The organism is Streptomyces xingningensis (assembly GCF_054957865.1).
Window position 1 is genome coordinate 1 of record NZ_JBDJPF010000049.1, and the last position, 54793, is coordinate 54793.

Annotated in this window: 42 protein-coding genes; 18 read left to right on the plus strand and 24 right to left on the minus strand. The window is 69.8% G+C overall.

What is annotated here, in order from left to right; translation table 11 throughout:
* The 4 genes from ABCR83_RS23265 to ABCR83_RS23280 form a co-directional block, all read right to left on the minus strand.
* Nucleotides 1–934: ADP-ribosylglycohydrolase family protein (locus ABCR83_RS23265; protein WP_462697081.1), on the minus strand; the 934-nt coding region annotated here is incomplete at its 3' end.
* Nucleotides 935–945: 11 nt separating this feature from the next.
* A complete protein-coding gene (locus ABCR83_RS23270; protein ID WP_462697082.1) occupies nt 946–1605 on the minus strand; it encodes a histidine phosphatase family protein in 660 nt (219 codons plus the stop codon).
* A 514-nt stretch (nt 1606–2119) separates the two neighbouring features.
* Complete coding sequence (locus ABCR83_RS23275; protein ID WP_462697083.1) at nt 2120–2725, minus strand: YdbC family protein; 606 nt, start codon at nt 2723–2725, stop codon at nt 2120–2122.
* Nucleotides 2726–2810: 85 nt separating this feature from the next.
* The gene (locus ABCR83_RS23280; RefSeq protein WP_462697084.1) at nt 2811–3596 is read right to left on the minus strand and encodes an amidohydrolase family protein; all 786 of its coding nucleotides are present in this window, start codon (nt 3594–3596) and stop codon (nt 2811–2813) included.
* 101 nt (nt 3597–3697) lie between these two features.
* On the opposite strand from ABCR83_RS23280, the gene ABCR83_RS23285 reads away from it, so the two are divergent.
* On the plus strand, nt 3698–4051 hold the full coding sequence (locus ABCR83_RS23285) for a MerR family transcriptional regulator (protein WP_462697085.1): 354 nt from the start codon (nt 3698–3700) through the stop codon (nt 4049–4051).
* A 128-nt stretch (nt 4052–4179) separates the two neighbouring features.
* On the opposite strand, the gene ABCR83_RS23290 is transcribed toward ABCR83_RS23285, so the two are convergent.
* Both ABCR83_RS23290 and nrdR read right to left on the minus strand, forming a co-directional pair.
* Nucleotides 4180–7056, minus strand: a complete 2877-nt coding sequence (locus ABCR83_RS23290) for a vitamin B12-dependent ribonucleotide reductase (RefSeq protein WP_462697086.1) — start codon at nt 7054–7056, stop codon at nt 4180–4182.
* Nucleotides 7057–7171: 115 nt separating this feature from the next.
* The gene (gene nrdR, locus ABCR83_RS23295; protein ID WP_462697087.1) at nt 7172–7747 is read right to left on the minus strand and encodes a transcriptional regulator NrdR; all 576 of its coding nucleotides are present in this window, start codon (nt 7745–7747) and stop codon (nt 7172–7174) included.
* Between the two features lie 610 nt (nt 7748–8357).
* Between nrdR and lexA the strand changes: the two genes are divergently transcribed.
* Complete coding sequence (gene lexA, locus ABCR83_RS23300; RefSeq protein WP_462697088.1) at nt 8358–9143, plus strand: transcriptional repressor LexA; 786 nt, start codon at nt 8358–8360, stop codon at nt 9141–9143.
* 305 nt (nt 9144–9448) lie between these two features.
* Here lexA and ABCR83_RS23305 read toward each other — a convergent pair whose 3' ends face one another.
* The 4 genes from ABCR83_RS23305 to ABCR83_RS23320 form a co-directional block, all read right to left on the minus strand.
* Nucleotides 9449–11437: an ATP-dependent DNA helicase gene (locus ABCR83_RS23305; protein ID WP_462697089.1), complete on the minus strand. Its 1989-nt coding sequence runs from the start codon at nt 11435–11437 to the stop codon at nt 9449–9451.
* A 196-nt stretch (nt 11438–11633) separates the two neighbouring features.
* Nucleotides 11634–12326, minus strand: coding sequence for a GNAT family N-acetyltransferase (locus tag ABCR83_RS23310; protein WP_462697090.1), 693 nt, complete (start codon nt 12324–12326; stop codon nt 11634–11636).
* Entirely contained in the window at nt 12323–14203 is a 1881-nt protein-coding gene (locus ABCR83_RS23315) for an IucA/IucC family protein (protein WP_462697091.1), read from the minus strand. Before ABCR83_RS23315 ends, ABCR83_RS23310 begins: the two co-directional genes overlap by 4 nt.
* Nucleotides 14200–15402, minus strand: a complete 1203-nt coding sequence (locus tag ABCR83_RS23320; protein WP_462697092.1) for an aminotransferase class III-fold pyridoxal phosphate-dependent enzyme — start codon at nt 15400–15402, stop codon at nt 14200–14202. Before ABCR83_RS23320 ends, ABCR83_RS23315 begins: the two co-directional genes overlap by 4 nt.
* Before the next feature lie 264 nt (nt 15403–15666).
* Here ABCR83_RS23320 and ABCR83_RS23325 point away from each other — a divergent pair, with 264 nt between their 5' ends.
* The gene (locus ABCR83_RS23325) at nt 15667–16905 is read left to right on the plus strand and encodes a trypsin-like serine peptidase (protein ID WP_462697121.1); all 1239 of its coding nucleotides are present in this window, start codon (nt 15667–15669) and stop codon (nt 16903–16905) included.
* Between the two features lie 93 nt (nt 16906–16998).
* On the opposite strand, the gene hflX is transcribed toward ABCR83_RS23325, so the two are convergent.
* The 6 genes from hflX to miaA form a co-directional block, all read right to left on the minus strand.
* Nucleotides 16999–18492, minus strand: a complete 1494-nt coding sequence (hflX, locus tag ABCR83_RS23330) for a GTPase HflX (RefSeq protein ID WP_462697093.1) — start codon at nt 18490–18492, stop codon at nt 16999–17001.
* A gap of 138 nt (nt 18493–18630) precedes the next feature.
* Nucleotides 18631–20103 (minus strand): M1 family metallopeptidase, encoded by a 1473-nt coding sequence (locus tag ABCR83_RS23335; RefSeq protein WP_462697094.1) that lies wholly within the window; start codon nt 20101–20103, stop codon nt 18631–18633.
* Nucleotides 20104–20213: 110 nt separating this feature from the next.
* The gene (locus tag ABCR83_RS23340; RefSeq protein ID WP_462697095.1) at nt 20214–22331 is read right to left on the minus strand and encodes a RelA/SpoT family protein; all 2118 of its coding nucleotides are present in this window, start codon (nt 22329–22331) and stop codon (nt 20214–20216) included.
* 174 nt (nt 22332–22505) lie between these two features.
* Complete coding sequence (gene dapF / locus ABCR83_RS23345) at nt 22506–23396, minus strand: diaminopimelate epimerase (protein ID WP_462697096.1); 891 nt, start codon at nt 23394–23396, stop codon at nt 22506–22508.
* Nucleotides 23397–23436: 40 nt separating this feature from the next.
* On the minus strand, nt 23437–23940 hold the full coding sequence (locus tag ABCR83_RS23350; protein ID WP_462697122.1) for a hypothetical protein: 504 nt from the start codon (nt 23938–23940) through the stop codon (nt 23437–23439).
* 107 nt (nt 23941–24047) lie between these two features.
* Nucleotides 24048–24986 carry a tRNA (adenosine(37)-N6)-dimethylallyltransferase MiaA gene (miaA, locus tag ABCR83_RS23355; RefSeq protein WP_462697097.1) on the minus strand — a complete coding sequence of 313 codons (939 nt, stop codon included), beginning with the start codon at nt 24984–24986 and terminating at the stop codon, nt 24048–24050.
* A gap of 182 nt (nt 24987–25168) precedes the next feature.
* Between miaA and ABCR83_RS23360 the strand changes: the two genes are divergently transcribed.
* Nucleotides 25169–25417: a hypothetical protein gene (locus tag ABCR83_RS23360; protein WP_462697098.1), complete on the plus strand. Its 249-nt coding sequence runs from the start codon at nt 25169–25171 to the stop codon at nt 25415–25417.
* Between the two features lie 34 nt (nt 25418–25451).
* Nucleotides 25452–25697: an antitoxin gene (locus ABCR83_RS23365; RefSeq protein WP_462697099.1), complete on the plus strand. Its 246-nt coding sequence runs from the start codon at nt 25452–25454 to the stop codon at nt 25695–25697.
* Nucleotides 25698–25772: 75 nt separating this feature from the next.
* Here the strand turns inward: ABCR83_RS23365 and ABCR83_RS23370 are convergent, their stop codons facing one another.
* Complete coding sequence (locus tag ABCR83_RS23370; protein ID WP_462697100.1) at nt 25773–26483, minus strand: class III extradiol dioxygenase subunit B-like domain-containing protein; 711 nt, start codon at nt 26481–26483, stop codon at nt 25773–25775.
* 49 nt (nt 26484–26532) lie between these two features.
* Complete coding sequence (miaB, locus tag ABCR83_RS23375; RefSeq protein ID WP_462697101.1) at nt 26533–28125, minus strand: tRNA (N6-isopentenyl adenosine(37)-C2)-methylthiotransferase MiaB; 1593 nt, start codon at nt 28123–28125, stop codon at nt 26533–26535.
* A 149-nt stretch (nt 28126–28274) separates the two neighbouring features.
* Between miaB and ABCR83_RS23380 the strand changes: the two genes are divergently transcribed.
* Nucleotides 28275–28841 carry a Uma2 family endonuclease gene (locus tag ABCR83_RS23380; RefSeq protein ID WP_462697102.1) on the plus strand — a complete coding sequence of 189 codons (567 nt, stop codon included), beginning with the start codon at nt 28275–28277 and terminating at the stop codon, nt 28839–28841.
* A gap of 67 nt (nt 28842–28908) precedes the next feature.
* Here ABCR83_RS23380 and ABCR83_RS23385 read toward each other — a convergent pair whose 3' ends face one another.
* Nucleotides 28909–29637 (minus strand): hypothetical protein, encoded by a 729-nt coding sequence (locus ABCR83_RS23385; protein ID WP_462697103.1) that lies wholly within the window; start codon nt 29635–29637, stop codon nt 28909–28911.
* Between the two features lie 232 nt (nt 29638–29869).
* On the opposite strand from ABCR83_RS23385, the gene ABCR83_RS23390 reads away from it, so the two are divergent.
* Nucleotides 29870–32152: a 2OG-Fe(II) oxygenase gene (locus ABCR83_RS23390; protein WP_462697104.1), complete on the plus strand. Its 2283-nt coding sequence runs from the start codon at nt 29870–29872 to the stop codon at nt 32150–32152.
* 1008 nt (nt 32153–33160) lie between these two features.
* Nucleotides 33161–33583, plus strand: a complete 423-nt coding sequence (locus tag ABCR83_RS23395) for a helix-turn-helix domain-containing protein (protein ID WP_462697105.1) — start codon at nt 33161–33163, stop codon at nt 33581–33583.
* Nucleotides 33584–33659: 76 nt separating this feature from the next.
* Here ABCR83_RS23395 and ABCR83_RS23400 read toward each other — a convergent pair whose 3' ends face one another.
* The 3 genes from ABCR83_RS23400 to ABCR83_RS23410 all read right to left on the minus strand — a co-directional run bounded on the left by ABCR83_RS23400 (nt 33660) and on the right by ABCR83_RS23410 (nt 38240).
* On the minus strand, nt 33660–35714 hold the full coding sequence (locus ABCR83_RS23400; protein ID WP_462697106.1) for a KedN5 family methylcobalamin-dependent radical SAM C-methyltransferase: 2055 nt from the start codon (nt 35712–35714) through the stop codon (nt 33660–33662).
* 70 nt (nt 35715–35784) lie between these two features.
* Nucleotides 35785–36570: a methyltransferase domain-containing protein gene (locus ABCR83_RS23405; RefSeq protein WP_462697107.1), complete on the minus strand. Its 786-nt coding sequence runs from the start codon at nt 36568–36570 to the stop codon at nt 35785–35787.
* 242 nt (nt 36571–36812) lie between these two features.
* On the minus strand, nt 36813–38240 hold the full coding sequence (locus ABCR83_RS23410; RefSeq protein ID WP_462697108.1) for an FAD-binding oxidoreductase: 1428 nt from the start codon (nt 38238–38240) through the stop codon (nt 36813–36815).
* Between the two features lie 309 nt (nt 38241–38549).
* Here ABCR83_RS23410 and ABCR83_RS23415 point away from each other — a divergent pair, with 309 nt between their 5' ends.
* The 6 genes from ABCR83_RS23415 to ABCR83_RS23440 all read left to right on the plus strand — a co-directional run bounded on the left by ABCR83_RS23415 (nt 38550) and on the right by ABCR83_RS23440 (nt 46470).
* Nucleotides 38550–39875: a cytochrome P450 gene (locus tag ABCR83_RS23415; RefSeq protein ID WP_462697109.1), complete on the plus strand. Its 1326-nt coding sequence runs from the start codon at nt 38550–38552 to the stop codon at nt 39873–39875.
* On the plus strand, nt 39872–41350 hold the full coding sequence (locus ABCR83_RS23420) for an FAD-dependent monooxygenase (protein WP_462697110.1): 1479 nt from the start codon (nt 39872–39874) through the stop codon (nt 41348–41350). Before ABCR83_RS23415 ends, ABCR83_RS23420 begins: the two co-directional genes overlap by 4 nt.
* Entirely contained in the window at nt 41347–42831 is a 1485-nt protein-coding gene (locus ABCR83_RS23425; RefSeq protein ID WP_462697111.1) for an FAD-binding oxidoreductase, read from the plus strand. The genes ABCR83_RS23420 and ABCR83_RS23425 overlap by 4 nt, the downstream gene beginning before the upstream one ends.
* A 7-nt stretch (nt 42832–42838) precedes the next feature.
* Nucleotides 42839–43291 carry a pyridoxamine 5'-phosphate oxidase family protein gene (locus tag ABCR83_RS23430; protein WP_462697112.1) on the plus strand — a complete coding sequence of 151 codons (453 nt, stop codon included), beginning with the start codon at nt 42839–42841 and terminating at the stop codon, nt 43289–43291.
* A 208-nt stretch (nt 43292–43499) separates the two neighbouring features.
* Complete coding sequence (locus ABCR83_RS23435) at nt 43500–44939, plus strand: FAD-binding oxidoreductase (protein WP_462697113.1); 1440 nt, start codon at nt 43500–43502, stop codon at nt 44937–44939.
* A 100-nt stretch (nt 44940–45039) separates the two neighbouring features.
* Nucleotides 45040–46470, plus strand: a complete 1431-nt coding sequence (locus ABCR83_RS23440; RefSeq protein WP_462697114.1) for an MFS transporter — start codon at nt 45040–45042, stop codon at nt 46468–46470.
* Nucleotides 46471–46476: 6 nt separating this feature from the next.
* Here ABCR83_RS23440 and ABCR83_RS23445 read toward each other — a convergent pair whose 3' ends face one another.
* The gene (locus tag ABCR83_RS23445) at nt 46477–47310 is read right to left on the minus strand and encodes an aldo/keto reductase (RefSeq protein WP_462697115.1); all 834 of its coding nucleotides are present in this window, start codon (nt 47308–47310) and stop codon (nt 46477–46479) included.
* A 95-nt stretch (nt 47311–47405) separates the two neighbouring features.
* Nucleotides 47406–47876 carry an ester cyclase gene (locus ABCR83_RS23450; RefSeq protein WP_462697116.1) on the minus strand — a complete coding sequence of 157 codons (471 nt, stop codon included), beginning with the start codon at nt 47874–47876 and terminating at the stop codon, nt 47406–47408.
* A 325-nt stretch (nt 47877–48201) separates the two neighbouring features.
* On the opposite strand from ABCR83_RS23450, the gene ABCR83_RS23455 reads away from it, so the two are divergent.
* The 4 genes from ABCR83_RS23455 to ABCR83_RS23470 all read left to right on the plus strand — a co-directional run.
* Nucleotides 48202–49188 carry a methyltransferase gene (locus ABCR83_RS23455; RefSeq protein WP_462697117.1) on the plus strand — a complete coding sequence of 329 codons (987 nt, stop codon included), beginning with the start codon at nt 48202–48204 and terminating at the stop codon, nt 49186–49188.
* A 17-nt stretch (nt 49189–49205) separates the two neighbouring features.
* Nucleotides 49206–50384, plus strand: a complete 1179-nt coding sequence (locus ABCR83_RS23460; RefSeq protein WP_462697118.1) for an acyltransferase family protein — start codon at nt 49206–49208, stop codon at nt 50382–50384.
* Nucleotides 50381–51160: an SDR family NAD(P)-dependent oxidoreductase gene (locus ABCR83_RS23465; RefSeq protein ID WP_462697119.1), complete on the plus strand. Its 780-nt coding sequence runs from the start codon at nt 50381–50383 to the stop codon at nt 51158–51160. The genes ABCR83_RS23460 and ABCR83_RS23465 overlap by 4 nt, the downstream gene beginning before the upstream one ends.
* Before the next feature lie 67 nt (nt 51161–51227).
* A partial coding sequence (locus tag ABCR83_RS23470) for an AMP-binding protein (protein WP_462697120.1) occupies nt 51228–54793 on the plus strand: 3566 nt, incomplete at its 3' end.

Below are 54793 nucleotides of genomic sequence, written 5' to 3' on the forward strand. Positions count from 1 at the left end.
GCTGGCGGGGGGCCCCCGCCCCCCCCGCGGGCGGGTGGGTTCCGCCGGGGGGGGCCGCCCCCCCGGGGGGGCGCGGGGGGGGGCCCCCCCCCCCGCGGGGGGGGGGGGCCCCCCCCCCCCCCGCCGCGACCACTCCCCCGACGATCGCACAGGTGGTGTCCACGTCCCCGCCCACCTGCGCGGTTGTCCAGAACGCCGTCTCGAAGGAACCCAGATGACGGGCCGCCGCCCAGAGCGCGAAGGGCACGGTGTCATGCGCACTGGTACGGCGGCCACAGCCGAGGACCGCCGCGACCGTGGTCGCGTCGCCGTAGTCGAGCATGTCGCGTGCGCGCCGCAGTCCCGCCCCCACGGCACTGCGCGGCACCAGGGCAATCACTCCGTCCAGCAGTGTCTCCGGGGTGACCGGTCCGGCCGGGCCGGCGGCGATCGCCGCCGCGGCGGCCACCGCCATCGCCCCGGCCACGGCCTCGCGGTGCTGGTGGGTGGTGTACGCCGAGATCTCGGCCTGGTGCGTGGCCTGCTCGGGGTCGTCTCCGTACCACGCGCCCAGCGGGGCGATGCGCATGGCGGCGCCATTGCCCCAGGATCCCTGGCCCTTAAACAGGGCTGCCGCCAGCTCCCGCCAGTCGCCACCCTCCCTGATCAGGCGGAGCATCCGGTTGACCGCCGGCCCGTACCCCCGGTCGAAGTCATGGTGCTCGGCGAAGGACCGGGCGAGGGCGTCCTGGTCGATGCGGCCGTGCTCGGCGAGGACCGCGAGCACGGAGCAGGCCATCTCGGTGTCGTCGGTCCAGTGCCAGGGCGCCGACGGAACTTCTCTGCGCCTGAGGAGGGGATGGTTGGCGGGCACGAAGAACTGGGAGCCGAGAGCGTCGCCCACAGCCAGCCCGCGCAGACTTGCCAGAGCTCGGTGGAATCGGTCAGCGATCATCGCAGCGAACTCTAACCGGTGAAACCATACGACTCGGGGGTACACCAGCGCTCGAACGGACGGTCGAGGTGATACCGCCCGTCGGATCCGAGCAGCAGGGAACGGGTCTCCGCATTGCCCGGGTTCGACAGGCTCTCGAACTCCGCCACGGTCCAGTGCAGCCACCGCATACAGAACAGCCTCATGGTCAGTCCATGCGTGACCAGCAGGACGTTCGGCGGATGGTCCGGGTCCTCGAAACTGCGCCACAGACTCTCGAGGAAGGACCCGACCCGGTCATAGACATCGGCGCCCGACTCGCCCTGCGCAAAGCGGTAGAAGAAATGCCCATAGGCGTCCCGGTAGGCCTTCTGCCGCCGCACATCCTCGCGATCCTGCCAGTTCCCCCAGTCCTGTTCCCGCAGCCGCGGTTCCTCCCGGACCCGGATCCGGCGCGGATCGAGCCCAAGCGCGAGAAAGGTCTGATGAGCGCGGCGATAGGGCGAGACATAGGCCGACACCGTTTCGCTCCCGAAGAGTTCGCGCAGGTGGACACCCGCTTCCTGGGCCTGCCTGCGCCCCCGGGCGGTCAGGCTCAGCGCATGATCGGGCTCCCGTTCATAGACCGTGTCATCGACATTGCCCACCGACTCTCCGTGCCGGAGAAGGACAATGCGCCGGGGCCGTACCATGCCGCCACCCTAAATCGAACACCGCTCACCCGCCTCACACTACGCAGCGGTGAGCACCCGGCCGCCCCGTGCCGCCCCGAGGCGGCACGGGGCGGCACGGGCCACTGGCCGAGATATCCCAGGCCGCCCTCCGCAGCCCGGGAACCGTTCGCCCGGGCGGGCGCACCGCCCGCACCCGCGCGGCCGTGCACGATGCGGTGCTCTCCGGGCTCGCCGGACACGGTTACGCCCTCGGCCTCGCGGGCGAGGACAGCTGGGCCGTCGAGCGTGGCGGGGCCCCGGCCGGCACCGATCACGGTGCCGTGGGGCGAGCCGTCACCGCCCCGCTGCTCGTCAGGCTGTTCATCACCCGCGAGCCCATCGACGCGGCGGTCGCCGATCAGGCCGCCGACGCCACCCTGGCCGCGGCCCGTGCGGGCGTCCACACCTCGTCGGAACGGACGGCATCGGGCGCCCTTGCGCGCCACGGCACCGGGCACCGACCCGACCCGCACACCGCCCGAAAGGTGCGAACTCACACCGTCCAGGACGGTTCTATCTGCACCACGTCGCCCGCGATCGCCGCGATGTCCGCCTCGGTCTGCGCCCGGAGCGCCAGCCGCTCCACCCGGTCCACCCGGTACTTCCCGTGCTCGGCCTCGGAGTTCCACATCGACAGCACCAGGAACTCCTGGCCGGGTGCCTCGCCGAACACCCCACGCAGCATCCCCGGAGAGCCGGCCATCGCGGGGTTCCACACCTTTTCCTGCATGAGCGTGAAGTGCTCCACCCGGTCCTCCCGCACCCGGCAGTGGGCGATCCGCACCACATCCGCATCCGTGAACTGCGGCCGGAACCCCACCTTCACATCGAAGCGGTGCTCGAACAGCCGCACCTGGCCGTCCTTGTACGTACCGGCCTGGGCGGCGGCCAGTCTGTCGTGCGACCGCGCCATGAAGGAGTCGTAAAACGCCCGGCTCTCCCAGAAATTGAAGAGGTGCGCCACACCAGGACGCCCCCTGCTCCAACCACCCCCTTGTCCCCGGAACCCCGGTTCGCCCAGCAACCCCGCCCACTTTCGCTGCCCCCGCTCAAACCCACGGCGGTCGACCACGGTGCAGCGAATCCACTTGACCAGCACCGGGCCATCGTACGGCCATGAACGTGGCACGCATCACGTACCAGAGGGCGCAGCACGCGCCGGAGGAGCACGCCCCCGCATGCGGTCAGAGACCGAGCAGTTCCGCGAGGGTGCCCCCCAGGACGCGATCGCGCAGCGCACCCGACTTGGTCACGCGTTCAACGGTGGCGCGGGCGAGTACCGGGTCGCCATAGGGCGCATCCGAGCCGAACAGAGTGCGGTCCGGCACCTCGTCGATGGCCAGTCGCACCGCGAAGATGATGTTCGCCGTCGACAGTTCCAGGTACATGTTCGGGGTGTCCCGGGCCAGCTCCACAGCCGTCAGCCAGTTCAGCCCGCCCAGTTGGCTGATCACCAGCGGGACGCTCGGGTGGCGGCGTGCGAGACCGGCCAGAGTCGCCAGGTCTCGCACCGTGGTCGGCGCAAACCCGTGTACGACGACCGGTAGCCCGCCGTGATCGGCGGCTGCCCGCAGAACCGGCTCGATCCGGCCGGCCCCGTCCGGTGACGGGGTCAGCTCACCGATACCCCGAAAGCCACGGCCGACTACCTCCCGCTCGACCTCCTCCGCAATCTGCTGGGCCGACAGGTCCAGGCGAACCTTGCCGAAGCCGATGAAACGATCGGGGTAGGCCGCGCACGCCGAGCCCAGCTCCTGCCACGCGGCCCGGTAGCTGCCCGGGCCGGTGGACTGTCCACTGATCGTCTCGTCCAGCACGCTCATCTCGCGCCGGAACGAGGCCAGATCGGTGGCCCGCTCGGGATGCGGCCGGGTGCCGAAGAGCACGGCGCGGTCGACTCCTGCCTCGTCCAGCAGGGCGATATGGCTGTGCACGGGATCGTGGACATGGCTGTGCGCGTCAATGATCAACGAACTCTCCTGGTCAGGACCGGTGACGGCGACGGAATGCAGCCGCTGACCCCATCGTTGAAGGTTGACACCATGGCAAGGTCAAGCTCCGCGGAGAAACGATGCTGATTGGACAGTTGGCCAAAAGAACCAGGACGAGTGAGCGCCTGCTCCGGTACTACGAGCGCGTCGGCCTTCTCACCTCAACCCGTCAGGCCAACGGATACCGCGATTACGACGATGCCGCCGAGCAGACGGTCGGACAGATTCGCGCCCTGCTGGCGGCCGGGCTGTCCACCAGCTTGATCCGGCAGGTGCTGCCCTGCGCCCTCGCGGACGGCTCGCTGCGTCCGTGCCCGGGAGTGCTGGACAAGCTCCTCGCCCAACTCGCCCACCTCGACCGGCGCGCGGACGAGTTGGCACAAGCTCGCCAGACCCTGCAACGGACCATTGCGACAGCTGAACACGCTGAGTAGCCACACGGTTGTCCCGACGAGGCTGTACGGGAGGCAACGGCCGCGTTGGCGAAATGCGTGATGGGGTGTCGACATCATCGCCGACACCCCACCTGAGCAGCTAACTCACGCCCAATGAGGGCTCACGGTCAGCTGCAGCCGCTGGTCGAGCCGCAGCCCTCGCACAGGTAGCAGCTGCCCGCGCGGCGCATCTTCGTTCCGCAGGAGAAGCACAGCGGCGCGTCGGCGTTCAGACCGAGCTGCATCTCCACCAGCTCGGTGGAGTTGTGGGCCTGCCGGGGCGCCGGGGCCGCGGCCGCAGGCTGGGCCGGGACCTCGGGCTTCGGGGCTTCGGCCTGCCGCGGAGCGGACTGGGCGAGTCCCTCGACGTCGACCTCCTCGTCCGCCGGCTCGTACGAGCCGGTGTCCAGGTGGCGCTGACGCTCCTCGGCGGAGTGGATGCCCAGCGCCGAGCGCGTTTCGAACGGCAGGAAGTCCAGTGCCAGCCGGCGGAAGATGTAGTCGACGATCGACTGCGCCATCCGCACGTCCGGGTCGTCCGTCATGCCGGCCGGCTCGAAGCGCATATTGGTGAACTTCGAGACGTAGGTCTCCAGCGGCACGCCGTACTGCAGGCCGACCGAGACGGCGATCGAGAAGGCGTCCATCATGCCCGCCAGGGTCGAGCCCTGCTTGGACATCTTGAGGAAGACCTCGCCGAGACCGTCGTCCGGGTAGGAGTTGGCGGTCATATACCCCTCGGCACCACCCACCGTGAAGGAAGTGGTGATGCCCGGACGGCCCTTGGGCAGGCGCTTGCGGACCGGGCGGTACTCGACGACCTTCTCCGCAGCGGCGGGAGCGGCGGCCCCGGGGGCCTTGGCCGCTTCCTTCTTCTTCGCGGAGAGCGGCTGACCGACCTTGCAGTTGTCGCGGTAGATCGCGAGCGCCTTCAGGCCCAGCTTCCAGCCCTCGAAGTAGACCTCCTCGACCTCCTCGACGGTGGCCGACTCCGGCAGGTTCACGGTCTTGGAAATCGCACCGGACAGGAACGGCTGGGCGGCGGCCATCATCCGCACATGGCCCATGGCCGAGATCGCCCGCTCGCCCATGGCGCAGTCGAAGACCTCGTAGTGCTGCGGCTTCAGTCCCGGAGCATCGATCACATTGCCGTGCTCGGCGATGTGGGCGACGATCGCCTCGATCTGCTCGGGCTGGTAGCCCAGTCGCTTGAGCGCCTTGGGGACCGTGTTGTTCACGATCTGCATCGAGCCGCCGCCGACCAGCTTCTTGAACTTGACCAGGGCCAGGTCCGGCTCGACGCCCGTGGTGTCGCAGTCCATCATCAGGCCGATGGTGCCGGTGGGAGCCAGCACGGAGGCCTGGGCGTTGCGGAAGCCGTTCTTCTCGCCGAGGCGGATCACGTCCTGCCAGGCCTCGGTCGCCGCGGCCCACACCGGGGTGTCCAGGTCGTCCATCCGCCGGGCGGCCGCGTTGGCGTCGGCGTGCTGCTTCATCACGCGCTGGTGGGCGTCGGCGTTGCGGGCGTAACCGTCGTACGGGCCGACGACCGCGGCCAGTTCGGCGGAACGCCGGTAGGACGTGCCGGTCATCAGTGAGGTGATGGCACCGGCCAGCGCGCGGCCGCCGTCGCTGTCGTAGGCGTGGCCGGTGGCCATCAGCAGGGCGCCGAGGTTGGCGTAGCCGATGCCCAGCTGACGGAAGGCGCGGGTGGTCTCACCGATCTTCTCGGTCGGGAAGTCGGCGAAGCAGATGGAGATGTCCATCGCCGTGATGACCAGCTCGACGACCTTGGCGAAGCGCTCGGCGTCGAATGCCTGGTTCCCCTGGTCGTCGTCGCGGAGGAACTTCATCAGGTTCAGGGAGGCGAGGTTGCACGAGGAGTTGTCCAGGTGCATGTACTCGCTGCAGGGGTTGGACGCGGTGATCCGGCCCGTCTCCGGCGAGGTGTGCCAGTGGTTGATGGTGTCGTCGTACTGAATGCCGGGGTCGGCGCAGGCCCAGGCGGCCTCGGCCATCTTGCGGAACAGGCCCTTGGCGTCGACCTCTTCGATGACCTCGCCGGTCAGCCGGGCGCGCAGCCCGAACTTGGCGCCGGTCTCGACGGCCTTCATGAACTCGTCGTTGACGCGGACCGAGTTGTTGGCGTTCTGGTACTGGACGGAGGTGATGTCGTCACCGCCCAGGTCCATGTCGAAGCCGGCGTCGCGCAGCGCGCGCACCTTCTCCTCTTCCTTCACCTTGGTCTCGATGAAGGCCTCGACGTCCGGGTGGTCGACGTCCAGGACGACCATCTTGGCCGCGCGTCGGGTGGCGCCCCCGGACTTGATCGTTCCGGCCGAGGCGTCGGCGCCGCGCATAAAGGAGACCGGGCCGGAGGCGTTGCCGCCGGAGGACAGCAGTTCCTTGGAGGAGCGGATGCGGGAGAGGTTCAGGCCCGCGCCGGAACCACCCTTGAAGATCATCCCCTCTTCCTTGTACCAGTCGAGGATCGACTCCATGGAGTCGTCGACGGAGAGGATGAAGCAGGCCGAGACCTGCTGTGGCTGAGCGGTGCCGACGTTGAACCAGACCGGCGAGTTGAAGCTGAAGACCTGGTGCAGCAGGGCGTAGGTCAGCTCGTGGTCGAAGATCTCGGCGTCCGCCGGAGAGGCGAAGTACCCATGCTGCTCACCGGCCTTGCGGTAGGTGCGCACCACACGGTCGATCAGTCGCTTGAGGCTCGACTCGCGCTCGGGCGAACCGACGGCGCCCCGGAAGTACTTGCTCGTGACGATGTTGACCGCGTTCACCGACCAGAAATCGGGGAACTCCACGCCGCGCTGCTCGAAGTTGATGGAGCCGTCGCGCCAGTTGGTCATGACGACGTCACGACGCTCCCAGACCACCTCGTCATACGGGTGTACTCCGGGGGTGGTGTGGATGCGTTCGATGCGCAGACCCTTGCCGCCCTTGTTCCCCTTGGAGCGGGAACCTCGTGCCGGGCCGCTCGTCGTCTCTGTCATGCCGCCTCCCTCTACCGGGCAAAACGCCCTTGTGCGCCCATTTCTTCCGTGACGCGATGTGTGTCTGTCACCCGGGTGCGCGGGGCGCACCGGGCAGGTCTGTTGTGTTGTTCGCTCAGTCGGCGGCCGTGGCGGGCGCGGAAACTTCGCGGTCACCGCCGCGGCCGTCCGCGCCCGGCGCGGGCCCGCCGAAACCTTCGGGGCCGACAAGGCTGTGCGGACCGTCAGGGCCGTCAGGGCCGCCGGGAATGCTGCGCCGAAGCTCCGCGACGGCGGCCTCGAAGTCCTCGAGCGAGTCGAAGGCCTGGTACACGGACGCGAAGCGCAGATACGCGACCAGGTCGAGGTCCTTGAGCGGGCCGAGTATGGCCAGGCCGACGTCATGGGTGGAGAGTTCGGCGCTGCCCGTGGCACGCACCGCCTCCTCGACCCGCTGGCCGAGCTGGGCCAGGGCGTCCTCGGTGACCGGGCGGCCCTGGCACGCCTTGCGCACTCCGGAGATCACCTTGTTGCGGCTGAAGGGCTCGGTGACCCCGCTCCGCTTGATCACCATCAGTGACGCGGTCTCCACCGTCGTGAACCGACGGGAGCAGTCGGGGCACTGGCGACGCCTGCGGATCGAGCAACCGTCATCGGTGGTCCGACTGTCGACGACGCGGCTGTCGGGGTGCCTGCAGAAGGGGCAGTGCATGGCTCTCCACCCTCCTTCACCCTCGAGTACACCCCGAGAAACCTCGAGGAAACTGTGCACGATCCGCTGCTTCGACAGGCCCGTTCAGGACCCTGTCGAGGCAGCCTCCAGCATAGGCGATGGCCATGGCTGGAGATGACCAGGATCGGCCGCCGACCACAACTTGTAGGCGGCTGCCGCCATCAAAGCACTAGATCTGGTGCCCGGCGGCCAACCACGCCCATCGCGTGTCGTCCTTCGGCGGCAGGAGGAGAGCGTACGCGAGGGGCGCCACGGCGCCGCCAGGGGGGCGCGGATGACACACTGGACCCGCGGCGCGAAGGCGCCCGGCTCCACCCCCGGGGCAGAACGCCCATGGGACGGTGAGCGCCGTCCGCGGTCGGCGACCCCGGCTGCGGCATGGCGGGAAAGACCTGGTGAGGACGCGGGGTGGCCGGTCAACGGGGCACCGGACAGTACCGCAAAGAGGCGAATTGATCTTCGCCCGTACACCCTTCGAGCTGATCGCGTCAGCGAATCAACGATATTTCACTCGAACGTGTGTTTGGCGCAACCTTTCGAAAGCAACTACCGTTGTCCAGCCAGGGAGAACATCTCGAGAGGGGCCGACGTGACCACCACCGCAAACAGCGCCACCATCACCGCCCAGGACCGCTCCCAGAATCGACTCGACCAGGCACACCCGATGAATGACACAGCCATGAGCACCGAGGGGCCGAAGCCGGCCCGCTCGCTCCCAGGACGGCCACCAGGAATCCGCGCGGACAGCTCGGGCCTCACCGACCGGCAGCGACGCGTGATCGAGGTCATCCGGGACTCCGTCCAGCGCCGTGGATACCCACCCTCCATGCGCGAGATCGGCCAGGCGGTGGGGCTCTCCAGCACCTCCTCCGTGGCCCACCAGCTGATGGCCCTGGAGCGCAAGGGCTTCCTGCGCAGGGATCCGCACCGCCCCCGCGCCTATGAGGTGCGCGGCTCGGACCAGCCCAGCTCACAGCCGACGGACACCACCGGCAAGCCCGCCGCCTCCTACGTCCCGCTGGTCGGCCGGATCGCCGCCGGCGGCCCGATCCTGGCCGAGGAGTCGGTCGAGGACGTCTTCCCCCTCCCCCGCCAACTGGTGGGCGACGGCGAGCTCTTTGTGCTGAAGGTCGTCGGCGACTCCATGATCGAGGCCGCGATCTGTGACGGAGACTGGGTGACGGTGCGCCGCCAGCCCGTCGCGGAGAACGGCGATATCGTGGCGGCGATGCTCGACGGCGAGGCGACGGTCAAGCGCTTCAGGCGCGAGGACGGCCATGTGTGGCTGCTGCCCCACAACGCCACCTACCAGCCGATCCCCGGCGACGAGGCCACCATCCTCGGCAAGGTCGTGGCGGTATTGCGGCGGGTGTGAGGGCACACCGAGACCGGGCCCCGGAGCCACTGCGCCGGTTCCGGGGCCCCGCCGTGTCCACCACATCCCACGCCGGTGACTGCTAAGGGGGTGTCCGGTGGGTCGGTGCGGGCCCTGCGGTGTCTGGCGCGGTGCATCGCAAGGCGGAGCATGACCCGCGTACTGGGCGATGGGGGTCCCCCCATGCCCGTTCAGGGCTATGGGGGAGGGTGATGCGACAACGCGGCGAGGCGCCGTGCCTGGGGGCACCCCCAGCGTTAGCTGGGGGAGCACCCCAGGGCCCGTGCCGCCCACCGGACACCCCCTTAGGGGGTGTCGATGGCCGCCAGCGAACGGCGCACCTGATTGCGGTCCGTTGTGTACCAGAAGTCCGGCATGGAGGCCCGCAGGAAGGAGCCATAGCGGGCCGTCGCCAGCCGGGGGTCGAGCACCGCCACCACCCCGCGGTCACCGGTCGCCCGGACGAGCCGCCCGGCACCCTGGGCCATCAGCAGGGCCGCATGGGTCGCGGCCACCGCCATGAAGCCATTGCCACCCGCCTGCTCCACCGCCCGCTGCCGGGCACTCATCAGCGGATCGTCGGGGCGCGGGAAGGGCACCCGGTCCATGACGACGAGCTGGCAGCTCGGTCCGGGCACATCGACTCCCTGCCAGAGGGAGAGGGTCCCGAACAGACAGGTGCCGGCATCGTCGGCGAACGTCTTGATCAGCTCACCGAGCGTCTCCTCGCCCTGCAGCAGGATCGGCTTGTCGAGCCGCCCCCGGAGCTCCTCGGCCGCGGCCTGCGCGGCCCGCATCGAGGAGAACAGCCCGAGCGTGCGCCCCCCGGCGGCCTCGATCAGCTCGGCCAGCTCGTCGAGCATGTCCGCCCGGCTGCCCTCGCGGCCGGGCTGGGACAGGTGCCTGGCGACATAGAGGATGCCCTGCTTGGGGTAGTCGAAGGGGGACCCGACATCGATGCCCTTCCACTCCGGCAGGTCCTCGCCCTGGACGCCCTCGGGAGCGAGGCCCAGCGAGGCGGCGACGCCGTTGAAGTCCCCGCCCAGCTTGAGGGTCGCCGAGGTCATGATCACCGAACGCTCGGTGAACAGCTTCTCCCGCAGCAGACCGGAGACCGAGAGCGGCGCAACGCGCAGCGACGCCCCGCTGTGCCGATATCCGGCTCCGCCGCGGGCGTCATGGCGCTCGCACCAGACGACGTCGTATTCGGAGCCCTCGACGATGCGCTCGGCGACGTCATGCACCGTCTCGACGGAGGCCAGCGCCTGCTTGCGGACGGCGTCCTCATCCTGCACGGACTTGTCGCGGGTGTTGCCGATGGCGGAGATCACCGCCCGGGCGGCATCCCGGAGTGCCATCAGGACAAGGGCGAGGTCCTCGGGAATCTCCTCCAGCCGACCCGGCAGGGCCAGCTCCATCAGCCGCTCGAAGCCCTCGGCCGCGGTCTGCAGCCCGTCGCCCACCTTCTCGTCGACCAGCTTGGCCGCCCGGCGCACGGCACGGTTGACCTGCCCCGGGGTGAGCTCCCCGGTCGCCACTCCGGTGACCCGGGAGACCAGCTCATGGGCCTCGTCGACGATCAGCACCTCATGCCCGGGCAGCACCGGAGCGCCCTCGATGGCGTCGATGGCCAGCAGAGCATGGTTGGTCACCACGACATCGGCCAGCTTGGCCCGCTCCCGGGCCGCCTCGGCGAAACACTCGGCGCCATAGGCGCACTTCGACGCCGACAAACACTCCCGAGAGGTGACGGACACCTGAGACCAGGCACGGTCGGAAACGCCCGGGGTCAGGTCGTCACGGTCGCCGGTCTCGGTCTCGTCCGACCAATCACGCAGCCGCAGCAGGTCCTTGCCGAGCCTGCTGCTCGGAGCCGCCGACTCCAGCGGGTCGAAGAGCCCCCCCTCCTCTTCCTGTGGGACTCCCTCGTGGAGCCGGTGCAGGCACAGATAGTTGGAGCGGCCCTTGAGCATGGCGAACTCCGGGCGGCGGCGCAGCTGCGGGTGCAAGGCCTCCACCGTGCGCGGAAGATCGCGCTCCACGAGCTGACGCTGCAGCGCGAGGGTCGCGGTCGCGACCACCACACGCTCACCGTGTGCCAGTGCGGGCACCAGATAACCGAGGGACTTGCCCGTACCGGTGCCCGCCTGCACCAGCAGATGGGCATTGCTGTCGATCACTTCGGCGACGGCCTCGGCCATGGCGACCTGGCCGGGGCGCTCGGAGCCCCCGACGGACGTCACCGCGGCGTGCAGCAGGTCGGTGAGCGAGGGCTGGGAAGAGGTGGCAGTCATAGCCCTGCCACCCTAAGGGGCGGCACCGACATCGTGTGCCGACTCCGGTACCTCGGTGCTGAGCGCTCCGCTGGAAGTGAGGTCATGCGACTGCAGGCCGTCCGTGGCTGGTCACACCCACGCGGCGGAGCCGCACGGTGTCACAGCCCCACGCCCCTTCAGGGCGCGGTACCGCACCGGACTTCGGCAAGCCCGCCTAGAGGAGGCCCCGAAGCGCCCGGTCGCGGATCATCAGGGCGGCCCGTTTGTGCGGCAGTTCCACTTCCCCGGCCAGCCGGAAGCCGGCGCCGAGAAGCGCCGCGACGGAGGGGGTGTTGCGCAGGTCGGGCTCCGCGATGACCCGGCCGCAGGACGGCCGCCGGTCCAGCACCAGATCGGCGACGGTGCGCAGCAGCCGGGTGCCGGTGCCCTGGCCCCGGTCGGCGACCTTGCCGATGAGCAGCCGGATTCCGGTGTCGTGCGGGCGGGCCGGATAGTGCCGGGCGACGGGGTCGAGGTCGGCCCGGTACACCTCCCAGTAGCTCATGGGGACGCCCGCGAGCACACCGAGACAGGGAACGCTGCGCCCGTCGGCGTCCAACTGGGCCCGGAGGTGATCCGCGGTGACCGACTCGGGCCCGGCCAGCCCCCAGAGGGCCGCGACAGCCGGATCGTTCATCCACCGGGCGACCAGTCGTGCGTCCCGCTCGACGCTCACCGGAACGAGCTGGAAGGGCCCGGTGGCAGTGCCTACGGGCCCCCAGTCGGCCAGGCCGTCGAGGAGGCCGGAGGCCCGGGGCACGGGCCGGGGTCCGCGCGGGTCGTCGGCGAGGAACTCGACGAGCTCTTCGGTGAGCCGCAGGTCGAGGGTGTCTTCGGGGTCGGAGCCCGGCCGGCCGTCGGTGCTCATCCGGCGGGGGTGGCAAGGGGGTTGGCGATGGTGGCGAGGCCGTCGGCGCCCCGGAGCGCGGTCAGCATGGGGGCCGGGCAGCTCAGGGTGGGCGATTCCAGGAGGCGGCCGGGCAGTGACGAGCGCTCCTCCGCCGGACCCGCGGCGGCGGCCGTGAGGAAGCGACGCAAGGCGGCCAGCAGAATCCGCTCGTCGGCGAGGCGTTGGGCGCCGAAGGCCCCGATCAGGCCGAGGACGTTGTCGACCCCGAGGTGGTGGGCGAACCGCTCGTCGGCCGACTCGTCGGGCACAAAGGCGCCGCTCTCCCGGCCGATGCCGGGGAGCCGCTCCTCGAGCCCGGCCCGGTGCGACTCCCGGAGGCAGAGCTCCCGGCTGCCGCGGTGGCGGCCGCCGGCCGGCCAGCCGTCCCGGTCCAGCAGCACCAGGGTGTTCCGCTGGTGCGCCGCCGGCACGATGCCCGCTGCGCCGTCGAGCCAGAGCAGGGGCCGTACCACCGCTTCCAGATAGCGCAGGAACCACTCCGCGCAGACCGCTCCGGCGGGGCGGCCGGTGCGATGGGCGAGCCGGGCGACGATGGCGGCGAGCCGGGAGCACCCGGCCGGGTGCCCGGCGGGGGTCGTACGGCCCGGCCAGGGGCGCGCCGAGACGAGCCCGGCGACGCAGACGGCATCGTCGCCCGGGCCGAACGGATTGTGCCGGAGGACGACTTCGAGCCCGGGCAGCGGTGCGCCGCCGGGGGTACCGGCCCCCAGCCAGGCCGGGTCGCGGACGATGTCGAACCCCAGGCCGCCGGGGCAGGCCGCGCGCCACCGCTCGGCGAGTCCACCGCGCAGCAGCCGGTGCACCTCGACGCCGCGCCGCAGCTCCGCGCGGCGGGCGCCGGTGCGGCGCGGGCCGAGGGAGAGCCCCAGCATCGCGGGCGCGCCGGGGCGGTACACCGTGCACGGGGAGGACGTCGGATGCCAGGGTTCGCCATGGGGGCCGAGGTCATGGAGCAGCCCCTCCTCGAAGAGCCCGGCAATGGCCGGATCGCGCCGCAGGCCATGGGCCCGCCAGGGGTGCAGGGGCAGCGGGACGGTGTCCGGCGGCAGGGCCGGGCCGGGCCCGGCCAGCCGGGCGGCGAGGGTGTGGGCGTCGACGACGCGGCCGCGCTCGGTCCAGGCCGATTCGGCGGTCAGCACGGACCGGTGGACGGCCAGCCAGTGCAGGGGAAACGATCCGCGCAACTCCGCTGAATATTCGCCTGCTTCGCCGCCCCGGAGGTCTGCACGGCTGTTGGGCGCGGGGTGGAAGGCGGGGCCGAGAAGGAGGGACTGTTCGCCGTAGAGGAAGAGGTCTCCGCCGTCCGGGTCGGCCGGACGGGCACGCCGGTCGGTGAGGAACACGGTGGTGCGGCACACCGAATCGGCGACCTGGCCGATGAGTTCGGCGCCCTGCCGGGCGTGCTCCCCGTGCGGGGCCTGGCAGGCGGCTTCGCGGGCGAGGAGGGCGGCCAGGGTGACGGCGTCGAGGGTGGGGGCGTCGTCGGGGCCGTCCATCAGGGCCGGTGCACCGAAGCGGTGCCAGCCGGTGGCGGACCAGTAGTGGACGGGTACATGCAGGACGTTTCCGCTGCCGGGGAGCGGCAGTTGCAGACAGCCGCCGCCGGGACGGGCGATGCCCTGCTCGCGCACCCAGCAACGCAGCAGGTTCTCCACCGCGGTGGCATCCGCGGCGGCCCATGGGTCGGGGTGGTCCAGGGGGTCGCCGGGGCTGCGGGGATCCGGCATCCCGGCCCGGCGGGTGCCCTGGGCGGGGGGCGCGGCGTACCCGGGCCGTGCGGCGGGGACCGAGGGGCGGTCGATGGCCGGCACAGCGGTGGAGGGAGCTGCGTTCATGCGGTGTGCGGCGCGCGCGGCGGTCGGGCCGGGGATGCGGCGCCTGCCTCCTTCGGCTTGCTGGGCGTGGATGCGCGGCGGCCCGCGCCGGAGATCGCGGCGAGGGCGTCGGAGAGCCTGTCGAGAACCGCTTCGGTCTGTTCGTCCGTGATGGTGAGGGGAGGCAGCAGGCGGATCATCCGGGGGTGGCGGCCGTCGACTCCGACGATCAGGCCGCGGTCGAGGCATTCCCGCCACGCGGTGGCGGCCGGGGACTCCCCGGACCGCCCGGGGGTGGCCAGTTCGATGCCGATCATGAGGCCGCGCCCCCGTACCGCACCGACGCTGTGCTGCTCCCGGGCCAGCTGCCGCAGCTGGGACAGCATGCGCTCGCCGACCGCCCGGGCCCGCCCGGCCAGGCCGTTCTCCCTGACGTACCGCAGGGTGGCCGTGCCGGCCGCCAGGGCGAGCTGGTTGCCCCGGAACACGCCGGCGGAGTCGCCGGGCGGGCAGGGGCCCAGGCCGTCCCGGTGTACGAGGGCCGCCAGGGGCAGCCCGCCGCCGATGGCTTCGGACAGGACCAGCACATCGGGAACGATCCCGCTGTGCTCGACGGCCCAGAAGGCCCCGGTGCGGCCCACCCCGGTCTGTGCCTCGTCGACGACCAGGGGGATGGCGCGGGCCGCGGTGATGTCCCGCAGCCGGCGGAGCCGGTCGTCGGACGCGGAGACCGGCACCTCCTGCCGGGCGAAGGGCGGCCCGGTGCCGGGGGAGGCGAGCAATCCCTCGCGGCCGGTCGCCGCCCGGGCCAGCCGCAGTGCGGCCGTCACCGCTTCGGTGCCGGTGGGCCCGCAGAACCGGATGTGGGCCGATTCGGCCAACTCGCCGGGCAGCGTGGCCGACAGCTCGCCGCGGAAGGCGTCCTCCACCGGAGTTGCCAGGCCCGGGGCGTGCAGCGGTGCGTCCGAGTCGAGGACGGACCGGACGGCCTCGAGCACCACGGGGTGGTTGTGGCCGAGCACCAGCGCACCGGCGCCCGGGAAGCAGTCGAGGTAGCGGCGGCCGTCGGCACCCTCGATCGTCAGCCCCCGGGCACGCACCGGCACGATGGGCAGCGAGCGGGCATCCGTACGGACCGCGCGGTCCCGTCGCGGACCGCCCTCGCGGGCCGTTGACGCCGTGTCGGACACCGCCGTGCGCGGTGGCTGAGTCAAGGCCACGGCTCCGGGCCCTCCTCCTGCTGCTGAACGCTGGTGAACGCTGGCCGTCCGTCCCCCGTACGTACCAACGACGCCGCGAGCCGGGGAACACGGCCGGGGGACAAGATCCTTGGGCCGGGAACCGGGCAGCGGCCGACGCCCGTCCTGCAGGGCGTCGGCGTAATGTGGCCCTGCCCCACTGCCGGGGCGGTGCATGACAAATTGACCCGTGCGCCAGGAGCACGCATGCATCACCACAAGGTACAGATCGGGGGATTCCACTCCATGCCATCCCAACGCCCGTCCGTCGCCCACCGGCCCGGATGGCGAGCCGTGGCCGCTCGTGGCCCGCGCACGCTCGCCACGGCGGCCGTCGCCACCGTGCTGGCGCTGACCGCCGCCGCCTGTGGTCCGACCGACGACAAGGCCTCGGGCGGTGACAAGCCCAGCGCGAGCGCGAACCAACAGGGCGATGACGGCATCAAGCTGCCCAACGGGCTCACCCTCCAGGACCTCGAGAAGTGGAAGAACGGCGCCTGGAAGAAGTGGGACAAGGACCAGTGGCTGCGTGAGGCCCGGGACTTCATCAACCCCATCATCAAGGGCCATTGGAAGCCCGACACGATGAAGGACGCCCGCGCAAACGACAAGACGCTCTCCGCCCAGGGCGGCCCGGGCACGGTCCCGGGCACCGATGCCGGCGACCAGGGCGTCACCGACCCGGTGCCCGCCCCGGTGCCGGCCGCGCCGGTGAAGCTGCCGTACCACCAGAGCGTTCCCCCGGTCGGCAAGGTCTTCTTCGACAGCCCCCAGGGCCGTATGGTCTGCTCGGCGACGGTCGTCAAGGACCCGGCACACCCTGGCAAGTCCAACCTGGTCTGGACGGCGGGGCACTGCGTGCACGCGGGCAAGAAGGGCGGCTGGTACCGCAACCTCGCCTTTGTGCCGTCCTACAACGACCGGGGCCTGCCCGGCGCCCAGGTCAACAGCGCACCCGTGCAGGACGTGGCGCCCAAGGGCGTGTGGTGGGCGGACTGGGCCCAGACCTCCTCGCAGTGGATCAGCCAGGGCGCCGAGACCGGTGGCGCGGGCGCCCCGTATGACTTCTCCGTGTTGCATGTGAAGCAGGAGAACGGCTCCCGGAAGTCTCTCGAGGAGACCGTCGGCAGCGCGCTGACCGTGGACTTCAACGCCCCGCAGGTCAAGTCCATCCGGTCGATGGGCGCTTGGGGCTACCCGGCCGCGCCGCCCTTCGACGGGCAGAAGATGTACGACTGCATCGACAAGCCCGGCCGGCTCTCCCTGGATGCCGCCCAGCCGACGATGTACCGCATCGGCTGCACCATGACCGGCGGTTCATCCGGCGGCGGCTGGTTCGCCAAGGGCCCGGACGGCAAGGCGGTGCTGGTCTCCAACACCTCGATCGGCCCGCCCGACAGCCGCTGGCTGGCGGGGCCGCACCTGGGGCCGGAGGCCAAGGGCGTCTACGACGCCATCAGCCAGAAGTTCGCGGCCGTACGGTAGTCCGGCACCGACCGGCAAACGGAAAGCCCGCCCCTGACATCGTCGGAGGCGGGCCTTCTGTCCTCACCCGATCGGGTGAGAACGGTTCAGGGTTCAGGCGCGCGCGGCCGGCTCATACCGCCGCAGCTCGGCGGCGAGCTCCTCGTGCACCCGTGCCCTGACCAGCGTGCCCTCCGGAGTGTGCTCCTCGGAGAGCACCTCGCCATCGGCGTGGATCCGCGCGACGAGTGAACCATGGGTGTACGGCACCAGCGCCTCGAGCTGGACGGCCGGCCGCGGCAGCTCGGCGTCGATCAGCGCCAGCAGCTCCTCGATCCCCTCGCCGGTGCGCGCCGACACCGCGATCGAACGCTGCTCGATGCGCAGCAGCCGCTGCAACACCAGCGGATCGGCCGCGTCCGCCTTGTTGATCACCACGATCTCGGGCACATCGAGCGCACCGACATCGCGGATCACCTCGCGCACCGCCGCCAGTTGCTCCTCCGGGGCCGGGTGCGAGCCGTCCACCACATGCAGGATCAGGTCGGAGTCGCCGACCTCCTCCATGGTGGAGCGGAACGCCTCGACCAGGTGGTGCGGCAGGTGGCGCACAAAGCCGACGGTGTCGGCGAGGGTGTAGAGCCGCCCGGTGGGCGTCTCGGCCCGGCGCACGGTCGGGTCGAGGGTGGCGAACAGGGCGTTCTCCACCAGCACACCGGCCCCGGTGAGCCGGTTGAGCAGGGACGACTTGCCCGCGTTGGTGTACCCGGCGATGGCGACCGACGGAACCTTGTTGCGCCGCCGCTCCTGGCGCTTGAGGTCGCGCCCGGTCTTCATCTCCGCGATCTCCCGGCGCATCTTCGCCATCTTCTCGCGGATCCGCCGCCGGTCCGTCTCGATCTTGGTCTCACCGGGACCACGGGTGGCCATGCCACCGCCGGACGAACCGGAGCCACCGCCACCCATCTGCCGGGAGAGCGACTGGCCCCAGCCGCGCAGCCTGGGCAGCATGTACTGCATCTGTGCCAGCGAGACCTGCGCCTTGCCCTCGCGGGACTTGGCGTGCTGGGCGAAGATGTCGAGGATCAGGGCCGTCCGGTCGACCACCTTGACCTTGACGACATCCTCGAGGTGGATGAGCTGGCCGGGGCTCAGCTCACCGTCGCAGACCACCGTGTCGGCACCGGACTCCAGGACGATGTCCCGCAGCTCCTGGGCCTTGCCCGAGCCGATGTAGGTCGCCGGATCCGGCTTGTCACGGCGCTGGACGACACCGTCGAGCACCAGGGCGCCCGCGGTCTCGGCGAGGGCGGCCAGCTCCGCGAGGGAGTTCTCCGCCTCCTGCACCGTGCCGGACGTCCAGACGCCGACCAGCACCACGCGCTCGAGGCGCAGCTGCCGGTACTCGACCTCGGTGACGTCCTCGAGCTCGGTGGAGAGCCCGGTCACCCGGCGCAGTGCCGCACGCTCGGACCGGTCGTACTGGTCGCCGTCGCGCTCCCCGTCGATCTCGTGGCTCCAGGCGACGTCCTCTTCCATCAGGGCGTCGGCCCGAAGGCTCTCCGGAAGGCTCTGCCGGTCCTGGGGAAGGGAAGAAGTGGAGGTCATGTGATCCTTTGCGTCCGTCGGGAGGGCCTGGCCCACGAGTGCGGGCTCTCGGCATCGACAACGTCCGGCGGCCCTCGGAGATTCCCGGGGCCGGGCATCCTGCCGACCCGTCGATGTTCCCACGCTCCCCGGGTACCGTCACCCGGGTTTCCGGGTGGGCTTCCAGTCGGGGTGGCCGGGCATCGGAGGGGTCGTGGGCTCATAGAGCCAGGCGCGCAGGAAGGGCCTGAGGTTCTGGTGGGAGACCCGGGAGGCAAGGGTGATGAAGTCGGCCGTGGAGACGACGGAGTCGCGGTGGGCCGCGATCCACACCCGCTCCAGCCGCTCGAAGGCGGGCGCCCCGATCTTCTGCCGCAGGGCGTAGAGGACGAGCGCGCTGCCGTCGTAGACCACCGGCCGGAAGATGCTGATCTTCTTGCCCGGGACGGGGGGCTTGATGGCGGCGGGCGGCCCGCCGTCGGTGCGCATCAGGTCGGAGTACTCATAGGCGATGCGCATCCGGTCGTCGAGTCTGCGCCCGCCCCGCGCCTCGGCGTACAGCGACTCGTACCAGGTGGCATGGGCCTCGTTGAGCCAGAGGTCGGACCAGGTGCGGGGGCTGACGCTGTCCCCGAACCACTGGTGGGCGAGCTCGTGGACCATCACCGACTCCACGTACCAGGCGGGCAGGGCGGTCCGGGTGAACAGGTCGTGCTCGAAGAGGGACAGGGTCTGGGTCTCGAGCTCGAAGCCGGTGGAGGCCTGGGCGATGAGCAACCCGTAGTTCTCGAAGGGGTACTTCCCGACCTTCCCTTCCAGCCAGGCGATCTGATCCGGCGTCTTCGCCGTCCAGGTCTCCAGCAGCTGCCGGTCGGCGGCGGGCAGCACGTCCCGCAGGGGCAGTCCATGCGGTCCGGTGTGCTCGGGCACGGCGAAGCGGCCGATGGCCACCTGGGCGAGCTCGGTGGCCATCGGGTGGCGGGTCCGGTAGGTCCAGGTGGTGCCGGCGCCCTCGGTGCGGCGCCCGTCCGCCAGCCCGTCGGCGACCACCGTCAGGTCCTTGGGCGCGGTGATGCGGAAGGTGAAGTAGGCCTTGTCCGAAGGGTGGTCGTTGCCGGGAAAGACCCGGTGCGCGGCATCTGCCTGATTGGCCATGACCAGTCCGTCGGCGGTCCGGATCCAGCCGCCGTCCTTGCCGCCCGCCGGATCACTGGTGTGGCGGACGGTGACGGTGAACGGCTTGCCGCGCGGCACCGGACGGGCCGGGGTGACCACCAGGTCCTCCTCGACGGGGGCGAACTCGGCGGGCTTGCCGTCGACTTCGACCGAGTGGACCGTGCCGCGCGCGAAGTCCAGGTTGAAGCGCCGCAGTCGCGTGGTGGCCCGGGCGTCGATGGTGGTCACGGCGTCCAGCGGCCGGTCGTTGCCGTGGTAGTCGAAGGCGAGGTCGTAGGAGCGGACGTGGTAGCCGGGATTGCCGAGGTACGGGAAGAGGCGGTCCCCGATGCCCAGGGGAACCGGCGGCGGGGCCGCGGCCCCCGCGAACAACAGGGCTGCGGTGGCGGCGAGGACGGCGCGGCGGCGCGCTGACCACCGGCGCTGGGGGGAGCGCTCCCCGGGTGTGTGCGGCATGCGTCCTACCGCTATCAGCGCCGGGCGGCCCGGCCATGGCGGCGCGGCGCTTTCCCACTCGGAAGAGCGTCCCGGCAGGTCATCCGAGCGTCAACGCCACGGGTGTTCGGTCACAGTGGTGCGGCCACCGGCCATCCCGCCCGGCCGACGTCATAGACCCCCGGCACCCGTCGCATGGCCCGCATCAGCTCCGGCAGGTGTGCGGCATCGGGCAGTTGAAGGGTGTAGGTGTGCCGCACCCGCTGTTCGTGCGGTGGTTCGACGGCCGCCGAGACGACGGCGGCGCCCTCCGCCGCGATGACCTCCGTCAGGTCGGCGAGCAGATGCGGCCTGCTGAAGGCCTCCGCCCGCAGGGTGACCCGGTAGTCGCCGGTGCCCGCCCCGTCGGTGCTGCGCCAGTGCACGGCGACGGGCTCCCGCCCGGCGGTGACCATCCGGTCCACCGCCGGGCACTGCGCCCGGTGCACGGTCACCGCGCGGCCGCGCACGGCGAAGCCGGTGACCTCGTCGGGCGGGACGGGCGTGCAACAGCCCGCCAGCCGCACGCTGGCGGCCGCCGGGCCGGTCCCCCGGTCGACCACGGCGACCGGCTCCCGCACGGGGGCACGGGCAACGGCCCGGGCGGGCACGGGGGGTGGCGGCAGCACCGCCGGGACGACCGGTTCCGGTGCCGGATGGGTGGCCAGCCAGCGGCCGATGGCGATCCGCGCCGCCGGGGTGCGGGCGTGCTCGAGCCAGTCCGGGGACGGCCCCGAGGCGGTGTCCGGGGACATCAGCAGATGCAGCGTGTCGCCGTCCCGCAGCACCGTGCTGAGCCGCACCAGCCGGCCGTTGACACAGGCGCCGATGCAGGTGTGCCCGCGGTCGCCGTGCTGGGCGTACGCCGCGTCCACACAGCTGGACCCGGCCGGGAGGCCGATGGTGCCGCCGTCGGCCCGGAAGACGGTGATCTCCCGGTCCTGGGCGAGCTCGTCCCGGAGCGAGGTCCAGAAGGTGTCCGGATCGGGGGTCGCCCGCTGCCACTCCAGCAGCCGGGACAGCCAGCCGGGCCGGGTGGGGTCGGCGCGCTCTCCGTCCGCCGCGTCGGGCGCCTCGGGCGCCGCGTAGGGATTGCCGAGGGCGATCACCCCGGCCTCGGCGACCCGGTGCATCTGGCGGGTGCGGATGAGGACTTCGGCCGCCTGGCCGCCCTCGCCGGCCACCGCGGTGTGCAGCGACTGGTAGAGGTTGAACTTGGGGACCGCGATGAAGTCCTTGAACTCCGAGATGAACGGGGTGAAGCAGGTGTGCAGCTCGCCGAGGACCGCATAGCAGTCCGCGTCCTCCGCGACCAGGACGAGCAGCCTGCCGAGGTCCGAGCCGGTGAGCTCGCCGCGCTTGAGGCGCACCCGGTGCACGGAGACGAAGTGCCGTGGCCGGACGAGCACTTGGGCGGCGATCCCGGCCTCCCGCAGCACGCCCCGGATGCGGCCGGCGGTCGCCTGCAGCGGATCGGGCCGGCCCGCGTGGGCGAGCACGAAGTCGCGGGTGCGGGCGTACTCCTCGGGGTGCAGGATCGCAAAGACCAGATCCTCCAGCTCGGCCTTGAGCACCTGTACGCCCAGCCGCTCGGCGAGCGGGATCAGCACATCGCGGGTGACCTTGGCGATGCGGACCTGCTTCTCCGGGCGCATCACCCCGAGCGTGCGCATGTTGTGCAGCCGGTCGGCGAGCTTGATGGACATCACACGGACGTCATTGCCGGTGGCCACCAGCATCTTGCGAAAGGTCTCGGGCTCCGCGGCGGCGCCGTAGTCGACCTTCTCCAGCTTGGTGACACCGTCGACCAGGAAACGCACCTCCTCGCCGAACTGCGCACCGACCTGATGGAGCGTCAGCTCCGTGTCCTCGACGGTGTCGTGCAGCAGGGAGGCGGTCAAGGTGGTGGTCTCGGCGCCCAGTTGGGCGAGGATCAGGGTGACGGCCAGCGGATGCGTGATGTACGGCTCACCGCTCTTGCGCGTCTGGCCGCGGTGCGAGGACTCCGCGAGGAGATAGGCGCGGCGCAGGATGTCGAGGTCCGCGCCGGGGTGGTGGGCCCGGTGCACCTTGGCGACATGGTCGATGGCGTCCGGCATCCGGTCGCGCGCCCCGGAGCCGCTGAGCGCCGCGCGCCCCAGCCGTCTCAGGTCGATACGACGGCCGCGCCTGCGGCGGGGAGCACCTTCGTTCGTGGCCTCTGCGCTCATGGGCACCTCCGGCAGCATCGACCGGCGGTCGGCTCACGCCTCCAGACCGGTGCTTGATGCTACCGACCCCATCACGCGCCGCTCACCCGCTCTCGCCCGGAGTGAACCGGATCACCCATTCGAGCGAGGTGTAAATCCGGAAACCCGGTAAGCGGAGCGAGGGCGAACGGGCCGTCAGCCGATGGCCGCGCGCAGCCAGGACGCGTCCAGGGTGCCCTCCGCGACGATGACCGCGGGGCCGGTCATCTCGACCGTGCCGTCCGGGTTCTCACCGATCACCAGGCGCCCGCCGGGCACCTCCACGGTGTACTGGACGGGGTGGCCGAGAACGGCCGGGTCGGCGCCGTCCCGGCGGGCCGCCGCGACCATCACCGCGCAGGCGCCGGTGCCGCAGGACCGGGTCTCGCCGGAGCCGCGCTCGTGCACACGCATCGCCACCCGGCGCGGGCCACGGTCGACGACGAACTCGACATTGACGCCGTCCGGGTAGGCGGCGGCGGGGCTGACGGCGGGGGCGTCCAGCAGCCTTCCGGCGTCGGCGAGGTCGGCGACGAAGGAAACGGCGTGCGGATTGCCCATGTTCACCTGGCGCGCGGGCCAGGAGCGCCCGCCGACGGTGACGGTGGCCTCTCCCTCGGGCAGCCGGGCCCGGCCCATGGCGACGGTGATCTCGCCGGGCTCACCGTCCGGGCCCGCCTTGGCGATGTGCGCCCGGCGGATCCCGGCCCGGGTCGCGATCGCCAGGTCGCCCTCCTCGGCGAGGCCGGCCCGCTGCAGGTAGCGCGCGAAGACCCGGACGCCGTTGCCACACATCTCGGCGATGGTGCCATCGCCGTTGCGGTAGTCCATGAACCACTCGGCCTCGCCGGCCATCGCACGGGCCTCGGGGTGCGCCGCGGCCCGCACGACCCGCAGCACGCCGTCCGCGCCGATGCCCGCCCGCCGGTCACACAGCCGCGCGACGGCGTCGGCGGACAGCTCGATCCGCCCGTCGGGGTCGGGGATGATCACGAAGTCGTTCTCGGTGCCGTGGCCCTTGAGGAAGGCGATTTGTGTGGTGCTCACGTTTCGATGATACGGGGCACCGGGCGGGCGGGGCCGGGGCTCAGCGCAGCCGGGCCACCCGCCACACCGCGAGGACCACCACCACGGCCACCAAGGCCGTGTACGAGGCCACATACCGCCAGTCGGGGCGGCGCCCCGAACCGCGCTGGGGCAGACCGGGCCAGGTGTAATCGACCCGGCGGGCCGCCATCACCGCCCACCCCGCGGCACAGCAGCTGATGAGCAGCCCGAGCATGGCGACGACCGGACCGCCGTCGCCGAACTCGAAGGCGAGCGGGAAGGCGAACATCAGCGAGCCGATGGCCGCGAGCACCACGATGGGTACGAGCTGCCAGAGGCGCAACCGACGAGGTGGGCGCAGCTCCCGGAAGGACGCGGGTGCGGTGTTCTCCACAACGGCGTCCGGGGTGTCCTGCGGGCCGTCCGGAGTCAGTGCCTCCGGCTCTCCTCCGGCCGTCTCCCCCGGACTCCGTCCGGGGGCGCCCCCCGGGAGGTGCCCGCTGCCGGGCGGCTGTTGTGATCTGTCACGAGGGCCGGCCTCCATCGCCACGCGCCCTCCCAACCTGGACTTCACGGCTCGCTCGGAACTTGATGATGGCACGCTGCGGAAGGGCCTCATGACCCATGGCACTTCCCGATGCCATCACGTGATCAGGCTGTGACCGTCCGTTCGACCAACGCCAGCGCTCGCTCCGGGAGTTCCGCGTGCCGGTCCGCGGCACCGCTCAGCCAGTGGACCCGGGAGTCGCGCCGGAACCATGAGTCCTGACGGCGGGCGAACCGCTTGGTCGCCCGTACGGTCTCGTCCCGCGCGGCCTGCTCGGTGCACTCTCCGGCGAGGAACGCGAGCACCTGCTGGTAGCCCAGCGCCCGGGAGGCCGTGCGCCCCTCGCGCAGCCCTGCGCGCTCCAGGGCGCGCACTTCGTCGACCAGCCCGGCCTCCCACATGCGGTCGACCCGGGTGGTGATCCGCTCGTCCAGCTCGGGGCGGGCCACGTCGACACCGATCTGCACGGTGTCGTAGACGGCCGTCTCACCGGGGAGGCCGGCGGTGAAGGGCCGGCCGGTGATCTCGATGACCTCCAGGGCCCGGACGATGCGGCGGCCGTTGCCGGGCAGGATCGAGCGGGCGGCGGCCGGGTCCACGGCGGCGAGCCGGGTGTGCAGGGCGCCCGGCCCGTGCTCGGCCAGTTCCGCTTCCAGCCGGGCGCGTACGGCCGGGTCCGTGCCCGGGAACTCGAGGGCGTCGATGGCCCCCTTGATGTAGAGGCCGGAGCCGCCGACCAGCACCGGGGTGCGGCCCTCGGCGAGCAGCCGGTCGATCTCCGCGCGGGCCAGCCGCTGGTACTCGGCCACGCTGGCGGCCTCGGTCACGTCCCAGATGTCGAGCAGACGGTGCGGCACGCCCTGCCGCTCGGCCATCGTCAGCTTGGCGGTGCCGATGTCCATGCCCCGGTAGAGCTGCATGGAGTCGGCGTTGACGACCTCGCCGTCCAGGTGCTGGGCGAGGGCGACGCCGAGGTCGGACTTGCCGGCCGCGGTGGGTCCGACTACGGCGATGACCCGCGGTGCGGGAACTGCGTTTCTCACCGGACCAGTCTCGCAAACCTCGGCCCCGGCCCTCGAACGAGCTACGTGACGCGACGGCACCGGTCTCGTTGCCTGTTGCGAGGTTCCGACAGCCGGTTCACCTCCGGTGCCCGGAAGCGGTGCAGTGGAACGCTCCGGGCGACGCGGGATTTCGCTCAGACCAGTAAGGTAATGGAGTTGATATGGGCGTGTTTTCAAGGTTTCGCCGTCGGAAGTCGGAGGCGTCAACAGAAGAGGCCACGACTGCCACTCTGACGGCGGAATCGGCCGACGCCGCCGAGACGGCCGGTGCCGAGCCGGAGGAGGCTGCTCCGGAGCAGGCCGCCAAGGCCGAGGACGACGCTGCCGACGGGGGCGAAGTCGAGATCCCCAAGCAGCAGTCCGCGGAGAAGGCGGCGGACAGCGAGGCCGGTGAGGGCGCCCGCAAGTAGCTTTCTTGACGAGGAATGACGAGGTTAGGTGCCCATGGGCCTGTTCGACGATCTCAAGACCAAGCTCGGCCCGGTGAAGGACAGGGTCGGCGATCTCGTGCAGCAGCACGGGGGCCGGATCGAGCAGGGGATCGAGAAGGCCGCGCGGGCGGTCGACGCCAAGACCGACGGCAAGTACACCAACCAGATCAGGACCGGCACGGGCAAGGCCAAGCAGGCCCTTGACCGGCTTGCCGAGCACGACGGCAAGGGCGGCGCCGCAGGCTCCGGCACCTCCTGACGCCTCGTCGGCGAACGGCCGCGGAGCAGCCCGCTCCGCGGCCGTCGCCGTGTCCGGCCCGGTTCCGCCGGGCCGTCACGACCACGTCGCGACGTGGTAGCCGACTCCGTACGGCGCCTCGTCGTACAGCAGCGCACCACGCAGTCCGGCGTTCTCGCCCGCGCCCGCGAGCAGCTGCCAGGGCGCCCGCCCGGCGGCCTTCAGCTGGTGGGCCAGGTCGGCGTCGAGCGCAGCCAGCGCGGCGGTGTCCGCGGTCCCCAGCGCCCGTGCCGAGCCCGCGTCGAAGTCCTCGGCCCGCTCGTCGAGGTAGCCGGGTGCCTTCAGGCTCCGGCAGGCGCTGCCGTCGCCCATCACCAGCAGCGCGAGCCGCTCCTCCCCCAGCGCCGACTCCCGGCCCTGGCTCAGGCAGTCCTCGGCCGCCAGCCGCTCCGCCACACCCAGCCCGGTCACCGGCGCGGCGGACCAGCCGGTGCGCTCCAGCAGCCAGGCCGCGACCGCCAGCGAGACCGGCAGTTCCCGCTCACCGGCGGGGCCGCCGGTGCCCAGCCGCACGTCGAGCGGCACGCCGAAGCCCCGGAACGAGCCGACGGCGCCCTGGGGATGCGTCCCCCGGCCGGACGGCTCGGCGGGCCCGACGACCAGCAGCCGGTCGGGCCGGGCGGCGGCGGCCACGGCCACCGCGTCCAGGCAGGCGGCCCGCAGCGCGTCCAGCTCGGCCGCGGCTCCGGCGGCGACTTCCGGGACGAGCAGCGGCGGACAAGGGCATACGGCAGCGGCGACGAGCATGCCGGAACGATACGCCCTTGCCGCGGAGGAGGACCGGTCCGTCCGGTGATCAGTCGCAGCCGCAGCCGGCGGCGACCGGAGCCGACGTCGGCGCGGGCGCGCCGATGGTGGGGATGCCCAGCATGACGCCCCGGGGCTGCGCCGCCGCGGCGTTGCGCTTCTCCCACGCGTCGCCCGCGCGGGTGCGGCGCACGGCCTTGGCGGGTCCCTCGGCAAGCAGGTGGTGCGGGGCGGCGTAGGTGATCTTCACGGTCACCACATCGCCCGGCCGGACCGGCTCGTCGGGCCGCTGGCTGTGCTCGTCGTTCACCCCTCGCAAGCTCGGATTACCGGGCTCGTCGTTCACCCCTCGCAAGCTCGGGTTGAAGTGGACGAGCCGGTTGTCGGGGGCCCGGCCGGAGAGCCGCCGCGTTGCGCCGTCCTTGCGGCCTTCGCCCTCGGCGACCAGGATCTCCAGCGTGCGGCCGACCTGCTTCTTGTTCTCCTCCCAGGAGATCTCCTCCTGGAGGGCGACCAGCCGCTCATAGCGCGCCTGCACGACCTGCTTGGGGATCTGTCCCGCCATTTCGGCAGCCGGGGTCCCGGGGCGCTTGGAGTACTGGAAGGTGAACGCCTGCGCGAAGCGCGCCTCGCGCACCACATGCATGGTCTGCTCGAAGTCCTCCTCGGTCTCGCCGGGGAAGCCCACGATGATGTCGGTGGAGATGGCCGCGTCCGGCATGGCGGCGCGCACCTTCTCGATGATGCCGAGGTAGCGCTCCTGGCGGTACGAGCGGCGCATCGCTCTGAGCACGGTGTCCGAGCCGGACTGCAGCGGCATGTGCAGCTGCGGCATCACGTTGGGGGTCTCCGCCATCGCGGCGATCACATCGTCCGTGAAGTCCCGCGGGTGCGGCGAGGTGAAGCGGACCCGCTCCAGCCCCTCGATCTTCCCGCAGGCCCGCAGCAGCTTGGAGAACGCTTCGCGGTCACCGATGTCGGAGCCGTAGGCGTTGACGTTCTGCCCGAGCAGGGTGATCTCGCTGACACCCTCGGCGACCAGCGCCTCGACCTCGGCCAGGATGTCGCCGGGGCGACGGTCCTTCTCCTTGCCGCGCAGCGCGGGGACAATGCAGAAGGTACAGGTGTTGTTGCAGCCGACGGAGATCGAGACCCAGGCCGCATAGGCGCTCTCGCGCCGCGTGGGCAGGGTCGAGGGGAACGCCTCCAGCGACTCGGCGATCTCGACCTGGGCCTCCTCCTGGATACGGGCGCGCTCCAGCAGCACGGGCAGCCTGCCGATGTTGTGCGTGCCGAAGACGACGTCGACCCACGGCGCCTTCTTCACGATGGTGTCACGGTCCTTCTGGGCGAGGCAGCCGCCCACGGCGATCTGCATGCCGGGCCGCCTGGTCTTCATCGGGGCCAGCCGGCCGAGGTTGCCGTACAGCTTGTTGTCGGCGTTCTCCCGCACCGCGCAGGTGTTGAAGACGACGACGTCGGCGTCGCCCTCGGCGGTGCCCTCGGGTGCGCGCACGTACCCCGCGTCCTCCAGCAGGCCGGACAGCCGCTCGGAGTCGTGGACGTTCATCTGGCACCCGTAGGTGCGAATCGCGTAGGTCATAGGTGAACGCACGGCAAGGCTCCGGTCGATGCTGGTCATGCAACAAGGGTAGGCGGTGCCCGGGGAAGCTCCCGCCCCGAGCACCCCCCAAGATCAACGCCGTGTTCGGTCCTGGCACCGCAGCGAAGCACGATGCCGGGTGTCCGGTCCGTACGATGGCAGTACCTCGTGGTGGGCAGGGAGGCGCGATGAGCGTGATGTATCCGGAGTACGCGCAGTGGCTGAGCCAGGTGCGGCGCTCGATGAAGCTGCCCAAGGCGGTCAAGCTGCTGTTCGACCAGGGGCGCCTGTACATGTCTCCGGTGACGGAGGCGCACAGTGAGGCGGATGATTCGATTCGATCGCAGCTGGCGGAGCAGTTGGGCGGGGAGTCCGGTCTGCACGTCACGCGGGACAAGGGTGTGCTGCCGGAGCTGGACGGTTACACGCCCGAGCCGGACGTGCTGGTGGTGGACGCGGGTGCGCTCGGTCCGGGGGATGCTTTTGTCGATCAGAAGCATGTGCACTTCGTCGCCGAGAGCGTGTCCCGCTCGACGGTCGGGCAGGACTATGGGCGCAAGCTCAACCAGTACGCGGCGCGCGGGATCCCTACGTATCTGATTGTGGACGTGCTGACCGGGGAGTGTGTGCTCTACCAGGTGCCGAAGGGCGACGAGTACACCTCGGCCGTGCCCTACCGCTTCGGTGAGGAGATCGCGTTCTCCCTCGCCGGGTTCGCGGTGACGGTGCGTACCGACTTCAAGAAGATCCGCTGAGGCCGGTCCGTCCGCCGGCCTGCACAGCACGGCTCCATGGGCTTGGCTGTTGCGCCCCCACAGGCGGTCACAGTGGCCCCGTCCGCAGGACGCAGTGGTAGTTGTCGGCGCCGCAGGTGCGCTCCAGAGTGCGCACGATCCTCTGGGCGTCATCGCGCGGGCCGTTGATGTAGAACGGCTTGCCCTGGCGGCCGAAGCCGATCCGCGGGGCGGCCGGGCCGGGCCCGCCGAGATACACGGAGGCCAGTGCGAAGTCCGGCGCGGGTTCGAAGCCGAGGGCGCGGGCGTATGCCACGCCGCCGTGCACGATGCTCTGCGCCTGCTCCAGGCCGATCCGCACCGGCGGCTGGTCGAACACCCGGTAGTAGTCGCGCACATAGGCGTCCAATGATCCGCTGCCCATCGTCCGGGGGCCGAGTGTGTCCTTGACGCCGAGGCAGTAGACGTCGACCAGGAATCCGCAGACGGTGACCCTGCTGGCCCGCTCCTGACGGGCGATCAAGACCTGGGCGAAACCGGCTGCGTTGGGGTCCTCGGCGCCTTCGGCGTCGGCCCGCGCCCAGTCGGGGGCACTGGACAGATCCAGGCCGGTGCTCCAGCCCGCACTCACCCAGCATCCCACCACCGGCCGGTCGGTTGGTGCGGCCGAGCTCTGCTGCTCCTCGGCCGCACGGCGCACCAGTGCACTCGCCTGGGCCGGGCGCAGCCCGAGCACCCGCGCGATCTGCTTCGGCCCACTGCCTTTCTCGCGCAACGACCGTACCCGGCAGAGCAGTTCCACATCATTGTCGTTCACGGTGCCATGGTTCCGCAGAGCCGGGGCGCGAGGTGTGGGGATTCGCTGTCCTCGTCGCTGTCGGTGAAGGCTCTGGTGGGCGTGCGGGCCGGCCGGCGCGCCGGTCGGTCCTCGGCTGCCCGGCTGTCAGAGGGATGGCGACCTCGTACGGGTGAGAGGGCTGTCGGCTGTTCCGCCGCTCCGTAGAGTCGGGTCGCGGGCGATGGGCCGCGGAAGCCAGGAGGACGGGCACATGGCGGGGACTGCGAGGGAGCGGCTGGGCGCGCTGCTCGGCGGGGCGAAGGCGGCGGGGGAGTTCAGCGCCCGGATCGAAGCGCCCGCGGACGGCATCGGACTTGAGGTGGCAGGGGTCGGACCGGTGCGTCTGCCGCTGCGCGCACCGCAGGTGCGGAAGCTGATCGCGGTTGCGCGTCCGGCGTTGTTCGGGCGGGGGGAGGACACCCTGAGCGACAGCAGCGTGCGCGACACCTGGCAGATTCCCCCGGGCCAGGTCACGCTGGGCGGCCCGTCCTGGCCGACGCTGCTCGACGGCGCACTGGAGCACTTCCGGGACGAGCTCGGGCTCCCCGCGTCCACCCGGCTGCGGGCCGAACCCCACGCGCTCCTTGTGTACGGCAAGGGGCAGTTCTTCCTCCCCCACCAGGACTCGGAGAAGGACGACGCCATGGTGGGCACATTGGTGCTGTCCTTGCCCTCGGCGCACACCGGCGGGGAGCTGGTGATCGGGCACGCCGGGCGGAGCCGGTCCTACCGTGCGTCGAAGACGGAGCTGAGCCTGGTGGCCTTCTACGCCGACTGTCCACACGAGGTCACACCGGTCAGAAGCGGCTACCGGGTGACCCTCACGTTCAACCTGCTGGCCGAACGGGGGGCTCCGGAGCGGGAGTCCGGCCCGCTCGACGACGTACTGCACTGCCTGGAGGATCACTTCAGCACACCGGCCAGGCCGCGCTACGGCACTCGGGAGTCCGATCCGCCCCGTCGTCTCGTCTACCTGCTCGACCACGAGTACACCCAGCGTGGCCTTGGCTGGGACCGGCTCAAGGGCGCAGACGCACAGCGCGCCGCGCTGCTGCGTGCCGCGGCCGACAGGGCGGGGTGCGAGGCGCTGCTCGCTCTCGCCGAGGTGAAAGAGACCTGGGACGCCACCCCGGCCGGGTATGCCCCTTGGGACGACTACGACGAGGAAGAGGAAGAGGAAGAGGAGGCGAACGCGAGCGAGGACGAAGACTACGAGCTCGGCGAGCTGATTGACGATCAGATCACCCTCGGCTGGTGGACCGGTACGGACGGCACCGGCGGCGAGCAGATTTCGCTGTACGTCCGTGACTACGAGAGCTGCGCCAGCACCCCGAGCACGGACCTGAAACCCTACGACTCCCAGTACGAGGGCTATATGGGCAACTACGGCAATACGCTGGACCGTTGGTACCGGCGGGCCGCGGTTGTGGTGTGGCCGCGTGAGCGGGCCTTTGCAGCGCGCGGTGAGGCCGGATCGCGGTGGGCGCTGGAGGAACTCCGGGCCCGCATCGCGAAGGGCGACCGGGACGGTGCACGTACTGCGGCCGAGTCCCTCGCACCGTTCTGGAAGAACAGCGGTGTGCAGCCCGGCCAGTTGGAAAGCGCCCTGAGGGTGGCCGCGGACCTGGAAGCGGCCGAGACCGCGGCGATGCTCCTTGAGCCGTTCCCGGTGAACGCGCTCACCGAGGGACACGCGGGCGCCCTGGCCGCGGTGGCCGAACGGTACGGCATTTCGTGGCTGCGCCAGGTCGTCGAAGGCTGGTTCGGTGCACAGCATCGTTTCGTGGAACACCGGTACGACTGGACCGAGCATCTGCCCCGGCTGTGCGCGAAGCTGGAATCCGCCGGGGGCTCACCGGTCGCGAGGCTGCTGTCGGCCGGGGTCTGGACCCAGGCGGACGGGGACCTGCGGCTGTGGACCACGAGCGGGCCGGCCGGGATCCGCCGGGCGCGGCTGGAGCAGCTGAGCCTGCCGCTGCTGCACGTCCTGGAAGCGGCCGAGGAGGAGCTGCGTGGCCGGATTCTGGCAGCGTTGCGCACGTACCCGGACACCGTCCTTGAGTGCCTAATGCCAGTGGTGCGCCGTGCGGCCGGGGAACGGACGGCGGGGGTCGAGGCGCTGGCGCGGGAGTGCGGGGACAGGCTCGGCGCGATCGTGCGGCAGGCGCCGCGTGAGGGGGACGACTGGTCGATGGCGTGGACCGGGTGCGGCTGCGAACTGTGCGGCACCCTGGGCGCGTTTCTCGACTCCAGGTCGCGACAGGTGTGGGAGTGGCCGCTGGCGAAGGACGGACGACGACACGTGCACAGCCGGATCGACTCGGCCGAGTTGCCCGTACGCCACCAGACCCGGCGGCAGGGGCGTCCGTACACGCTCGTGCTGACGAAGACCGAGGAGCTGTTCACGCGTGATCAGGCGGCCCGCCGCCAGGCCGAAGCCGACCTGGCCTGGCTGGCCTCGGCGTGGAACATTCCCCGTGCGGTACGGAGATGAGCCTGTGGCCGTGGTCGCCGACATCACCTCTCCCTGAGAGGTGTTTGTGAAAGCTACGACCCGTAGGTGTGAATCGCGTAGGTCATAGGTGAACGCACGGCGAGGCTCCGGTCGATGCTGGTCATGGGAACCAGGGTAGGCGGTGGGGGGTGATGCCCATATCCCCGGAGCCCACCGCCGGCCCCTCTACGGTGGCCGGGTTCGCCGACGCCACCGGCCAGGCCTCCCGTCCCGGTAAGGGAGCGTGCCCGCGGGAACTGAATTCTTCGACGCGCAGCCACCATTTCGCATTCTGTTCCCGGGAGGCCGGGCGAGTCGTCCGGAATTAAAGACCACCGGCATCAAGGACTAATTCGATTCGCCCGCAAGGCGGGACTCCGGCGCGCTGGAACGGAGGCGGTCAGGCGAGAGCACAGACGGGCGAGGTGCGCGGCCACGGAGCGTTCCCCTGCTTGGACCACAAGATCCCCAGGGGTGCCACACGAGCGCCTCAGACGCTCAAGTGGGCCTGTTCTCCAGCGGACTTGAAGGACATGACGTCGACTTGTCAAGGCCGCCGACGACATTGCGAAGGGATTTCTGCCGCACCCTCAGGCCCCGGCTCTCGGGCGCCGCCCGGAATGCCGGACCCGATACCATCGACCCCAAACCAAGGGGCTAATGCTTGCGCCGTTCCGGATTGACTGCTTTTGAGTGGGGTATCTGATTCGTGTCACGCCGACCGATAACTCTCGGCAGATTCCACACGCTTGACACAAGAAGGAATCGAGATTTATTCTGGGCCGGTCCCTTTAATCGGACGTTTTTTCGTCGCACGTTGACCTGCGACGCTTCCTGCCTATCTGCAGCGGTTCCTGGTGTCCATGGAGTCGGGTTTCTTCCTGGCCATGACCGAGCGAGGGGAACGTGACTGGAGGATTCAAAAGATCCGATGTTCAATTACTTCGGTGGCCAACCGAAGCCCACCGAAGGGAACACTATCAACGGCTCGGCGTATTACGACTTCTTGTGGTCGAAGCAGCCCAGGCACCACCTGTCTGCTCCGACCTGCGAGAAGACTGGATACGAGCCCCGGCAAGCCAGGAGGACGTCAGCACTCGCATAGCTTCGCTCATTGCCCGCGCCCAAGCCGACAGCATTCCCCGGATCGACCAGGACGGAATTCTGCGACTCTCCGGGCGCTTTGTTACGGTCTCCCCCACGGAGACGACTCTGGTTGAAATGCTGGTCAAGAATTATCGCAAAGTGGTGGCCCGTGAAGCGCTACGCGCCGAACTCGCCGAGCAGGACAGTCAGGCGAGCCGCAACGCGCTCGATCTACACATAAAGCGGCTTCGGCGCCGCATCAGCCCCCTGGGGCTCACCATACGGACAGCATGGGGCCGCGGTTACATCCTGGATTCTGATCCACTGCCGGTTCCGGAGGCCTGAACCGGCATCAGCTCGCCGCACGCATCGCCGGAATGCCGTTCCCGTGGGAGGAACCACGGGAACGGCATTCCGACCGTCAGGCGCAGCCCCCCTTGTCCGACTTCAGCAACATGATCGCCAGCGGGGGCTCGGCACGCTCCCGTGGTTCTTCCGGCTCGACCGTGGCCGGATCACCGTCGCCTCCCCGTCGGCCGACGGCGGTGGCCACGATCTCCTCCCGGGTCATCCCCATGAAGTGCACCACGATCTCATGGTTGGTGGACGTGACGGCCGACTCCGCCCCGGTCCGGTAATAGAGATCGACAGTGCGCGGCACCGGAGAAAGGTCTGGCTCACGGTCCGCTCGCAATTCGGCGACGATGCCGGGGACGTCATAGGCCAGTTGTACGTTTCTGCGGAGGTAGTATTCCTCGCCCTGCACGAGTTCGATCGGGAGGTCGTCATCGTCGGGCGATATGTTCCCCGGACGGTAGACGGGTTGCGTGAGCAGGTCATAGCGGAAGATCTCGTCGAGCAACGGGGCCACATCGGCCGGCACCAACGGACGCACCGATTCGGTCCACCAACGGTACAGCAGACGCTCGGCCGCGGGCTCCGTGTAGAGGTAACTGATCGCCGCGCCAAAGGAATTGGTTCCACCGACGGCCGTGGTGAGAGCGGAACGCAGAGGCACGGCGGCCGCATCGTCCACCGTGGCGATCCAACTGTCCAGGTTGCGCAGCACCTGGGACTGGCCAATCCCCGCCAACTGTCGCAGCCCAACCCAGATGTAACGGAGCACCGCGTTCTCGGCAACCACCCGGGCCCAGAAGAGGAATCGTTGCATCTGCTGGTTCTCGGCGAAGGTCATGGTGTTGTGCGAGAGCACGTATTCAAAGTCGTCATGGTCACCCCGCACCGCCTTGATGCCGAAGAGCTCCTTCTTCTCCATGTAGTCGGTGTTGGGCAGCAGCAGTATCGGGTAGATCGCTATCCGGGACACCCTGCGTGCCAGCCGGTCGTAGCCCTCCATAAAGGATTCGACAGTTTCACCCGGCGCACCCCAGATCAACTCTGCGTAGCAGTCCAGTCCTTCCTTGTCCAGCCAGGCGGCGAGATCCTCCCATTCGTTGACCTTCATATTGCGCCGGTTCATGTTCTCCAGGGCGTTGTCGTTGAGGGTCTGGAGCGCGAGGGTGAAGGAGCTGCGCATCCCCGCGTCCTTCATCATCTTGACAATCCGAAAGAACGTCTTGGACTTGTTCTTGGCCCAGGAGGTCTCCAGTGCCCGAGGGAAGCCGTATTTCTCCCTCGTCTCGATGAGCGCCTGAACGAACTCGACGTCCTGCTGCAACAGGCCGAAGTTGGCGTCGCAGGCCACAATGGTGTGGACCTTGAGCTTGGCGAACAGCTCGAGCTCCGCCCGGAGCCGGTCCATCGAGAAGGCCCTCACCTTCTGCCCCACGGCACCGCCCCAATAGCAAAAGGCGCACTTGTACGGACAGCCTCGGTTGGTCTCCATCAGGGCCACGTCGTACCGGAACCGGCCCTCCTCGTCCGTGAGATCCAGGGCACCGGTGAGAAAGGGCGAGGGGATGATTTCCAGATCCTCGATCCGATCCCGATCCGCAGTATTGACGACCTCGCCCTCGGCGCTCCGGAAGGAGATGCCGGCGACCGCGCCGAGCTCGTGCTTGCCGGTTCCGGAGAGATAGCTGCCGAGCAGGTCCCGGAACGTCAACTCTCCCTCGCCGTTGACCACTACATCCACCTCGGGGAACATCCGGAAGACGCGCTCGGCCTGCTGGGCCACATGAGTGCCGCCGAACACCACCCAGCCGTCCGGGTTCAGCTGTTTGAAGGTGGCGGCCAGGGCCCCGAAGGAGTAGAAGTTCCAGCCCAGCACGGAACAGGCCAGCACATCGGGTGTGCCGAAGGCAAACATCGAGTTGGCCATCGCGGCATTGGTGGCACCGCCCCGGAAGTTGTGAATCGTGATGTCGGCCCGTTCCCGGATGCGGTCATCGGCCAGGGCCGTCGCCTTGAGATAGCCCGATGCCAGGGGCATCGATTCCAGCGGCATGTCCCAGACGCCCTGCTGCACCAGGAACACCGATGTCTTGTCCTGATCACTGTCTGCAACGCTCGTCACATGCGCTCCTTGGGTCCGCGGAGTGGAATCGACGGGGATCCAGGCCACTGCCACGCGGCCCGTCGTGACGTCACGAGCCGAGCGGCCGCCGTGCGGACAACAGGAGGTATCCGAGTTCCGGCACCTCCTCGATCCGCTCGGTGATGGCGATGACCTCGTCGATGGCCGGTGCGCTCATCACCGGCGCCAGAGTGTGGCGGGCCGCCCGAAGCAGCGTGGCGTGGCGGGCCCTGGTGGGCCATACATGCACGCTGATGTCGGCCGCCTCCACAGGCTCGAGACTCGCCTGCCGAAGCTCGGCGACATACCGGTCGAGGTCGGTGAGCGTCTCCACCAGGGCAATCCGGCGGAAGTCGGCGAGGATCGGGGCGCCGGCGGCAGACACCGGGGCCGTCAGATAGTAGTCCGTGGTCTCGAACCGCCCGCCCGGCTTGAGGACGCGTCCTATCTCCCGGAGTGCCAACGCCCGGTCGGGAATCTGGAACAGGAACTCCAGGGCGTAGACGGCGTCAAAGGAGGCATCGGGGAAGGGCAGTGCCAGGACGTCGCCGTACCGGAAGGACACTCGGTGGCCGAGTCCTTCGGCTCGGGCCGCCGCGTTGGCCAGGGCGATCTCGGACTCGGTGATGGACACTCCGACGACCTCGGCTCCGCTCGTCCTGCCCAGACGGATGCCGGGTTCACCGATCCCACAGCCCAGATCGAGCACCCTTTCGCCCGGCACGCACCTGATCCGGGAGATGAGCAGGTCCGTCATGCGTGACGCGGCCTCGGTCACGGAGGCGCCCGGTGGCAACCCCTCCCAGTAGCCGTGGTGCAGTGTGGACCCGAGGACCCGGGACACATCCGTGTACACGCCCGTCGGGCCATCCTGTGTGTCGCGGGTATCATCCGGCGCCGCATTTGCCATCGTGCTTTCCTCTCGGGAAAGGCCGCCTGCCGCCGGGCACGAGCAATCCGCTTCCGACCACTGGCGAGGACATTCCTCAATGGATCACAGGTGATGGATCACATGGCCCGATGTTAGCCTCGCGCCCATGGGCCAACGGCCCTCGCTGACAGAGTTCGGACGGCTGCTCACCGGAGTGCCATTGCGGGCTAAATCGCCTTCGGGAAATCGAAGAATCCATCCGGGTCGTAGACCGATTTGATCTGTCGCAACCTGGGGTAGTTGGTCCCGTAATAGGAGTCCTGCCATGCGGCCAACTCCGCGTCCATGAAGTTCTGATAGCCATGGCCTGATGACCAGGTGCGCAGAACTTCCCAGGAGGAATCGATCCATCGCCTGGCCACTCGTGTGCCGTCTTCGGTGACCACCGGGTCCATGTCCACGGAATATCCGGCATAGAAGAGGCTGTCGCGGTGCACAAAGGCGGTCGAGTCGGGGGCGACCCGGTTGCAGGCCCCGCCGAACGCGATGAAGTTCAGGTCCCGCCGTTGTCCCGGGAAGGCATCCGCACCGAACCGGCCGAGCAGTTCTGCGATTCCCTCGGCGGGCACCGCGCGGTCGAAGAACCCTCCTCTGGCGAGGGAGAAGGCGTACCGGTCGATCCTGGCGGCCGGGTTGTGGCCGACGACATGCGCCTCGGCCGCGCTGTAGCCGCCGCAGTCAAACCAGTCCATCAGCATCTCCCGGTACTGGCGCAGGCTCACGCAGCTCATCGCCGGTTCGGTCCGGACGGCATCGACCAGCCGCTGCAACAGGGGGTTGAGTCCCAGTGGTTCACCGTGCCACACCCCCGCGACGGCGATTTCCGGGTCCCCGAACGGCTCGGTGCCCATCACCCCGATGTTCACCACGGCGGCCAGGTCGTCCGGCGCGAAGGGCGCCCAGCGCTGCCAGGCGTCGATGACGTCCGGCGCGGAGCGCCAAGGCCACGTCAGCTTGTAGTCGACCACGTCGCCCACCGGGACCGGCCGGAACTCGAAGTCGACCGCGATCCCGAAGTTCCCCCCGCCACCGCCCCGCAGCGCCCAGAACAGGTCCGCGTGCCGCTCCTCGTCGCACCGCACGACCCGGCCGTCGGCCAGGACGACGGTGATCGAACGCACATGGTCCACGGTGAGCCCGAACTTGCGCGTCTCGAGCCCGACGCCGCCGCCCAGCGCGAGCCCGCCGACGGCGACGGTCGGGCACCAGCCGCTCGGCACCGCCAGGTTCTCGGTGAGCGTCTTGTCGTAAACATCCACCAGTTGGGCACCGGCCTGGGCTCGCACGCACCCGTCGACGACCTCGACCGCGTCCATCGCCGAGAGATCGATGACCAGACCGGCACCGGTGGAGTATCCGGCGAAGCTGTGCCCGCCGCTTCGGGGGTGCACACGAATCCCGTGCCGGCGGGCGAAAAGCACACACTGCCGCACATCGTTCGCATCGGCGCACTTGGCAATCGCCTGCGGCCGTATGTGGTCGAATTGCTTGAGTATGAGGACGCGGGACTCGTCATAGCCGTCGTCCCCCGGAAGAACGAGCGCCCCGGCAAGGGCCGCACGCAGCGCGTTCCAGTCAGCATTCGCCAATGCCATGGGTCCTCGCTTCGCATCAGGTCGGGGAAGCAGAATCCGTGCATGTTCCGTGCTGAGCATGCCAGCCGGAACCGGGGAAGCGGTCGCAGCTGTCAGCAATCTGTCGCCCACCCATGCCGGCAATCGCGATCACTATAGTTTTGGGTCCGGTGACAGCAGCCTCGGTAACAGGGGCTACCGGTCCCGGCGTTGTCCGTTTCGATGCGGACGAGGAGTGGAATGATGACCGAGGTCGGCAGGGCCCCTGTTGATCGTCTTCCGGCACCGCTGAACATACCGTTCTTCGGCTGGCGCACCCGCGGATTGCGTATGTTGCAGGACCCGACCGAATACTTTCTGCGCCAATACCACCGATTCGGTGGCGTCAGCGCGTGGAATGCCGCGAACCCACGCCATGTCTTTGTTTTCTCCCCGGAACATCTGCGACTGCTGTTCGCCGAACCGGAGTTGTTCATCGTCGATGCATTCCGCGAAGTGCGCATGCCGCCCGACTCTTCGTTCCTTCGCCTGAGCAATGGGTTGCTGCGGCTCAACGGCCAGAAACACCGGCAGCACCGACGGCTCATGCAACCCGCGTTGCACGCCCGCAGGGTGCTGACCCACCGCGATGCCCTGGTCGAGCTGACCGGCCGGATGCTGGACGGCTGGCGGACCGGCCAAGTCAGGCGGCTGGAGCGGGACTTGGCGCAATTGGTCACTCAGGCGGCGCTGCGCACCATTCTCGACGTCGAAGCCCCGGCGGAGGCACGCCGGTTGCAGCGGCTGATCGACCGGCTGCTGTCGGTCGCGGCCTCCCCCGCGACCCTGGTCTTCCCCTTCGACCTCCCGGGAACCACCTACCGCACGGCCCTGCGCACCTCCGTGGAGATCGAGGACTTCCTGCGCCGGCTGATAGCCACCAAGCGCGGCAGCACGGAGCGACGCACCGATGTGTTGTCGTCCATGATGACCGCCAGGGACGAGAGCGGCACGGCACTCAGTGACGACGAGCTGGTGGCCGAGGCGTACACCGCGTTCTGCCACGACAGCAATATCTCGACCCTCCTGTGGACGCTGTTCCTGCTCGACCAGCACCCGGAGGTGCTCACCCGGCTGGTCGCCGAGCTGCGCGACCGCCTCGGCGGCGAGCCCCCGCAGGCCGGGGACCTGGATCACCTGCCCCTGCTCGACGCCGTGCTCAAGGAGGTGTTGCGCATCCTGCCGCCGTCGCCCATGCTGCTGCGCTACACGGCGGCCGATGCCCGGCTCGGCCCGTACCGGCTGCCGGCCGGTGCACTGATCTTCTACAGCCCTTATGTCACACACCGGATCCCCGAGCTCTATCCCGACCCACTGCGTTTCGATCCCGGGCGCTGGACGCAAGCAGACAGATCGCCCTACGAGTACCTGCCGTTCGGGGCCGGGGCGCACTTCTGTCTCGGGAAACACTTCGCCCTGCTGGAGGTCAAAGTCGTTCTCGCCATGTTGTTGCAGCGCTTCCGTCCCTCGCTGGTGCCCGGGACACGGGTCGACCGGGCGATGCGCATCTCCTTTGTGCCCAGGCATGGCATGCCGATGGTCATGCGTCCCGTGGACGCGGCGGTACCGGCCGCCCGGGTGCGAGGCAATATCACCGAGTCGGTGAAGCTGCGGTGAACGAGACGGACGGCGCTCCCACGGTGGTGGTGGTCGGCGCGGGCCCGACCGGTCTGACGCTGGCGGCCGAACTGGCCGCAGCCGGCATCCGGTGCAGGGTGCTGGACAAACGACCGCGGCGCGTCGAGTGGTCAAGGGCCATCGGTCTCGAACCGAGGACCCTGGAACTGTTCGACCTGCGCGGGATGGCCGGGGCATTCGTCGAGCGCGGCCTGCCCTGGCGGATGCAGCCGCTGGGTGACCGCCGCGGCTTCCTCGACTACGGCCGTCTCGACACGCCGTTTCCCTATGTGCTGATCCTTGAGCAGGGCCGGACGGAGGACGTTCTCCGGGAATACGCCGTCAAGGCCGGCGCGGAGATCGTCCGCGGGGCAGAGCTGGTCGGCCTCGCCCAGGACTCCTCGGGGGTGACCATCGAGGTGCACGGACGGGACGGCACCTGGACCGAACGGTCCGACTACCTCATCGGCTGCGACGGCGTGCACAGCGATGTCCGGACACTCAGCGGCATCGGCTTCTCCGGCCGGTCCTACCGGGAGTCCCTGATCGTCGCCGATGTGCGGCTGTCCGCGCCTCCGACACCTCCGGTGGACGCCCGGATCACCCGGCGGGGCATGGTGGCGGTGTTTCCCCTGCACGACGGCATATTCCGGCTGGTGATACTCGACCACGAGCGGATGCGGATCCCGGCCGATCGCCCGGTGACGGAGGAAGAGCTCCGCGAAAGCGTGGTCTCGATCTTCCAGGACGACCTCGGGGTGCACGAGCCGGTCTGGATGTCGCGGTTCCGCAGCGAGCAGCGGCAGGCCGAACGGTACCGGGCGGGCCGGGTGTTCCTGGCCGGCGACGCGGCACACACCCATCTGCCGTCCGGCGGGCAGGGCCTCCAGATGGGCATCCACGATGCGATGAACCTGGGGTGGAAGCTCGCCGCCGAGGCCCTGGGCCGGGCACCGGCCGGACTGCTGGACTCATACCAGCGGGAACGTTCGCCCATCGCCGCCTCGATGCTCCGCAAGACCGATGTCGCCTTCCGCTTCGAGACGTCCGACCTCCTGACCGGCCGCATCGCACGCGGGCTGAGCACCCGGCTGATGCATGTCGGCCGGCTCCAGCCTCCGGTGCTGCGGCAGTTCGCGGGCCTGGCCCTGCGCTATCCGCGCCGCCGGGGCGAGCACCGGCTGGTGGGGCGGCGGCTGCCGGACGCGGAACTGCCCGGTGGATCCCGGCTGTTCAGCGCCTTTCGCGAGCGCGCGTTCGTCCTCCTCGACCAGACCGGGGACGGTGTGCCGACATCCGTCGCACGGCCGTGGGCGAGCCGCGTCACCCCGGTGCGGGGACGGATTCGCGGCCGGCGGCTGCCCGCCGCCGTCCTGGTCCGACCGGACGGCCATGTGGCGTGGGCAGGCTCCGGTGACCGGCGCGAGGAGCTGGCCTCGGCCCTGCACGCCTGGTGCGGGCCGGTGGATCGATGAGCACCGCCGGGAGACCGGCCACCGAGTGGGCGACACTGCGCAGTCACCTGACGGGAGACCTCGTCCTGCCGGAGGACGCGGACTACCGGCGCGCCCGCCGTCTCGCCCTCGGCCAGTTCGACCGCATACGCCCGGCGGCGATCGCCTATTGCGCATCGCCGGACGATGTGCGGACCTGTGTCCTGTTCGCCCAGGACCGCGGCATCCACGCCACCCCGCGCAGCGGCGGGCACAGCCTGGCCGGCTGGTCGACCACCGAGGGGCTCGTGATCGATCTGTCACGGCTCGCCCATGTGGTGGCCGGTCCCTCGACGGTGCACATCGGCCCCGGAGCACAGGCCGTCGATGTGGTCGCCCTGCTGGCCCGGCGAGGAATCCAGGTCACAGCGGGTTCGGACCCGTCCGTCGGGCTCGCCGGCTATCTGCTCGGCGGCGGGAACGGCTGGCAGACCCGTAAATTCGGGCTCGGCAGCGACCGGATGACATCGGCTCGGGTGGTACTCGCCGACGGGCGGCTCGTTCGGTGCTCGGCCGACGAACACCCCGACCTGTTCTGGGCCCTGCGGGGATGTGGCGGCGGAAACCTGGGCATCGTCACCGACTTGGAGGTGCGCCCCACCCGGGTTCCGAGGATCGTGTGCTTCACCTTGACATGGCCCTGGGATTCGGCCGCGCGGCTTGCCGAGGAGTGGCAGTGGTGGATGATGCGCGGCCCGGTCGACCTGGCCTCCACGCTGGTGGTGCTGTCCCTGGACAGCACGGGCGGGACAGCACCGGCCGTCCTGGTGCAGGGCGGCTACCTGGGGCCGCACAGCGCCCTGGAGCCACTGGTGGCCGAGCTGGTCTCCGCCGTCGGCCGGCCGCCGGTCACCGCGGTCCACCGCGACCTGCCCTACCGGGCGGCGATGATGCGGCTGTTCGGCTGTGAGGGCTGGACGACGGCGCGGAGCCACCTGGTGGGCCACAATCCGGACGCGGCGATCCCGCGGCACCGGTTCGTACGGGACCGCAGCCGGATGTTCGGCGCCCCGCTGAGCGGGACGGGGCTCACCGACGCGCTGGCGGTCTTCGAAGCGGACGGGCCCTCGGGGTATTTCCGCGCCCTCAACTTCCGGGCCCTGGGCGGGGTCGCGAACGAACCCTCGCCGGAGGCGACCGCGTATGTGCACCGCGACGCGTTGTTCCACACCGGATACGCGGCCGGCTTCCAAACCTCAAACTCCCCCGCGGAGATCGGCGCCGCAGCCGACGCGTGGGTCGACGACGGCTTCCGGGTCATCGACCCGCACTCCAACGGCCGCTCCTACGTCAACTTCCCCGACCCCGCCCTGCCGGACCCGCACCGGAGCTACCACGGGACGAATTACCCGAGACTGCTTGCCGTGCAGCGCCGTTACGATCCCGGGCGGTTCTTCCGCCATGCGCAGAGCATCGGGAGCCGCCCGGCGGACCGGCCCGCGGGATCACCCGCTCTGGCATGATGCGACCATGGTGTGGTGGCATGAACTGGCAGCCGCAGAACCCGCGTTCGCCGCACGGGTCCGCGACCGCTTCACGGCTTTCAAACACAGCACGCTCGCGACGCTGCGCAAGGACGGATCCCCCCGGATCAGCGCGACCGAAGTGGACTTCAGCGACGACGGCCCCTGGCTCGGCTCCATCGCGGGCTCTCTCAAGGCCCTCGACCTGCGCCGTGACCCACGGCTCGCGCTGCACTGCGCCACCGTGGACACACCGGACACCGACCAGGGTTCCTGGGTGGGTGACGCGAAGATCGCCGGGCTGGCACACGAGGTCACCGATCCGACCCGGCTGGACCGAAGCCACCGGTTCCGGATCGAGCTCACCGAGGTCGTGTTCCTGAGCATCGCCGACACGGCGGACCACTTGGTCATCGACGCCTGGAATCCGGAGCGCGGGCTGCGGCGGCAGTACCGGTAGGACGCCCTTCTCTGTTCGGCTTCTGTCCGCCGGCGGGACGGCCGACGGCTGTTCGGTCATGATCCCCCCATCCTTGCTCGAGATGCCGACGCGACCGCTCTCGGCGGTTGCCCAAGGGGGACATCACATGCTCAGCCGACGGTCGTTGCTTCGCGCGGGAACGGCTGGGGCCGTGGCCACAGCCATGGGCGGAGTTCCCATGCCGGTCATGTCCACCGCCTCGGGCACAACGGTGAAGTGGGACCGGCTGCGCTCACAACTGAGCGGATCGCTCGTGCTGCCGTCGGACGTCGGATACAACAATGCCAAGCACCTCGCGACCCTCGAGTTCGACGCCATCAACCCGCAGGGGATCGCCTACTGCCGGACCGAGCGCGATGTCGTGGCCTGTCTGCGCTTCGCCCTGGACAACGAATTGCCGTTCACCCCGCGCAGTGGCGGCCACAATCTGGTGGGCTGGTCCACGATCAACGGGCTGGTCATCGACCTCTCCAGGATCAAGCACATCGTGGCCACCCCGGACACCGTGCGACTCGGACCGGGCGCGCAGGCGGTCGACGTCATGGACAAACTCACCGCATACGACCTCCAACTGCCCGCCGGGCTGTGCGGGTCGGTATGCCCCGGCGGATATGTCACGGGAGGCGGAATCGGCTGGCTCACCCGCAAGTTCGGCCTGGGTGCGGACCGGCTGCTCTCGGCGCGGGTCGCCCTGGCCGACGGGCGGATCGTGGACTGCTCCGGTGACCGGGAGTCCGACCTCTTCTGGGCGCTGCGCGGAGGCGGCGGCGGCAACTTCGGGATCGTCACCGAATTCGTGGAGAGTCCGGTGCACGCTCCCAGGGTCGCCACCTTCGACCTGTCCTGGTCCTACGACCATGCGGCGACGGTGCTCGGCGCCTGGCAGCAGTGGGTCATCGATGGCTCACGCAACATCGGCACCACACTGAACATCCTGCTCATCGACGCCAAGCAGGGCAGCACCCCGCTGGTGCAGGTGCAGGGCGGTTATCTCGGCACCCCCGCCGAACGCGATGCGGCGGTCGACGAGTTGGTCTCCGCAGTGGGCGCGGCGCCGGCCACCCGCTCCGGACAGGACCTCACCTACCATCAGGCGATGATGGGGCTGTGGGGCTGCACCGGCACGGTGGACCAGTGCCACTACGTCGGCTACAACCCCGTCGCCAATATCGAGCGGCATCAGGCGCTCATCGTGCACAACCGGATGTTCGACACGGCACTGCCGAAGCAGGGCATCGACGACGCCCTGCGCGTCTTCGACACCAACCGGAAAAGCGGCCAGTTCCACAACCTGGCGGCATACGCGGTCGGAGGCGCGGCGAACGAGCCGCACTGCACCGACACCGCGTATGTGCACCGCAAGGCACAGGTTTTCCTGGCCTTCTCGGCGGGGTTCGCGTCCTCCACGGATATCCCGGGGGATCGCGAGGTGGCCATGGACTGGGTCAACCGCGGCATGGACGTGCTCGATTGCTACTCCGGTCGCTCGTTCATCAACTTTCCGGACCCCGGCCTGCGCAACTGGCAGGAGGCCTACTACGGTGAGAACTATTCACGGCTGCTCAGAGTCAAGCGGACCTACGATCCGTACGACGCTTTCCGGCGCACGCAGTCCATCGGCAGCTAGTGCAACTGCGGAAGCGCCGCGGGGCCCGTGCCGACCCATCGGAGCGTCGGTTCGCGTACGGCCGGCAGTTCTCATGGGAAGAGAGAGGGAAGAACGACCGATGGACACGCAGCCCTCCCCGCCGCGGCTGGCCCTGGCGGTGCTCTGCTTAGCCCAGTTCATGGTCACCTTGGATGTCACGGTCGTCACCGTGGCCAACCCGAAGCTCCAGCGGGGACTGGACATCGCCCCGGCACACCTGCCATGGGTCACGACTGCATACGCGCTGACGTTCGGTGGCTTCCTGGTGCTGGCCGGCCGCGCGGGCGACCTGCTGGGCAAGCGCAGAGTGTTCATATCGGGCATCGTCCTGTTCACCGTCGCATCGGCGCTGTGCGGGGCGAGCCAGCAGGGATGGCACATCTTCGCGGCCCGTGGCGTCCAGGGGCTCGGCGCCGCCATGGTCGTACCGTCCACGCTCGCCCTGCTCACCACGACCTTCGGCGAGGGACCCGAGCGCAACAAGGCGATGGCCGTCTGGAGCGCGGTCGCCTCCCTCGGCGCGGTGAGCGGCTATGCGGTGGGCGGGCTGCTGACCGACCTGCTGGGATGGCGGTCGGTGTTCCTGGTCAATGTGCCGATCGGGGTGTTCGCCGTGCTCCAGGCCCGGCGGCTGGCCCAGCCCGCCCGGCAGGACGGCGGGTCCCGGCTCGACCTTTTCGGAGCCGCCACCCTCACTTCGGGACTGGTGCTGACCGTCTTCGCGATCACCTCGGTCTCCGACCGGGGATTCTCCCCGCTCATCTCCTCCGTTCTCGCGGTCGGCCTGGCCGTGCTCGTCGTCTTCGTGCTCATCGAGCGCCGTCACCCGGAACCTCTGGTCCGGTTCGACATCTTCCGCAACCGGAATGTGCTGGCCGGCAATCTGATCAACCTCACCAACACCGCGGGGCCGGCGGCCATCGTCTTCTTCACCGCCCTCTATCTCCAAGAGGTCCTGCACTTCACCCCCTTGCAGGCGGGGCTCTCCTTCGCCCCGGTCACCGTCCTCGGTGCCCTGCTGGTGCGGCAGACCGCCACCCTGATGGACAAGCTGGGGCCGCGCGTTCTGCTGATCGCCGGGCCGGCCGGGGCGGTGCTCGGCGCGCTGTGGCTGAGCCGCGCCCCGGTCGGCGGGAACTACTTCGTGGATGTGCTGCCCGGCATTCTGCTGACCAGCTTCGGTTCCATGCTCGCCTACGCGCCCTCCATGATCGTGGCAACGTCCAAGGTGCCCGACTCCCAGCAGGGGCTGGCCTCCGGGCTGGTCAGCACCTCGCAGCAGATCGGTGGTGCGCTGGGGCTCGCCGTGTTCGGCACGCTGGCCGCGGCGGTCACGGAATCCTCCGCCCGGCAGGGCAACGCGGCGCTGCTGGACGGCTATCACTTCGGCTACGGCGGCGCGGCAGGCGTCCAATTGCTGACCGTCATCACCGGCATCACCGTGGTCCGGCAGGTCGCCCTGGCCAAGCCGCGGGCGGCGGACGAACCGGAGACCGGCAAGCCGGCCTGATCGTGATCAGACATGGTGGAAAGTGTCCGGGTCCGGGCCCAGTCTCACCCCCGTGTCCAGGGTGGCGAGGAGCGTGTGATCGGCCGCGCTGAGCTCGAAGTCAAAGAGGTCGATGTTCTCCCGGATCCGCTCCGGTGACGCGGACTTCGGTATGACCAGGTTGCCCAGCTCGAGATGCCAGCGCAACACGATCTGCGCAGGGGTCTTTCCGAGAGAGGCGGCGACGGCCGCCAGGCGCGGGTCCGACAGCAGTCCACGGCCCTGCCCCAAGGGGCTCCACGCCTGGGTCGCGATGCCGTGCTCGGCGTGAAAGGCCCGCAACTGCGCCTGCGGCAGCCATGGATGCAGCTCGATCTGGTTGACCGCGGGCACGACTCCGGTTGCGTCGATCAGCCGACGCAGGTGCGCGATCCCGAAGTTGGACACCCCGATGGCCCGTACGCGTCCTTGTGACGCGAGGGCCTGCAGGGCCTCCCAGGTCTCCAGGTAGCGGTCCCGCTCCGGAACCGGCCAGTGGATCAGGTACAGATCGACGTGGGCGAGCCCCAGCCTGTCGAGGCTGGAGTCAAAGGCGTCCAGGGCACTGTGGTAGCCGTGGTCGCTGTTCCACAGCTTTGTGATGACGAACAGCGACGCGCGCGGCAGGCCGGAGGCCGCGACGGCCTTGCCGACGGCGCTCTCGTTTCCGTAGACCGCAGCGGTGTCGATCGCGCGGTACCCGGCGTCCAGGGCCGTGTCGATCGCCCGGGCGGTATCCCCCTCCGGTATCTGGAAGGAGCCGAACCCCACCCGTGGCATGGCCAGTCCGTTGTTCAGCCGCACGGTTGCCGTGACGCTCATCGGCGAGCCGTCCCTTCCGAGGCGGCCACCGTGGCGGCGCCTCATATCGGGGCCTCCCGTGCCGCCGTGCGCGGCCACGGGAGGCCCTGGTGTCCTCATATGCCGAGCGCGGCTCCGCTCTGGAACCACTGGCAGCCCGTGTACGAGTTGGCGCCTATCTGCTTGAGCCCCTCCACCTGGTCGGAACTCGCCCACAACTCGGCGAACTTGTCGTCGCGCACCCGGAGGATGTCCACATGGTGAACCTCGATCAGCGTGCCGACGGGCGCGCTGACGGAGGGAAGGCCGCCGGCGTACTTGCCGGAGAGCAGCCAGCGAGCGGCGACCAGGTTCCCGTCGATGAGCGGCCCCTGGGTCACCGTGGCGGACAGGTCGTCGAAGAAGGAGACGCCGGTGGACACCCAATCGGCCAGTTCGCGGGCGCCGTTCACCCGGTGTTCCGGCCAGTGCCCCACGAAGTCCGGAGTGACGATTTCCCCGAGCGATTTCCTGATGGTTTCGGCATCTGCGCTCCACACGTCCTTGAGCCAGCGCAGGTACAGCTGGGATACGGCTTCCCTCGACACGCGGGGTTCCTCCTTAGCGGGCGGCAGGCGGTACCGGGATTCGCACCGTTTCACATGTCTGCACAACGGCACTGAATGATGGAAAAGATCGGCCGAGAAACGGTTCAAACCCATGGAGTTGCCCGATTCAACCCCGACCCTACCCAGCTCGGAATCACGATCCAAGTTTCGGTCGTAATTCTGTCCGCTCGAGGGTCCGTACCGACCGGCTGACGGCAACCTATCGGGTACCGGTGCTCAACGTCAGACATGGAGGATGCGTGTGGCCGACCAACCAGCAAAAGATGTGCGGTTGTCGGATGAGGTCGCAAAGATCTCCAGTCTTATGGCGCCATGGGCCGTGCGCACAGCCGCCACCTGGCGACTTCCCGACCTGATCGCCGCCGGGACGAACCGGGTGGAGGAGCTTGCAAAACGGACCGAGAGCGATCCGGACGCCCTGGGGCGGCTGCTGCGTTATCTCGCGGTTCTCGGAGTGTTCCGCGAGACCGGGCCGGGAGAATACGAAGTCACGGAACTCGGGGCGTACTTCCGGGACGATCACCCGATGGGGCTGCGCAGATTTCTCGACCAGAACGGCTTCGGTGCGAAGCTCGACCGTATCACCGCACAGGTGGAACTCGGCATCCGCACGGGCGGGTCGATATACGAGGAGGTGTTCGGCCGTCCATTCTGGCGGGATCAGGACGACTACGCGGATCCAGCGCTGTCCTTCAATGCCCTGATGGCCGGCCACACCACCTGGTTCGGCCCCGACATACGGAAGGCATTCGACTGGAAGTCCCTGAAAAAGGTCGTCGACATCGGCGGTGGCACCGGAGCCGGAACTTTCCTGTCCGAACTCCTCACCGCATACCCGCACCTGCGCGGCGTGCTGGTCGAGGATCCAGAGCAGACCGCGAGCCCGGCGTCCCGGGTGCTCGAACCGCTCGGTGACCGGTGCTCGATCGTGACCCAGAGCCTGTTCGACCCGATGCCGGCGGGTGGTGACACCTATGTGCTCACCAACATCCTCCGCAACTGGGGACAGGACGACGCCACGAGAATCCTGCGTGGCTGCGCCGAGGCCGCGGGGCCGGGCGGCCGGGTCCTCGTCGTCGAACGCATCCTGTCGGACGACGATCACCAACTGCATGTCGCCGACGCGAATCTGCGGATCATGCTGCTGCTCGGCGGCAAGGAACGCACCCTGTCGGAATTCACCGAGATCGGGCGGCGGGCCGGCCTCGCCTTGGTGTCGACCATGTCCACCGACTACTCCCATATGTACGTCAATGTGTTCCGGGCGGACGGCCGGAAGGCGACCAGCTAGCCGAGACGGGAGTGACAGTGACTTCACCGGAAAACCGGGTCGTTGGCAGTCCGGAGAACAGCGGCGTGGCCGAGCGCGGCAGGCTGGATTCGCTCACCCCGCTGCGATTCTTCGCCGCGCTGCTCGTCTTCGTCTCGCATCTCTACTTCTATGTCTGGTATCGGACGGGCGATTTCGACCGTGATGCGTTCCCTGCTCTGGTGATGCGCATGTCGCTCGCCGGCGTGTCGTTCTTCTTCTTGCTCAGCGGTTTTGTGCTGACCTGGTCCGCCAGACACGGTGACACGGCGCCCGCATTCTGGAGACGGCGGCTGGTCAAGATCTTCCCCAACCACGCGGTGACCTGGGTGGTGGCGCTCGTTCTGCTCATCGGCGCCGGGGAACAAATCTCGGCTCTCCAGGGCGCGAGCACCTTCTTCCTCTTTGACGCCTGGATACCGGACCAGAAGCTCCAGGCAGGAGTGAATCCGGTGTCCTGGTCCCTGGGGTGCGAGGCGTTCTTCTACTTCTGCTTCCCGTTCCTGCACCGAGTCATCAGCACATTCCGGGCCGGCGCGCTGTGGCTGGCCGCCGCGCTGTGCACCACCGCGATCACCGTTCTGCCGATCGCCGCCGTACGTCTGACATCGTCCGAACCCCTGTGGGGCGGACTGCACATCACCTTCCTGCAGAACTGGCTGACCTATACCTTCCCGGCAGTGCGGATCTTCGAATTCCTGCTGGGGATCATTCTGGCCCGGATCGTGATCACGGGGGCCAGGTACCCGTCCAGGTTTCGCTACGCACTGGTCACCATCCCCGTCGGATATCTCCTCGCGTTGCAAGTGGACTATCCCTACGGGATCTCCACACTGCTCACCCTCCCGCTCGCTCTGCTGGTGCTGGCGACGGCGCACGCCGACATCAGCGGGCGCAGGATCTTCCTGCGTCGCCCGTCGTGGATCTGGCTGGGCAACATCTCCTTCGCCTTCTACATGGTGCATCTGATCGTCATCCAGCGCCTCCACCACGAGTTCGACCCCGGCTTGACCGCGGGAGCCGGAGCGAAGGCGCTCTACTCCGCGGCGTTTCTGGTGATTTCCCTGTTGCTGTCCTGGTGGCTCTTCGCCTTCGTGGAAGCTCCGCTCGTACGGCATTGGGGCCGGTCGCGCCGCACTGTGCTCACCCAGGAGTCGACGGAGACGGTGATCGCATGAACACGCAGTCCGCGGACCGCCCCCACCGGGGCAAGGGCGTCCTCATCACCGGAGGCGGCAGCGGAATCGGCCGGGCCACCGCCATCGCCTTCGCCGACAGCGGCGCCGAGGTGCTGGTCGTGGGGCGCACCGCGGCCAAGCTGGCGGGTACCGCCGAGGGCCGCCGGAACATCCACTCCCTGGTGGCCGACATCACGGATCCGACCGCCCCCGAGCGGATCACGGAGACCGCGACACGGGTCCTGGGCCGTATCGATGTGCTGGTGAACAACGCGGCGATCACCGGGCACAACGAGGACCTGGACGCGCTGGACCGCACCTTGGTCGAGAAGGAGTTCGCCACCAATCTGTTTGCCCCGATCTTCCTGACTCAGCGGGCGCTCAAGGCCTTGGAAGCCACCGGCGGCATCGTGGTCAATGTCGGCACGGCCGGTGTACAGGGGATCCGGGGCATCGCCGGAAGTTCCGTCTACGGCGCCGGCAAGGTCGCGCTGGACTTTCTGACCAGGACGTGGGCGCTGGAGCTGGCCCCACGAGGCGTCCGGGTGGTCGGGGTCGCCCCCGGCGTCATCGCCGATACCGGGATCCATGACAGTGCCGGGTTCTCCGAGCAGGAAAAACAGGATCTCTTCCGGCGAATCGCCCGGCAGACCCCGTCGCGCCGACTCGGCAGCCCCGAGGAGATCGCATGGTGGATCGTCCACCTCACCCGGGCAGAGGCGGCCTATGCCAACGGGGCCGTGATCGCCGTCGATGGCGGGATCAGCGTCGCGTAACCGCAAGTTCACGCCATGGCGACGGCCGGCACCGCATCCGCCGTCGTCCGGATTTCACGGTGAGGACATGACGATGCCTGAGCGGATGTTCGCGAGCACACTGCCGGAACTGCTGCATGAGCGCGCGCGGCGCACGCCGTACGGCGAGGCGTTCACCTTCCTCACCGACGCCGCGGCCGGACCCGCCCGTCGCGTCACCTACCGGGAGCTCGACGAGAGCGCCAGGTCCACGGCTTGCGCTCTCGACGGAGCGCGCGGGGAGCGCGCACTGCTGCTGTACCCACCGGGCCCGGAATATGTGGCGGCGTTCTTCGGCTGCCTCTACGCCGGAGTACTCGCGGTTCCGGTGTATCCGCCGGACCCCGCGCGCTGGGACCGGTCCCTGGACCGGATCAGCGCCATCGCCCATGACTCCGGCGCACGGATCGCCATGACGACCACCGAACTGGTCGCCTCTGTACGACAGTTCACCGATCCTCTCCCGGGGCTGCGCGAGCTGACCTGGCTCGCCACCGGGGGCCAGGAGACCTCAGCGGAGAAGACCCCGGGGCCCTTGCCGCCGTCACTCGGCTCCCCGGCGTTCCTCCAGTACACCTCCGGGTCCACCGGCACGCCGAAGGGCGTGCTGCTCACCCACCGGAATCTGCTGCACAACCTGGACGCGATCAGTAGGAAGTTCCGTCTCCATGAGGGCAGTCGAGGGGTTATCTGGCTGCCGCCCTATCACGACATGGGATTGATCGGCGGCATTCTCGGGCCCGTCTTCAATGGCTTCCCGGTCACCCTCATGTCCCCGCTGGCCTTTCTGCGGAATCCGGTCGACTGGCTGCGGGCGATTTCCGCGACGGGCGCCACCTGCAGCGGAGGACCGAACTTCGCCTACGAACTGTGTGTTCGCAAGGTCACCGAGGAGCAGAAGGAAGAACTCGACCTCAGTACCTGGCAACTGGCCTTCTGCGGGGCCGAGCCGGTCCGCCCGGACACGGTGGAGTCGTTCACCGCGGCGTTCGCCAGCTGCGGCTTCCGGCGGAAGGCGTTCTACCCGTGCTACGGGCTGGCGGAGAGCACGCTGATCGTCACGGGCGGCACATCGGACGCGGCGGCCGCCGTCGGGCGCTTCGCCCGGGAAGCACTCCACGAGGGACGCGCGGTACGAGCGAGCGATGGTCGGCCACTGACCGGAGCCGGGACCGTGATCGCCGGACACGGCCTGGTGGTCGTCGACCCGCGGACCCGTACCGAGCTGCCGGAGCACCGGGTCGGTGAGATCTGGGTCTCCGGGCCGAGCGTGGCCCAGCGCTACTGGAATTCCCCGGAAGCCTCCGGAGCAACGTTCGGTGCCCGGCTGTCACGCCCCGGGGACACCGTCAACTGGCTGCGCACGGGTGACCTTGGATTCCTTTCCCATGGCGAATTGTTCGTGGTGGGACGGCTGAAGGACCTGCTGATCGTGCGGGGGCGCAACCACTATCCACAGGATCTCGAGAACACCGCGGAACGCAGCCATCCTGCGCTGCGGCCCGGTTGCTGCGCCGTGTTCCAGATCCCCGGTGACACCGGCTCGGATCCGGTCGTCGTGGTCGGCGAGGTGCGGTCGGACTTCCGGCCGTCCGATGGCGCCGAGGTCGCGGCGGCCGTACGGAGCGCGGTGGCCACCGAGAACGGTGTCCAGGTCGAAAGCGTGCTCCTGATCCGGCCCGGCACCGTCCCGAAGACGTCCAGCGGGAAGATCCAGCGCGGGGCCTGCCGGGAGGCATACCTGTCCGGCTCGCTCACCACGGCAGCCGATCCGTTCACCCCCGGCGGCACACCGGGAACGTCATCGCTCACGGACCTGCGGGAGGTTCCCGCCCCGACAGCCGACCTGGCCCTCCGCTATCTGACGGACGTCGTCACCGCGGTCGGCGGGACGCCGTCCGCCCCGTCGCCGCGGAGGGGGCTGATCGGCCACGGGCTGGACTCGCTCGGCATCGTCGAACTCCAGCAGCAGGTGGAACGAGACCTGGGCGTCGCCCTCGCCCTGCCCGGCCTCCTGACGGCCCACAGCCTGGCGGAGGTGGCCGGCCAGGTGGTCCGGCTCCTCGGCCCGGGCCGTGCGGTGCGGGACACCCGCACCGCGACGACGCGCGCGCTCAGCCATGGCCAGCGGGCCATCTGGGTGCTGGACCGGTTGCGACCGGGCGATCCGGCCCATGTCATCGCCCGCGCGGTCCGGCTGCACGGCACACTCGGCCGAGGCGCGCTGCACAAGGCCCTCGGCACACTGGTGGAGCGGCATGAGGCGCTGCGGACGACGTTCGACGTGGTGGACGGCGAACCCCAGCGGGTGGTGCACGAGTCGATGGGGGTCGTCATCGACCGCCCCACCGAGGACGAGACACCGGACGCGTTCCTGGAGCGGTTCCGCCGCACGCCCTTCGATCTGTGCAACGGGCCACTGCTGCGGGCCGGGTTGTCCACCGAGGCGCCGGACCGCCAGGTGTTGGTGTTCGCCGTGCACCACATCGTCGCCGACCACTGGTCGCTGACCGTGCTCGCCGACGAGCTGCACACGCTGCTCGACGGTGTGGACGGGCTGCCGGAGCCGACGCCGTTCACGGACTTCGTCGAGCGGGAGGAGCGCTACCTCGACAGCGCGGCCGCGGAGGAGGACTGGGCCTACTGGCGGCGGCACCTTGCCGATCCGCCCCGGCTGCGGCTGCCCGCCGGGCAGGGGGCGAGCGCGGACACCGGTGACACCACGCACCGGTTCGAGCTGCCCGCCGATCTCAGCACCGGGGTGGCCCGGTTCGCCGCTCTCCATGGCAGCACGGTGTACAGCACCCTGCTGGCGGTCTACCAGACGCTTCTGCACCGGCTGACGGGCCAGGACGACATCGTGGTCGGAGCGCATGTCGCCGACCGCGGTTGGGCCGGCGCCGCCACGACGGTGGGGTACTGCCTCAACACCATCGCTCTGCGGGCCGACTTCACGGACCGGCCGGCCTTCGCCGAGCTGGTGGCCAGGACGTCCGCCACGGTGCGGGACGGGCTGGCACACCACCGCTTCCCGTTCGCGCTGGCGGTGGACCGGCTGCGTCCGGACCGGATTCCGGGGCACACCCCGGTATTCCAGGCCACGTTCGGTCTCCATCGCGGCCGGTCGTCGGCGCACGTGGACCTGGGAGCGCTGGCGGTGAACTCGGCGGGGGCGCCACTGCGCCTCGGCGCGCTCACCGCGGAGACCCTGAGCCTGCCGCCGGCCCGGGCGCAATTCGCGCTCACCATGGTGTTCGCCGAAGTGGCCGGCCGCCTCCTGGGAACCGTCGAGTACGATCCCGCGCTCATCAACCGGCAGACGGCGGAGCGGATCCCGGCGTACTTCACGGCCCTGCTGCGGCAGGTGCTCGACGATCCCGGGGCGGGTGTGCCGGCGTTGTCCCTGCTGCCCGCCGACGAGCGGAACGCGGAGCTGGCCGCCGGGCATGGACCACGGACGGCGGTCCCCGCCACGTCCTTGACCGAGCTGTTCCAACGACAGGTGCGGCGGACGCCCGAGGCCGCGGCGCTGGCGTGCGGTGAACAGGTCCTCAACTACCGGGAGTTGGATCGGTGGGGTAACCGGATCGCGCATCTGCTGGCCGCACACGGCAA

Excerpts from the sequence above, each read along its gene's own strand:
- ABCR83_RS23270 (WP_462697082.1), bottom strand. The coding sequence starts at position 1,605 with ATGGTACGGCCCCGGCGCATTGTCCTTCTCCGGCACGGAGAGTCGGTG.
- ABCR83_RS23285 (WP_462697085.1), top strand. The coding sequence starts at position 3,698 with ATGCTGATTGGACAGTTGGCCAAAAGAACCAGGACGAGTGAGCGCCTG.
- ABCR83_RS23290 (WP_462697086.1), bottom strand. The coding sequence starts at position 7,056 with ATGACAGAGACGACGAGCGGCCCGGCACGAGGTTCCCGCTCCAAGGGG.
- nrdR (WP_462697087.1), bottom strand. The coding sequence starts at position 7,747 with ATGCACTGCCCCTTCTGCAGGCACCCCGACAGCCGCGTCGTCGACAGT.
- ABCR83_RS23305 (WP_462697089.1), bottom strand. The coding sequence starts at position 11,437 with ATGACTGCCACCTCTTCCCAGCCCTCGCTCACCGACCTGCTGCACGCC.
- ABCR83_RS23310 (WP_462697090.1), bottom strand. The coding sequence starts at position 12,326 with ATGAGCACCGACGGCCGGCCGGGCTCCGACCCCGAAGACACCCTCGAC.
- ABCR83_RS23315 (WP_462697091.1), bottom strand. The coding sequence starts at position 14,203 with ATGAACGCAGCTCCCTCCACCGCTGTGCCGGCCATCGACCGCCCCTCG.
- ABCR83_RS23325 (WP_462697121.1), top strand. The coding sequence starts at position 15,667 with ATGCCATCCCAACGCCCGTCCGTCGCCCACCGGCCCGGATGGCGAGCC.
- hflX (WP_462697093.1), bottom strand. The coding sequence starts at position 18,492 with ATGACCTCCACTTCTTCCCTTCCCCAGGACCGGCAGAGCCTTCCGGAG.
- ABCR83_RS23335 (WP_462697094.1), bottom strand. The coding sequence starts at position 20,103 with ATGCCGCACACACCCGGGGAGCGCTCCCCCCAGCGCCGGTGGTCAGCG.
- ABCR83_RS23340 (WP_462697095.1), bottom strand. The coding sequence starts at position 22,331 with ATGAGCGCAGAGGCCACGAACGAAGGTGCTCCCCGCCGCAGGCGCGGC.
- ABCR83_RS23350 (WP_462697122.1), bottom strand. The coding sequence starts at position 23,940 with ATGGAGGCCGGCCCTCGTGACAGATCACAACAGCCGCCCGGCAGCGGG.
- ABCR83_RS23360 (WP_462697098.1), top strand. The coding sequence starts at position 25,169 with ATGGGCGTGTTTTCAAGGTTTCGCCGTCGGAAGTCGGAGGCGTCAACA.
- ABCR83_RS23365 (WP_462697099.1), top strand. The coding sequence starts at position 25,452 with ATGGGCCTGTTCGACGATCTCAAGACCAAGCTCGGCCCGGTGAAGGAC.
- ABCR83_RS23370 (WP_462697100.1), bottom strand. The coding sequence starts at position 26,483 with ATGCTCGTCGCCGCTGCCGTATGCCCTTGTCCGCCGCTGCTCGTCCCG.
- miaB (WP_462697101.1), bottom strand. The coding sequence starts at position 28,125 with ATGACCAGCATCGACCGGAGCCTTGCCGTGCGTTCACCTATGACCTAC.
- ABCR83_RS23380 (WP_462697102.1), top strand. The coding sequence starts at position 28,275 with ATGAGCGTGATGTATCCGGAGTACGCGCAGTGGCTGAGCCAGGTGCGG.
- ABCR83_RS23390 (WP_462697104.1), top strand. The coding sequence starts at position 29,870 with ATGGCGGGGACTGCGAGGGAGCGGCTGGGCGCGCTGCTCGGCGGGGCG.
- ABCR83_RS23410 (WP_462697108.1), bottom strand. The coding sequence starts at position 38,240 with ATGGCATTGGCGAATGCTGACTGGAACGCGCTGCGTGCGGCCCTTGCC.
- ABCR83_RS23415 (WP_462697109.1), top strand. The coding sequence starts at position 38,550 with ATGTTGCAGGACCCGACCGAATACTTTCTGCGCCAATACCACCGATTC.
- ABCR83_RS23425 (WP_462697111.1), top strand. The coding sequence starts at position 41,347 with ATGAGCACCGCCGGGAGACCGGCCACCGAGTGGGCGACACTGCGCAGT.
- ABCR83_RS23430 (WP_462697112.1), top strand. The coding sequence starts at position 42,839 with ATGGTGTGGTGGCATGAACTGGCAGCCGCAGAACCCGCGTTCGCCGCA.
- ABCR83_RS23435 (WP_462697113.1), top strand. The coding sequence starts at position 43,500 with ATGTCCACCGCCTCGGGCACAACGGTGAAGTGGGACCGGCTGCGCTCA.
- ABCR83_RS23440 (WP_462697114.1), top strand. The coding sequence starts at position 45,040 with ATGGACACGCAGCCCTCCCCGCCGCGGCTGGCCCTGGCGGTGCTCTGC.
- ABCR83_RS23445 (WP_462697115.1), bottom strand. The coding sequence starts at position 47,310 with ATGAGCGTCACGGCAACCGTGCGGCTGAACAACGGACTGGCCATGCCA.
- ABCR83_RS23455 (WP_462697117.1), top strand. The coding sequence starts at position 48,202 with ATGGCGCCATGGGCCGTGCGCACAGCCGCCACCTGGCGACTTCCCGAC.
- ABCR83_RS23465 (WP_462697119.1), top strand. The coding sequence starts at position 50,381 with ATGAACACGCAGTCCGCGGACCGCCCCCACCGGGGCAAGGGCGTCCTC.